General features: G+C 66.6%; 48 protein-coding genes. 24 read left to right on the top strand and 24 right to left on the bottom strand.

The features are described from left to right. Together AUL36_RS03980 and mepA are read left to right on the top strand one after the other, a co-directional pair. Positions 1–790 (top strand): Gfo/Idh/MocA family protein (locus tag AUL36_RS03980; RefSeq protein ID WP_062218303.1); only part of this gene is annotated, 790 nt, incomplete at its 5' end. Between the two features lie 219 nt (positions 791–1,009). Then, positions 1,010–2,107, top strand: coding sequence for a penicillin-insensitive murein endopeptidase (gene mepA, locus AUL36_RS03985; protein ID WP_062218394.1), 1,098 nt, complete (start codon positions 1,010–1,012; stop codon positions 2,105–2,107). Positions 2,108–2,123: 16 nt separating this feature from the next. On the opposite strand, the gene bioB is transcribed toward mepA, so the two are convergent. The 3 genes from bioB to AUL36_RS04000 all read right to left on the bottom strand — a co-directional run bounded on the left by bioB (position 2,124) and on the right by AUL36_RS04000 (position 4,404). Continuing rightward, on the bottom strand, positions 2,124–3,104 hold the full coding sequence (gene bioB, locus AUL36_RS03990) for a biotin synthase BioB (RefSeq protein ID WP_062218306.1): 981 nt from the start codon (positions 3,102–3,104) through the stop codon (positions 2,124–2,126). Then, complete coding sequence (locus AUL36_RS03995) at positions 3,101–3,661, bottom strand: biotin transporter BioY (protein ID WP_062218309.1); 561 nt, start codon at positions 3,659–3,661, stop codon at positions 3,101–3,103. The genes bioB and AUL36_RS03995 overlap by 4 nt, the downstream gene beginning before the upstream one ends. A 104-nt stretch (positions 3,662–3,765) precedes the next feature. Continuing rightward, positions 3,766–4,404 carry a GntR family transcriptional regulator gene (locus tag AUL36_RS04000; RefSeq protein ID WP_062218312.1) on the bottom strand — a complete coding sequence of 213 codons (639 nt, stop codon included), beginning with the start codon at positions 4,402–4,404 and terminating at the stop codon, positions 3,766–3,768. A 140-nt stretch (positions 4,405–4,544) separates the two neighbouring features. Between AUL36_RS04000 and AUL36_RS04005 the strand changes: the two genes are divergently transcribed. The 5 genes from AUL36_RS04005 (at position 4,545) to AUL36_RS04025 (ending at position 9,534) form a co-directional block, all read left to right on the top strand. Beyond that, positions 4,545–5,567, top strand: coding sequence for a glucokinase (locus AUL36_RS04005; RefSeq protein ID WP_062218315.1), 1,023 nt, complete (start codon positions 4,545–4,547; stop codon positions 5,565–5,567). A 90-nt stretch (positions 5,568–5,657) separates the two neighbouring features. Then, positions 5,658–7,472 (top strand): ABC transporter ATP-binding protein, encoded by a 1,815-nt coding sequence (locus tag AUL36_RS04010; RefSeq protein WP_062218397.1) that lies wholly within the window; start codon positions 5,658–5,660, stop codon positions 7,470–7,472. Further along, the gene (gene dapB / locus AUL36_RS04015; protein WP_062218318.1) at positions 7,469–8,284 is read left to right on the top strand and encodes a 4-hydroxy-tetrahydrodipicolinate reductase; all 816 of its coding nucleotides are present in this window, start codon (positions 7,469–7,471) and stop codon (positions 8,282–8,284) included. The genes AUL36_RS04010 and dapB overlap by 4 nt, the downstream gene beginning before the upstream one ends. Before the next feature lie 61 nt (positions 8,285–8,345). Next, positions 8,346–8,966 carry a 2,3-bisphosphoglycerate-dependent phosphoglycerate mutase gene (locus AUL36_RS04020; protein ID WP_058599040.1) on the top strand — a complete coding sequence of 207 codons (621 nt, stop codon included), beginning with the start codon at positions 8,346–8,348 and terminating at the stop codon, positions 8,964–8,966. Between the two features lie 160 nt (positions 8,967–9,126). Next, a complete protein-coding gene (locus AUL36_RS04025; RefSeq protein WP_062218321.1) occupies positions 9,127–9,534 on the top strand; it encodes a DUF4864 domain-containing protein in 408 nt (135 codons plus the stop codon). A gap of 151 nt (positions 9,535–9,685) precedes the next feature. Here the strand turns inward: AUL36_RS04025 and AUL36_RS04030 are convergent, their stop codons facing one another. Then, positions 9,686–10,702: an aldo/keto reductase gene (locus AUL36_RS04030; protein WP_062218323.1), complete on the bottom strand. Its 1,017-nt coding sequence runs from the start codon at positions 10,700–10,702 to the stop codon at positions 9,686–9,688. Between the two features lie 132 nt (positions 10,703–10,834). On the opposite strand from AUL36_RS04030, the gene AUL36_RS04035 reads away from it, so the two are divergent. Then, positions 10,835–11,749, top strand: coding sequence for an AraC family transcriptional regulator (locus tag AUL36_RS04035; protein WP_244497019.1), 915 nt, complete (start codon positions 10,835–10,837; stop codon positions 11,747–11,749). Between the two features lie 99 nt (positions 11,750–11,848). Beyond that, a complete protein-coding gene (ppk2, locus tag AUL36_RS04040) occupies positions 11,849–12,790 on the top strand; it encodes a polyphosphate kinase 2 (RefSeq protein ID WP_058599044.1) in 942 nt (313 codons plus the stop codon). 9 nt (positions 12,791–12,799) lie between these two features. Here the strand turns inward: ppk2 and AUL36_RS04045 are convergent, their stop codons facing one another. Genes AUL36_RS04045 through AUL36_RS04055 form a run of 3 tightly spaced genes read right to left on the bottom strand, consistent with a single transcriptional unit; the run spans position 12,800 to position 15,389 of the window. Next, positions 12,800–13,639 carry an endonuclease III domain-containing protein gene (locus AUL36_RS04045; protein WP_244497020.1) on the bottom strand — a complete coding sequence of 280 codons (840 nt, stop codon included), beginning with the start codon at positions 13,637–13,639 and terminating at the stop codon, positions 12,800–12,802. A gap of 20 nt (positions 13,640–13,659) precedes the next feature. Further along, positions 13,660–14,556, bottom strand: coding sequence for a methylated-DNA--[protein]-cysteine S-methyltransferase (locus tag AUL36_RS04050; RefSeq protein ID WP_062218327.1), 897 nt, complete (start codon positions 14,554–14,556; stop codon positions 13,660–13,662). Continuing rightward, positions 14,553–15,389: a chloride channel protein gene (locus AUL36_RS04055; RefSeq protein ID WP_062218329.1), complete on the bottom strand. Its 837-nt coding sequence runs from the start codon at positions 15,387–15,389 to the stop codon at positions 14,553–14,555. Before AUL36_RS04055 ends, AUL36_RS04050 begins: the two co-directional genes overlap by 4 nt. A 188-nt stretch (positions 15,390–15,577) precedes the next feature. Here AUL36_RS04055 and AUL36_RS04060 point away from each other — a divergent pair, with 188 nt between their 5' ends. Together AUL36_RS04060 and AUL36_RS04065 are read left to right on the top strand one after the other, a co-directional pair. After that, positions 15,578–16,063: a MarR family winged helix-turn-helix transcriptional regulator gene (locus AUL36_RS04060; protein ID WP_244497021.1), complete on the top strand. Its 486-nt coding sequence runs from the start codon at positions 15,578–15,580 to the stop codon at positions 16,061–16,063. A 273-nt stretch (positions 16,064–16,336) separates the two neighbouring features. After that, the gene (locus AUL36_RS04065) at positions 16,337–16,711 is read left to right on the top strand and encodes a response regulator (RefSeq protein WP_062218330.1); all 375 of its coding nucleotides are present in this window, start codon (positions 16,337–16,339) and stop codon (positions 16,709–16,711) included. A gap of 136 nt (positions 16,712–16,847) precedes the next feature. Here AUL36_RS04065 and AUL36_RS04070 read toward each other — a convergent pair whose 3' ends face one another. Then, positions 16,848–17,324 (bottom strand): MarR family winged helix-turn-helix transcriptional regulator, encoded by a 477-nt coding sequence (locus AUL36_RS04070; protein ID WP_062218332.1) that lies wholly within the window; start codon positions 17,322–17,324, stop codon positions 16,848–16,850. Positions 17,325–18,198: 874 nt separating this feature from the next. Between AUL36_RS04070 and AUL36_RS04075 the strand changes: the two genes are divergently transcribed. From AUL36_RS04075 to AUL36_RS04105, 7 genes are all read left to right on the top strand, one after another. After that, complete coding sequence (locus AUL36_RS04075) at positions 18,199–18,456, top strand: hypothetical protein (RefSeq protein ID WP_062218334.1); 258 nt, start codon at positions 18,199–18,201, stop codon at positions 18,454–18,456. A gap of 346 nt (positions 18,457–18,802) precedes the next feature. Then, positions 18,803–19,891 carry a helix-turn-helix domain-containing protein gene (locus AUL36_RS04080; RefSeq protein ID WP_062218336.1) on the top strand — a complete coding sequence of 363 codons (1,089 nt, stop codon included), beginning with the start codon at positions 18,803–18,805 and terminating at the stop codon, positions 19,889–19,891. A gap of 414 nt (positions 19,892–20,305) precedes the next feature. After that, complete coding sequence (locus tag AUL36_RS04085) at positions 20,306–21,733, top strand: exopolysaccharide biosynthesis polyprenyl glycosylphosphotransferase (RefSeq protein ID WP_062218337.1); 1,428 nt, start codon at positions 20,306–20,308, stop codon at positions 21,731–21,733. A 6-nt stretch (positions 21,734–21,739) separates the two neighbouring features. Further along, a complete protein-coding gene (locus AUL36_RS04090) occupies positions 21,740–22,534 on the top strand; it encodes a WecB/TagA/CpsF family glycosyltransferase (RefSeq protein WP_062218339.1) in 795 nt (264 codons plus the stop codon). Between the two features lie 58 nt (positions 22,535–22,592). Then, positions 22,593–23,459, top strand: coding sequence for a hypothetical protein (locus AUL36_RS04095; RefSeq protein WP_062218341.1), 867 nt, complete (start codon positions 22,593–22,595; stop codon positions 23,457–23,459). Continuing rightward, positions 23,456–24,409, top strand: a complete 954-nt coding sequence (locus tag AUL36_RS04100; RefSeq protein ID WP_062218343.1) for a glycosyltransferase family 2 protein — start codon at positions 23,456–23,458, stop codon at positions 24,407–24,409. The genes AUL36_RS04095 and AUL36_RS04100 overlap by 4 nt, the downstream gene beginning before the upstream one ends. Before the next feature lie 5 nt (positions 24,410–24,414). Then, complete coding sequence (locus tag AUL36_RS04105; protein WP_062218345.1) at positions 24,415–25,890, top strand: lipopolysaccharide biosynthesis protein; 1,476 nt, start codon at positions 24,415–24,417, stop codon at positions 25,888–25,890. Between the two features lie 16 nt (positions 25,891–25,906). On the opposite strand, the gene AUL36_RS04110 is transcribed toward AUL36_RS04105, so the two are convergent. Together AUL36_RS04110 and AUL36_RS04115 are read right to left on the bottom strand one after the other, a co-directional pair. Then, positions 25,907–26,851 (bottom strand): glycosyltransferase family 2 protein, encoded by a 945-nt coding sequence (locus tag AUL36_RS04110; protein ID WP_062218347.1) that lies wholly within the window; start codon positions 26,849–26,851, stop codon positions 25,907–25,909. Further along, positions 26,841–27,779 (bottom strand): glycosyltransferase family 2 protein, encoded by a 939-nt coding sequence (locus AUL36_RS04115; protein WP_062218349.1) that lies wholly within the window; start codon positions 27,777–27,779, stop codon positions 26,841–26,843. Before AUL36_RS04115 ends, AUL36_RS04110 begins: the two co-directional genes overlap by 11 nt. A gap of 152 nt (positions 27,780–27,931) precedes the next feature. Between AUL36_RS04115 and AUL36_RS04120 the strand changes: the two genes are divergently transcribed. Next, a complete protein-coding gene (locus AUL36_RS04120) occupies positions 27,932–28,936 on the top strand; it encodes an NAD-dependent epimerase/dehydratase family protein (RefSeq protein ID WP_192843775.1) in 1,005 nt (334 codons plus the stop codon). A 20-nt stretch (positions 28,937–28,956) separates the two neighbouring features. On the opposite strand, the gene AUL36_RS04125 is transcribed toward AUL36_RS04120, so the two are convergent. The 7 genes from AUL36_RS04125 to AUL36_RS04155 all read right to left on the bottom strand — a co-directional run bounded on the left by AUL36_RS04125 (position 28,957) and on the right by AUL36_RS04155 (position 38,666). Beyond that, positions 28,957–30,180 carry a hypothetical protein gene (locus AUL36_RS04125; RefSeq protein WP_156418253.1) on the bottom strand — a complete coding sequence of 408 codons (1,224 nt, stop codon included), beginning with the start codon at positions 30,178–30,180 and terminating at the stop codon, positions 28,957–28,959. A 29-nt stretch (positions 30,181–30,209) separates the two neighbouring features. Further along, positions 30,210–31,313 carry an acyltransferase family protein gene (locus tag AUL36_RS04130; RefSeq protein ID WP_062218353.1) on the bottom strand — a complete coding sequence of 368 codons (1,104 nt, stop codon included), beginning with the start codon at positions 31,311–31,313 and terminating at the stop codon, positions 30,210–30,212. Then, complete coding sequence (locus AUL36_RS04135; protein WP_062218356.1) at positions 31,310–32,752, bottom strand: oligosaccharide flippase family protein; 1,443 nt, start codon at positions 32,750–32,752, stop codon at positions 31,310–31,312. Before AUL36_RS04135 ends, AUL36_RS04130 begins: the two co-directional genes overlap by 4 nt. Beyond that, positions 32,749–34,107, bottom strand: a complete 1,359-nt coding sequence (locus tag AUL36_RS04140; RefSeq protein ID WP_062218358.1) for an O-antigen ligase family protein — start codon at positions 34,105–34,107, stop codon at positions 32,749–32,751. Before AUL36_RS04140 ends, AUL36_RS04135 begins: the two co-directional genes overlap by 4 nt. After that, positions 34,100–36,277 (bottom strand): GumC family protein, encoded by a 2,178-nt coding sequence (locus AUL36_RS04145; protein WP_062218360.1) that lies wholly within the window; start codon positions 36,275–36,277, stop codon positions 34,100–34,102. Before AUL36_RS04145 ends, AUL36_RS04140 begins: the two co-directional genes overlap by 8 nt. Positions 36,278–36,289: 12 nt before the next feature. Continuing rightward, entirely contained in the window at positions 36,290–37,234 is a 945-nt protein-coding gene (locus AUL36_RS04150; protein WP_062218362.1) for a UDP-glucuronic acid decarboxylase family protein, read from the bottom strand. 88 nt (positions 37,235–37,322) lie between these two features. Next, the gene (locus tag AUL36_RS04155) at positions 37,323–38,666 is read right to left on the bottom strand and encodes a UDP-glucose dehydrogenase family protein (protein ID WP_062218364.1); all 1,344 of its coding nucleotides are present in this window, start codon (positions 38,664–38,666) and stop codon (positions 37,323–37,325) included. Between the two features lie 324 nt (positions 38,667–38,990). Between AUL36_RS04155 and AUL36_RS04160 the strand changes: the two genes are divergently transcribed. Beyond that, entirely contained in the window at positions 38,991–43,373 is a 4,383-nt protein-coding gene (locus AUL36_RS04160; protein ID WP_192843777.1) for a family 16 glycosylhydrolase, read from the top strand. Between the two features lie 161 nt (positions 43,374–43,534). Here AUL36_RS04160 and AUL36_RS04165 read toward each other — a convergent pair whose 3' ends face one another. From AUL36_RS04165 to AUL36_RS04195, 7 genes are all read right to left on the bottom strand, one after another. Continuing rightward, entirely contained in the window at positions 43,535–44,647 is a 1,113-nt protein-coding gene (locus AUL36_RS04165) for an endo-1,4-beta-xylanase (protein WP_062218368.1), read from the bottom strand. Positions 44,648–44,995: 348 nt separating this feature from the next. After that, positions 44,996–45,970, bottom strand: coding sequence for an ABC transporter ATP-binding protein (locus tag AUL36_RS04170; RefSeq protein ID WP_062218370.1), 975 nt, complete (start codon positions 45,968–45,970; stop codon positions 44,996–44,998). Positions 45,971–45,990: 20 nt separating this feature from the next. Then, complete coding sequence (locus AUL36_RS04175; protein ID WP_062218373.1) at positions 45,991–47,016, bottom strand: ABC transporter ATP-binding protein; 1,026 nt, start codon at positions 47,014–47,016, stop codon at positions 45,991–45,993. After that, entirely contained in the window at positions 47,006–47,980 is a 975-nt protein-coding gene (locus tag AUL36_RS04180) for an ABC transporter permease (RefSeq protein WP_062218375.1), read from the bottom strand. Before AUL36_RS04180 ends, AUL36_RS04175 begins: the two co-directional genes overlap by 11 nt. Next, positions 47,980–49,011 carry an ABC transporter permease gene (locus AUL36_RS04185; protein ID WP_062218377.1) on the bottom strand — a complete coding sequence of 344 codons (1,032 nt, stop codon included), beginning with the start codon at positions 49,009–49,011 and terminating at the stop codon, positions 47,980–47,982. The genes AUL36_RS04180 and AUL36_RS04185 overlap by 1 nt, the downstream gene beginning before the upstream one ends. Before the next feature lie 130 nt (positions 49,012–49,141). After that, positions 49,142–50,806 carry an ABC transporter substrate-binding protein gene (locus AUL36_RS04190; RefSeq protein WP_062218379.1) on the bottom strand — a complete coding sequence of 555 codons (1,665 nt, stop codon included), beginning with the start codon at positions 50,804–50,806 and terminating at the stop codon, positions 49,142–49,144. 210 nt (positions 50,807–51,016) lie between these two features. Continuing rightward, positions 51,017–51,796, bottom strand: coding sequence for a helix-turn-helix transcriptional regulator (locus AUL36_RS04195; RefSeq protein ID WP_058599074.1), 780 nt, complete (start codon positions 51,794–51,796; stop codon positions 51,017–51,019). A gap of 160 nt (positions 51,797–51,956) precedes the next feature. Here AUL36_RS04195 and AUL36_RS04200 point away from each other — a divergent pair, with 160 nt between their 5' ends. The 4 genes from AUL36_RS04200 to AUL36_RS04215 all read left to right on the top strand — a co-directional run bounded on the left by AUL36_RS04200 (position 51,957) and on the right by AUL36_RS04215 (position 57,061). Further along, positions 51,957–52,856, top strand: a complete 900-nt coding sequence (locus tag AUL36_RS04200) for a proline iminopeptidase-family hydrolase (RefSeq protein ID WP_062218381.1) — start codon at positions 51,957–51,959, stop codon at positions 52,854–52,856. A gap of 77 nt (positions 52,857–52,933) precedes the next feature. Continuing rightward, on the top strand, positions 52,934–53,548 hold the full coding sequence (locus AUL36_RS04205) for a hypothetical protein (RefSeq protein ID WP_062218383.1): 615 nt from the start codon (positions 52,934–52,936) through the stop codon (positions 53,546–53,548). A 146-nt stretch (positions 53,549–53,694) separates the two neighbouring features. Next, positions 53,695–54,525: an aspartyl/asparaginyl beta-hydroxylase domain-containing protein gene (locus AUL36_RS04210; protein ID WP_062218386.1), complete on the top strand. Its 831-nt coding sequence runs from the start codon at positions 53,695–53,697 to the stop codon at positions 54,523–54,525. Between the two features lie 178 nt (positions 54,526–54,703). Beyond that, positions 54,704–57,061, top strand: coding sequence for an Orn/Lys/Arg decarboxylase N-terminal domain-containing protein (locus AUL36_RS04215; RefSeq protein ID WP_058599078.1), 2,358 nt, complete (start codon positions 54,704–54,706; stop codon positions 57,059–57,061). Positions 57,062–57,195 lie beyond the last annotated feature (134 nt).

Here is a 57,195-nt window from a genome sequence, read left to right on the forward strand (position 1 = left end):
GGTCTATATCCCGCTGCCGACCAGCCAGCATGTGGAATGGGCGCGCCGCGCCATCGAGGCCGGCAAGCATGTTCTGGTGGAAAAGCCGCTGGCGCTGAAGGCCGAGGCGATCGAGCCCCTGATCGCCGCGCGCGACAAGGCGGGCGTCGAGGTGGCGGAAGCCTTCATGGTGCGCTACCACCCGCAATGGGCCCTGGTGCGCGAGTGGATCGCGGACGGGCGCATCGGCCGCCTCTGCCATGTGCAGGGGGCCTTCTCCTATTACAATGTCGATCCCGCCAATATGCGCAACCAGCCGGAACTCGGCGGCGGCGCGCTTCCCGATATCGGCGTCTACCCGGTCGTCACCACGCGGCTTTCCACCGGTGCGGAGGCCGTATCGGCCTGCGCTTTGATCGAGCGTGACCCGACCTTCGGCACGGATCGCTTCGCCGATTGTTCGGTGGACTTTCCCGATTTCCGCCTCTCCTTCTATGTCGCGACCCAGATGGCCGCGCGCCAGACCATGGTGTTCCACGGCACGGAAGGGTTTATCGAGGTGGACGGGGCCTTCAATGCCGGGCTCTACGCGCAGGCCGCCGTGCATTGGCACGACCGCTCGCATGGGCGCTCGGAGACGGCGCGCTTTGGCGCGGCGGATCAGTATCGCCTCCAGGCCGAAGCCTTCGCGCGGAAGGTCGCAGGCGGCACTGAGCCTCTGTTCTCGCTGGAGGAATCCATCCTCAACCAGCGCGTGATCGACGCGTTCTACCGCTCCGACGAAGCGGGCGGCTCGACCGTCCCGGTCTGAGGTCTTCCCGCGAGAGTCGGTTTCCCCGTACGGACAAGGCGGGGAAACAAGACCTTCGAGCTGTCCGGCGAACCTTCGTTCGGCGGACATGCCCTGATGCCCGGTGTGTCGTGTGGCGCTCCAGCTTCGGTCCATTCATCTGCCTTAGTTTCGGCCGATCCGTCCGGCTTGGCTCTGCCAGCCGGCATGGCCGATGCCGGCCGTCCGGAGGAACGCCCCATGCTGTCAGGTTCTCGCTCGCGCCTGTCGCTCGCCACGCTCGGGCTGATCAGCGCCCTGTCCGGCCCCGCCGGCGCGCAGACGCCCGCCAAGGAACTGTTCGGCTCCGAGGCGACCCCCAGCGCCGGCCCGCCGCAGAGCATCGGCTTCTATTCCAAGGGCTGCCTGTCGGGCGCGATGGAAATGCCCAAGGATGGGCCGACCTGGCAGGTCATGAAGCCTTCGCGCAACCGCGCCTTCGCCCATCCGACCATGATCCGCTTTCTCCAGCGCCTGTCGGGCGACGCCGCGCGCGAGGCACATTGGCGTGGGCTTCTGTTCGGGGACATGGCGCAGCCGCGCGGCGGTCCGATGAAGGATGGCCACGCCTCGCACCAGATCGGCCTCGACGCAGACATCTACCTGACCGAGATGCCGACGCGCCGCCTCTCGCCGCATGAGCGCGACACGATGCCCCTGCCCTCGGTGATCGACAAGCGCACCAACCGGATCGACCTGTCGCGCTGGCGGCCCGAGATGCTGAAGCTCATCCGCACCGCCGCGCGCGAGCCGGAGGTGGAGCGCATCTTCGTGCATCCCGGCATCAAGGAGCAGCTCTGCAAGACGGCGGGGCGCGACCGGGCTTGGCTCAACAAGGTTCGCCCGATGTTCGGGCACGATTATCATTTCCACGTGCGGATTTCGTGCCAGCCGGGCTCGCCCAATTGCCAGTCGCAGGAATCGACCGGCAAGGGCGATGGCTGCGATAAGCTCGACTGGTGGTTCAACGTCGCGCTGCGCCCGCCCCCGCCCAACGCCAAGCCCTACAAGAAGCCGCCCCCGATCTTCATGGCGGCCCTCCCGAAGGCCTGCGCGGCCGTGCTCAACCAGCCGGCGGCCAAGGGCGGCGCGGTGATGGCCGCCTCGCCCGCGCCGAGCCTGCCGCAACCGCCGCCGCCCGTCGCCGCCGCCATGTCGGACGATTTCGACGACAACGCGCAGCCGGCGCCCATCGCAAGCCCCGCGCCGCCGCCTTTGGCGCCCGCCACCAGCACCCCGGCCTATGCGCCGGAGCCTCCCGGCGGATTGCCCATGCCGCGTTTCCGCCCGGCCCGTTGAGCCGGGCGAAAGCCGCTCAGAGCCTTCCAGCCTCCGCGCCGCTTCCCTGAGGGCCGATCGCGGCGAAGAGCGCCGCGTCGTCACCGATGCCCGCATTGGGCGTCGTCAGCAGCGTTTCGCCATAGAAGATGGAATTCGCCCCCGCGAGGAAGCAGAGGATCTGCGCCTCGCGGGTGAGCTGCGAGCGGCCGGCCGACAGGCGCACCCGCGCCTTCGGCATGACGAGCCGGGCCGCCGCCACCATGCGCACGAGATCCAGCGCGTCGATCCGCTCGCGTCCCGCCAGCGGCGTCCCGTCGACAGGCACCAGTGCGTTGATCGGCACGCTTTCGGGATGCGGGTCGAAGCCGGACAGAACCTGCAACAGGCTGGCGCGATCCGTCACGCTCTCCCCCATGCCGACGATGCCGCCGCAGCACAGCTCGATCCCCGCTCTGCGAACGAGACCAAGGGTCTCCAGCCGGTCGCGATAGGTCCGCGTCGAGATGATGCGCTCGTAGAATTCGGGCGATGTGTCGAGATTGTGGTTATAGGCGGTGAGCCCGGCGCGCGCGAGGCGCTCGGCCTGATGGGGCTTCAACATGCCGAGCGTGACGCAGGCTTCCATGCCGAGCTCGCGCACGCCCGCCACCATCTCCACCACCGCGTCGAACTCGCGCCCGTCCCGCACCTCGCGCCAGGCCGCGCCCATGCAGAAGCGCGAGGCTCCGGCCGCCTTGGCGGTCTGCGCCAGGGCGATGACCTTGTCCGGCTCCATCAAACGGTCGCGCGTCAGCTCGACCTCGCGGTGATGGGCCGATTGCGGGCAATAGGCACAATCCTCCGGGCAGCCGCCGGTCTTGATCGACAGGAGGCTGGCGCGTTGCACATGATCGGGATCGTGATGGGCGCGGTGGACGGCCTGCGCCCGGCCGACGAGATCGAGCAGCGGCGCTTCGAGAAGCGCGGTGATCTCGTCCATGGTCCAATCATGACGGATCACACCATCGGCGCTCATCGGCGCAGGCTCGCACGACGCGGCAGGACAAGGCTTGCCACCGCCAGGATGGCGATCTTCAGGAGATCGCCCGGCACGAAAGGCCAGACGCCGACGCTCAGGATCTTGTCCGCCGGCACCAAGAGCGCGAGCCAAGCCGCGCCGCAGGCGTAGACGAGGGCGAGGCCAGCCAGCATGGCGCCAAAGCGCCCGAGGAACTTGCGCCCCGCCGCCCAGTGGCCGACCAAGGCCGAAGCGAGAAGGAAGCCCAGGAGATAGCCCGCTGTCGGTCCCATCATATAGGCCAAGCCAATGCCGCGCTCGGGCGTACCGGAGAAGACGGGCAGCCCCGCCGCACCGGCCGCGAGATAGGCCAGAAAGATCGAGACCGCCAAGCGAGGGCCTAGAAACAGCGCGAAGCCCATCACGGCCATCGTGTGCAGCGTCATCGGCACAGGCCAGAAGGGAATCTGCGCCTTCGCGGCCAGCGTCATGAGGATGACGCCTGCGGGAATCACAACAAGCTGGGGAAGGATGCCAAACCGGGATGGATGCGTGGACGAGACTGTGGTCGCCATCGAAACCTCTTTATCTATTATTTTTGGCGGATTGCTTCCCGATCATGATGCGAATTCTCTGATTCGCTCAACGATTCTAAAAATAATAGATAAAGCGCGATGTGTTACGTGCGCCCCCTTGAGTGCGTCACCTGCCCGATCCGCTGCACATGCCGCGCCAGCGTCGAGGCCGCCCCTTCGGCATCTCCCGCCCGGAGCGCCAAGAGAATGGCGCGGTGGTCGCGGTCGGTCGGCGCGTCCCATTCCGCCCGCCAACCGGAAAACAGAAAGCGCGCGCTCGCGGCCTGAAGATCGTCGATCGTCTGCAGGAGACGGGGCATGGCGCAGGGGGCGAGAATGGTGCGGTGAAAGGCGCGGTTCGCCTCTTCCCAGGCCTGCACATTCGCGGCCCGGTCGCCCGCCTCCACCGCCTTATCGGCTTCATCCAGGATCGAGCGCGTCAGATGCGGAAAGGCGTGGCGGAGCGCGAGGCTTTCCAGCGCCGCGCGCATTTCGGCGACCTCCCGCACTTCGGCCGGGCTGAACCCCGCGACACGCACGCCCCGGCGCGGCTCGCTCACGACAAGCCCCTGGGCCTCCAGCCGTCGAAAGGCCTCGCGCACCGGCACATGGCTGGCGTTGAACTCCAGCGCCACATGATCCTGCCGCAGCTTTACGCCCGGCGCGATCGCGCCTGAAATGATGCGCTCGGCCAGCGCGCGACTGATTCTGACCGCCAGCGGGTCGTCTTTGGCAATGCTCATGCGTGCGCGATAATCTATAAAAGCAGGCCCGTCGATGCGCCCTCCGCGACGCATCGCGCGGGCTGCGACACAGCGCCTTTTTCCCGCAACGTTGCGGTGCTATGGCTGGCCCGTCTTCAAACGATTGAAACCGGACCGGCATGACTCCGACGCACGATTCCGCCGAAAACCTGAAGTTTCCGATCCTGATCGGCGACATCGGAGGCACCAATGCCCGGTTCGCCCTTCTGGTGGACGCCTTCGCCGAGCCGAAGAACTTCCCGATCGTCCAGACCGCCGATTTCCCCAATATCGACGACGCGATCCAGGCGACCGTTCTCGACAAGACCTCGATCCAGCCGCGCTCGGCCGTGCTCGCCATTGCCGGCCCGATCAGCGGCGACGAAATCGAGCTGACCAATTGCCATTGGGTGGTGCGCCCGCGCCGGTTGATCGAGGATCTCGGCTTCGAGGACGTGCTGCTCGTCAACGATTTCGAAGCGCAGGCGCTCGCCGTTTCGGCTCTGCCGGACGCCGGCCGCGAGGCGATCGGCCTCGCCGGCACACCGCATGACGGCGCGCGCGTCGTGGTCGGCCCCGGCACGGGCCTCGGCGTCGCGGGGCTCGTCAAGGCGCGGCGCATGTGGATTCCCGTAGCGGGCGAAGGTGGCCATATCGACCTCGGCCCCCGCAGCGCGCGCGATCTTGCCATCTGGCCCTATCTGGAGACGATCGGCGGGCGCGTGTCGGCCGAGCAGGTCCTGTGCGGGCGCGGCCTCGTCAATCTCTACAACGCCATCGGGCGCGCCGACGGGCGCGAGGTGCAGCCGCATTCCCCCGCATCGATCACGGCGGCGGCAGGCTCCGGAGACGAAACGGCCCGCGAAGCCATCCGCCTCTTCGGCATCTATCTCGGGCGCGTGGCCGGCGATCTAGCCCTGGTCTTCATGGCGCGCGGCGGCGTCTTCATCGCGGGCGGAATCTTCGGCCACATCGCACCCTATATCGACCGCGCCGCCATGCGCGCCGCCTTCGAGGACAAGGCGCCCCACGAAGCGCTCTTACGCGACATGCCGCTCTACGCCATCACGCTGCCGCTGGCGGCGCTGGCCGGGCTCGCCACCTTCGCCCGCGCGCCGCGCTCCTACGGGCTCGAGACCACCAACCGGCGCTGGACGCGCTGACGCTCTTTATCCCCCCACCGCCGCGCCTGTAGGCAGGAGCGGCGGCAGCGGCTATAGAGCGAGCCGACGATGAACCGGCCGGCCCGATCCTTGACGAAGACCACTCTCTCCTTGAGCGAACCCCGTCAGCGGGGCGAGGCGCTCCATCTGCTTCGCCGCGTGATCGCGGAAAACGGGCGCGAGCATCTCGCCGGCTACGCGGTGGCGGCCCTGTGCCTCGTCGTGGTGGCCCTCACCACGGCCTTCATGGCCTGGGTGATGCGCGACGTGATCGACGAGATTTTCGTCGCCGGCAACCGGGCCATGCTGTTCACGCTGCCCTTCGCGATCTTCTTCGCCTTCTTTCTGCGCGGCATCGCCTCCTATGGGCAGGGCGTCATCCTGGCGCGGATCGGCAATGATGTGGTGGCGCGCTACCAGCGCCGCCTGTTTGCCCATCTCACGGAACTCTCGGTGGATTTCTTCGGCGAAACGCGCTCGGCGCAGCTCGCCGCGCGCATCAACCAGAACGTCTCTGGCATTCGCGACACGCTGAACCTGACCGTCACGTCGCTGGCGCGCGATCTCCTGACGCTGATCTTCCTGATCTTCGCCATGATCTGGCAGGATTGGGCGCTGTCGCTGATCGCGCTCACCGCAGGCCCGCCCATCGCCATTATGATCTCGCGCCTGTCGCGCAAGCTGCGCAAGGCGACGCGACAGTCGATCGACCTCAACAGCCGGGTTCTCGGCTCCATGCAGGAAGCGGCGCAGGGCATTCAGGTGGTGAAGGCCTTCACCATGGAAAAGCTCCTGCGCGCGCGCACCGACGATCTGATCGAGAAGGCGGAAGAGCGCTCCAACCGCATTGCCATCATCACCGAGCGTTCCGGCCCGATCACCGAGACGGTTGCCGGCATCGCGGTGGCCGCCGTGATCGCCTGGTCGGGCTATCGCTCCATCGTCTACGGCTATTCGCCGGGCTCGATGTTCGCCTTCATCACGGCGCTGCTTCTGGCCTACGACCCCGCGCGCCGCCTCGCCAAGCTGCAGGTGCAGATGGAGCGGGCGCTCGTGAACGCCAAGATGATCTACGAGATCCTGGACGAGACGCCGCGTCAGGCCGACGCGCCGGGCGCCAAGCCGCTCTCCGTCGCGGGGGGCGAAATCCGCTTCGACGCCGTATCTTTCGGCTATCATGCCGAGGAGCCGGTGCTGCGCGAACTCTCCTTCACCGCGCCCCCCGGCCGGACCACGGCGCTGGTCGGCGCGTCGGGCGGCGGCAAGTCCACGATCATCGCGCTGATCGAGCGCTTCTACGACACCGCCTCGGGCCGCATCCTGATCGACGGGACGGATATCGCCACCGTCACCAAGCATTCGCTGCGCTCGGCCATCGCCTATGTGCCGCAGAGCCCCGTTCTGTTCGAAGGCTCGATCCGAGACAATATCCGCTTCGGCCGGCCGGAAGCCTCCGACGCCGAAGTGGAAGACGCCGCGCGCAAGGCGCAGGCCGAGGAGTTCATCCTCACCCAGCCACTCGGCTACGAGACGCCGGTGGGCGAAAACGGCGTGACGCTTTCGGGCGGCCAGCGCCAGCGCCTGTCGATCGCCCGCGCGCTCCTGCGCGACGCACCGATCCTGCTTCTCGATGAGGCGACCTCGGCGCTCGACACGCGCTCGGAAGTGCTGGTGCAGCGTGCGCTGGAAACCGCGATGCGCGACCGCACCGTCATCGTCGTCGCCCATCGCCTGTCCACCATCGTCGGCGCGGACCAGATCCTTGTCGTGGATCGCGGCCGAATCGCCGAAAGCGGCACGCATCAGGAGCTTCTGACCCGTCCGAACGGGCTTTATGCCCGTCTGCACGGGTTCCAGGGCGGGGCGGACGCTTCCGAAACCATCGAAACGGAGACCTTGTCATGAGCGAGCCGATGAAGCTGGTGATCCTGGGTGCCGCCGGGCGCATGGGCCGCACGCTGGTGCGCGTCGTCAAGGAAACCGACGGCGCCAAGCTTTCCGCCGCGATCGAGCGCGAGGGTTCGCTGGCGCTCGGCAACGATGCCGGGGAACTGGCCGGCGCCGGCCATCTCGGCATTCCCGTCTCCAGCGATCTCTCGGCCGCCCTGGACGCGGCGGACGGCGTGATCGACTTCACCGCGCCGGCCTCCAGCGTCGCGGTGGCCAAGGAGGCCGCCCGGCGCGGGCTCGTCCATATCATCGGCACGACCGGCTGCTCGGAAAGCGACGATGCCGCGATCGCCGCAGCGGCGCAGGCCGGCGCGCGGATCGTGAAGTCCGGCAATATGAGCCTCGGCGTCAATCTCCTCGCCGTTCTGGCCGAACAGGCGGCGCGCGCCTTGGGGCCGGATGCGTTCGACATCGAAATCCTCGAAATGCACCACCGCCAGAAGGTCGACGCCCCGTCCGGCACTGCGCTGCTTCTCGGCGAAGCAGCGGCGGTCGGGCGCGAGATCGCCTTGAAGGATCAGTCCGTGCGGGTGCGCGACGGCCATACCGGCCCGCGCGAGGCCGGCACGATCGGCTTTGCCACGCTGCGCGGCGGCTCGGTGGTGGGCGATCATCAGGTGATCCTCGCCGGCGAGGGCGAGCGCATCGAACTGAGCCACCGGGCCGAGGACCGCGCCATCTTCGCGCGCGGGGCCGTGCGTGCCGCACTTTGGGCGCGAGGCCAAGCGCCGGGTCTTTATTCGATGCGTCAGGTGCTCGGCTTCTGACGCTCCACAGGTTTTCCACATCCCGTCCACATCATACCGTCCACAAAGGGAGTTCGCCTTCATGTCCCGCACCCTCGTGCTCGTCCGCCACGGCCAGAGCGACTGGAACCTCAAGAACCTCTTTACCGGCTGGCGCGACCCGGACCTGACGGAACTCGGCGTGGAAGAGGCCAAGGCCGCCGGCCAGCGCCTCAAGGCGGCCGGGCTCCAGTTCGACATCGCCTTCACCAGCGCCCTCTCCCGCGCCCAGCGCACGCTGAAGCTCATCCAGGGCGAACTCGGCCAGGAGGGTTTGGAGACGATCCGCGATCAGGCTCTGAACGAGCGCGACTATGGCGACCTGTCGGGCCTCAACAAGGACGACGCCCGCGCCAAGTGGGGTGAGGATCAGGTCCATGTCTGGCGCCGCTCCTATGATGTGCCGCCTCCGGGCGGCGAGTCGCTGAAGGACACGGGCGCGCGCGTCTGGCCCTATTACATCCACCGCATTCAGCCGCATGTCCTGTCGGGCGGCACGGTGATCGTCGCGGCCCACGGCAACTCGCTGCGCGCCCTCATCATGGCGCTGGACGGCCTGACAGGTGAGGAGATCGTCGCGCAGGAACTCGCGACGGGCGTGCCCATCGTCTACAAGCTGAACGCCGATTCCACCGTCGCTTCCAAGGAAGTTCTGGCGGGCTGACCGTCACCAAGCCCGCCCCGCTTCAGCCGGGGCGGGCATCACGAACAGACAGTGGGGTGGCGCCTCGGTGCCGCCCTTCTTCTCCGCCGCGTCAACTTGGCGCTTGCGGGATCGACATTCTGAACGGATGCTGAGGCCTTCCCTTGGAAGGAGGCATCGCATGCGCCGCGTTCTCCTCGGTTTTATCGCCCTGGTCGCCCTAGCTCATCCGGCGCTGGCGGACGATGGCAGCGATGCTCGCGCCACGATCGGCGGGCAGCTCGAAGCCTTTCGCGCCGACGATGGAGCGCGGGCCTATGCCTTCGCCGCTCCTAATATCCAGCGCCTCTTTCCCTCGCCCGAGATTTTTCTGAGCATGGTGGCGCAGGCCTATCCCGCCGTTCACCGCGCCGGCAACGTCACCTTCGGCGCGCTGAAGGCCGAGGGGGCCGGGCTGCGTCAGGAGGTCTACCTGTCGGATGCCAAGGGGCAGAGCTGGATCGCGAGCTACACGCTGGAGCGCCAGCCGGACGGCTCGCTGAAGATCACCGGCTGCCAGATGCGCAAGGGCAACGACATCGGAGCCTGACGACCCTCCGGTCGGCAACGCCTTTCCCCCTCGTGTCCCGCGTCGGCGCGGCATGCGACATAGGCTCGGCCGAAGAACCTTTCGCCCCCTCGACAGGCCGCAGCGCCTTCGGAAAGCGAGAAGGGGCGCAACACGCCCCTCCGCTTCGACCTCAGTCGCGATAGGCCCCTTGGCGCTCCAGCATCCAGCCGGGATATTCGGCCGGCAGGCGCGACACGGCGTCGAGCTTGGCGAGATCGTCTGGGCTCAGTTCCACCTTGGTCGCGCCGATATTGTCGCGGAGCTGCTCCGGCCGCCGGGCTCCGATGATGACGCTGGTCACGACGCTCTGGTGCAGCAGCCAGCTGAGCGCCACCTGCGCCACTGTGCAGCCCCGGGCGTCGGCCACTTCGCGCATCGCCGAAATCACAGCGCTGCCGCGCGTGCGGTCTACGGGCGGGAAGTCGAACGTGGCGCGCCGCCCGTCCGCGCCGGTGCCCTCGCCGTCATATTTGCCCGAGAGATAGCCGCCGGCCAGCGGGCTCCAGACCATGAGGCCGATGCCCTCGGACTGAAGCATGGGCGCGATGTCGCGTTCGAGATCGCGGCCGACCAGCGTGTAATAGGCTTGAAGGGAGAGAATGGGCGCGAGCCGGCGCATCTCGGCGATGCCGACCGCCTTCATCACCTGCCACGCCGCCCAGTTGGACAGGCCGAGATAGCGCACATGCCCGTGGCGCACGAGCGTGTCCAGCGCCTCCAGGGTTTCCTCGATCGGCACAGCCCGGTCGAAACCATGGATCTGGTAGAGGTCGATATGGTCGAGCCCCAGCCGCTGGAGGCTCTGCTTGCACTGGGACAGGATATGCGAGCGCGAGGCGCCGCGCGCGTTCGGCCCCGGCCCCATGACGCCCATCACCTTGGTGGCCACCACGACATCGTCCCGCGCGACGCCGAGGTTTTGGAGCGAGCGGCCGAGAATGCGCTCGCTTTCGCCGCCCGCATAGACATTGGCCGTGTCGATGAAATTGATGCCGGCATCCAGCGCCGTCTTCACCAGCGCGTCGGCCTCGTCCTGCCCGAGCCGGCCGATCTGGCTCCACATGCCCTCGTTGCCGCCGAAGGTCATGGTGCCCAGGCACAGTTCCGAAACGAAAAGGCCGCTATGGCCGAGCTGTCGCATCCGCATGGATCATCTCCTTGAAAGCGTGGCGATGGGCCGAACCTAAGGCGCGGGGTCGCCTTTGCCTCCGGCCGATCCTCTCAGCCTCTTGCCCGATCCTCTCAAACCCGCCCGAAGGCGATGGCGTTTAGCGGTCTCGTGCGTACACTCACGGGCATGACCGACCTGACCGACCTCGCCCCGCTTCTCGAACGCCAGTTTCTGCGCCATGGGCGCGAAACGCCGATCAAAGGCCTGCTTCTCAACCGTGCGGAGGAACCCAGCGGTGTCATCCGCTCGGTCTACGGCCCCTCCTTCTGCCTCGTCGTGCAAGGCGCGAAGCTCTCGACGCTCGGCCCCGACACCTATCGCTACCGCGCGGGCGAATGCCTGATCGCCTCGGTGGACGTTCCGGTCTCGGCGCGGATTGTGGCGGCGAGCCCGGCCGAGCCCTATCTCGCGCTGAGCTTCGCGCTTCCGCCGGAGGACGTGACCGCACTGGTCGCCGAGGCCGAAATCGCGCCCGCGCCGGCCGCGCCCTTCGCGGCGCTGGCGGCGGGCCGGGCGGACCCGTCCCTGTGCGATCCGATCCGACGGCTTCTGGAATGCCTCGACCATCCGCGCGACAGATCGGTTCTCGTGCCGCTGATCCGGCGCGAGCTCGTCTGGCGCCTGCTCCATAGCCCGCTCGGCGCGGCGCTCGCCCAGATGGGTGCGCGCGACAGCCACGGCGCGCGGGTCGGCCGGGCCTGCGCCCATATCCGCGCGCATTATGCGCAGAGCCTTCGGGTTCAGGATCTCGCCCGGCTGGCCGGCATGAGCGTTCCCAGCTTCCACCGGCATTTCAAGGCGGTGACGACCATGACGCCGGTCCAGTTTCAGAAGCTCGTGCGCCTTCAGGAGGCGCGTCGGCGGCTGATGAGCGCGGAGGAGGTCGCGAGCGTCGGCTATGCCATCGGCTACGAGAGTCCCTCGCAGTTCAGCCGCGACTATCGCCGCCTGTTCGGCCATCCGCCGGGGCGCGACGGCGCGGCCATCCGCGCGCGCTTCGCGCCGGAGCCCGCGCTGCCCTGAGCCTCTTGCCGGCTACCGATTTTGCCCGCCAAACAGCTGTCATCGAATTGCGGCATGGTGCGTCCGCAGCGAACAGCCCAGACGAAAGCGACCGGCCGCATGAGCAACGAAGACAGGACTCTCGACGGTTTCGCCGCGCGCAATGGCGCGGACGATTGGCTGCGCGCGGAAATCGAGGATGTGCTGGACGAAGATTTCGAACTGGAACTCTCGCCGCCGTCTCTCAGCGACGAACTCACCAAAATCTACAAGAAGTCCCATCCGAACGCGCTCGACCGTCTCGTTTATTTCCGCGAGCTGCTGCGTCTTCAGTCCGAGTTGATCAAACTCCAGAACTGGGTCGCCCATCACAAGGAAAAGGTCGTCGTCCTGTTCGAAGGGCGCGACGCGGCCGGCAAGGGCGGCGTCATCAAGCGCATTTCGCAGCGGCTCAACCCGCGCATCGTGCGCGTCGTCGCGCTGCCCGCGCCGAGCGACCGCGAAAAGACGCAATGGTATTTCCAGCGCTATGTGCCGCATCTGCCGGCGGGCGGCGAGATCGTCCTGTTCGATCGCTCCTGGTACAATCGGGCGGGCGTCGAGCGCGTCATGGGGTTTGCCAAGCCCAACGAGGTCGAGCAGTTCTTCCATGACGTGCCGGAATTCGAGCGGATGCTGGCGCGCTCGGGCATCCGTCTCGTCAAATACTGGTTCTCGATCACCGACGAAGAGCAGCAGATGCGCTTCATGATGCGCGTCCACGATCCGCTCAAGCAGTGGAAGCTCTCGCCGATGGACCTTCAGTCCCGCGTGCGCTGGGAGCAATATACCAAGGCCAAGGAAGAAATGTTCGCGCGCACGAGCATTCCCGAAGCGCCCTGGTACATCGTGGAAGGCAACGACAAGAAGCGCGCCCGCCTCAACTGCATCAACCACCTCCTCAGCCTGATCCCCTATGAGGGCGTGCCCTACGACGAGATCACCCTGCCCGAGCGCGTGTTCAACCCCGAATACGAGCGCCAGACCCTGCCGAGCGAGCTTTACGTGCCGCAGCGCTTTTGACGCTGCGCCTCATGCGGAGGGCGGGGGCACAGCCCCGCCCGTCGCGGAGAACGCGCGGCAGAGATCGTTCAGGAAGCAGCTTTCGCAGCGCGGGCGGCGCGAGAGGCAGACGCTCTTGCCGAACTGGATCAACCAGAAATGGCCGTCGCGGCGCGCCCAGTCCGGCACGTCGCGCTCCAGCGCGGCCGCCGTCTTGTCGGCGGTACGTTCCTGCGTGATGCCGGTGCGGTTGCAGACGCGGAAGACATGGGTATCGACGGCGATCACGTCCTCGTCGAAGGTGAAGCTCATGACGATGTCGGCACATTTGCGCCCGATGCCGGGCAGGGCCATGAGCCCTTCGCGCGTTTGCGGCACCACGCGATCATGCTCCTCGATCAAGGCATGGCAAAGCCGGCGGATGCTGCGGGCTTTCATGTTGTAAAGACCGCAGGGTTTGATGGCCGCTGCGATCTCGGCCTCGCTCAAGCGAAGCATGTCGTCCGGCGTCCGGGCGAGTTGGAACAGCGCGGTGACGGCGGCGGCCGTGTTCACATCCCGGCTCTGCGCCGAAAGAAGACAGGACACGACGGACCGGAACGGGTCGGGCTGATCCTTCGGCCCCTTGGCGGTCGGCGTGCGACCGGGCATGTGCGCGGCGAGGCGACGAAACGTTTCCTCGCGTTCACCGGCGCTCATGGGCGCGCGCAGTTCGCCAATCTTCGATACGGCGCGCTGCGACTTGCTCTTCGGCGCGGAGGCCGGCCGCGCGTCGCCGCGCGCCTTCGGCATGTCCGCCCGTGTATCGCCCGCCGCCTTGCCCATCGCATCGCTCTCTTCGCTTGGCAGAAGGGACGTTTGGTCAGCCAATGAGTTCCGCGCTGCGGCGATCAGTCGGGGTGGCGCAGGCCGAACTCCCAGCCCAGCATGGCGCGCTTGCGCGTCAGCCCCCAATGATAGCCCGTCAGCGCGCCCGACTTGCCGACCACGCGGTGGCACGGAACCACGAAGGACAGCGGATTGCGCCCGACAGCCGCGCCCACCGCGCGCGAGGCCTGCGGCGCGCCGATGTCCCGCGCGACGCTGGAATAGGTGTCGGCGCATCCCAGCGGAATGTCGAGAAGGCGTTGCCAGACTCGCACTTCGAAATCCGTCCCGATCAAGACGATGCGCAGTGGCTGGTCGCCCCGCCAGCGCGCCGGCGAGAAGACGCGCGCGACATGATCGGCCGCGCCCGCATCGTCCCGCTCGGCCTGCGCCTTCGGCCAGCGGCCGAGCATATCGGCGAGCGCGTGCGTGTCCCCGCCCCGCTCCTCGTCGCTGAAGGCGAGCCCCGCCAGCCCGCGCTCGGTCCAGACGGCCAGCGTGCGCCCGAACGGCCCGTCGGCAAAACCGTAGCGCAGCGCCAGCCCCTCGCCCTTGGCCTTGTGGGCGCCGGGGCTCATGGCCTCGTGCTTGACGAACAGGTCGTGCAGCCGCGACGGCCCGCTGAGCCCGACCTCGATCGCGGCGTCCAGAAGCGGAAGCCCTTCGGCCAGAAGCCGACGCGCGTGATCCAGCGTGACCGCTTGAAGAAAGGCCTTGGGGCTCAGCCCCGCCCACCGCCGCAACGCGGCCTCCAGCTCGGCCTCCGGCGCGCCCACACCCTCAGCCACTTCGCACAGGCTCGGCTGCGAGCGATATTCCTGCGAGATGAACTCGATCGTGCGCCGTACGAGCGCATAATCGCCGGGAGGCGGAACCTCCTCGAAAGCGGGACGCGGCGCGATTGGCGCATGGAGGGTCATGGGTCGGGCTCCTTTCGAGGCCGCAGCATGGCCCGCCCCGCCCCGCGAGACCACCCGTTTTTCCCAGAGATCGGCCCATCGCAGCGTCCGTTGTACAGAGACCGATCGCGCTTCGGATCGACAAGCAAGGCCTGAAACGCCATGGAGCCGGTCAGCAACGCCTGGATATTGTCGTAGCCCGCTCCCAGAACGCGGGGATCGATCAGCGCGCCGAGGCCGACCACGAGCCCGCTCAGGGCCGGCCACCACATCCAATGGAGCGGCAGATGGTGGAAGCCATCCTCGATCCGATACAGCGCGGAGGAGAGAAGCGAGGCGAAAAGGCCCGTCGCAAGGCCGAGCGCGGCAACGCCCGCCAGCATCGCGGCATCGCCCGCAAGGGGCGCGACAAGCGCGAACATTGGCTCCGCGCCGATCCATGCAGGCCGCCAGGCGATGGCCGTCAAGGCGGCGACCGTGACGGGCACGAAGCTGCGTGGCTTCCACTCGAAAAGCAGCACCTCGACTGCCAGGAGCATGGCCGCGATGGGTGCGCCGAAGATCACCGTCATATCGGCCGCCGCGCCGGCGACGAGCAGCGTCTTGCGCTCCGCGCCGCTGAGATGAAAGCATTGGGCAAAGAGCGAGCCGATCGAGACGACCGAGGACAGGGGCTTGAGCACTGCGACCTTGGGCGACATCCGGCTTTGGCCGAATAGAATGGCCTCGATGGCTTCGGGAATGCCGTGCCCGCGAATCTTGTCCGACCCGAAACGCACCATGAGGCCGATGATCAGACTGCCCGCGACCGGCACCATGGCAAGGCCACCCATCGCCGGCACGATGTCCTGCACGGCAAAGGAGCATTCGCCCTACCAGGCGAGATGGGTGGCGAGCGCGATGAGCTTCAGGAGCAGCCATGCGGCACCCGCGCCGCCCGTCCCGACGACGAGCGCCATCAGGGAGAGGGCGAACATTCGCCAGTCGGCGCTGTGATCGGCCAGTCGGGGCGACGCGACCGGGCCTGAAAGGCCGTTGGGGGATGAGAAGCGAAGAGGGTCAGAGGCGTCCAATCTATCGCACTACGATATTCCTCAAGAATGCGATCGGTGGCATGGAGCGAGCTCGAGTGATCCCATCGACGACGAGGACTATCGCGCGCTGGTGCTGTTCCGCCGGCAGTTTGCGAAGCTTCCTGAGTTTCAGCGAAGGAGCCGCTGCGGAGGCAGGGCTGACGGCACAGCCGCATCAGGCGCTGCTCGCCATTCGCGCCGCCGCCGAACGCTCGCTGCCGGTCGGGGAGCTGGCGGATCAGCTTGATCTTCGCCCGCACAGCGCCACGGGGCTGGTGAATCGACTGGCGCGGCTGAGACTGGTGGAACGCCAAGCCGGGGATAGCGACCGACGCCGCGTCCATGTCGCGCTCACCCAGGATGGGCTGGACAAGATCGAGACCCTGTCCGCCGCTCATCGCCACAAACTGCGGCGCCTTCGCCCTCTGCTGATCGAAATGCTGGGCAAGCTTTAGAAGCGGGAACAGGCCCCTTGCGGGTTGGCGCGCGGGCGCTTTGCGCCAGGGGCGTCGTTGCCGAGGCTTGGCCTTGCGCTGCATCGCCCCCCCTTTGGGCGAGGCGAAGACGGGCGATAGCCCCCTGCCCTGCGGTCCAGATTCAAGGCGGGCGACCGATCGGATCGGTGGGAGATGGATGCGACGACCGGCTCGAATTTTCGCTAGGAGGCACACGAACGAGCCCCTCGCCCTCCGTTGACAGGGGGGAGGCTACGGTCGCAAGCTCAAGGCATGTTTGCTTCGAATACCGTCGAATTGTCCGGGCGCCGTGTGCTGATCGTCGAGGACGAATATCATGCCGCCGAGGAATGGAGCGCGACCATCCGAGCCTCCAATGGGATCGTGGTCGGACCCGTTCCGACCGTGGACGCAGCGCTGGCGCTGGTGGAGCGAGGCGAGATGGTGGACGCCGCCATTCTCGACATCAATCTCGGGGGCGAGAAGGTCTTTCCCGTGGCCGAGGCCCTGAAGGCCATCGGCATCCCGATCATCTTCGTCACCGGCTACGACAATTGGATGATTCCGCAGGAATACGAGGACACGCCGGTGCTGCGCAAACCGGCCGAAGCCGACAATGTGGTCCAGCTGCTGTTCAGCCGGATTTGATGCTTCGAAGCCTTTCGGACAGTCCAACCGGATCGGATGGGTCCGGTCTTTTCCGTCCCGCTTGCTGATCAATCCGGCTTTGCCGCCGGCCTCGACGGCGTCTGGCCGTTCAGGAAAAGACGCCCGCCCCTTCTCGCTATCGCAGGCGGGACAGACGGGTCATCAGCACCTCTTCCACCTGACGCAGAGCCGCCGACATGTCCGACACCATGTCGGACGGCAATTGGCGCATCAGGTCGGCGTTCACCTCGCCCCAGACGCGGCGCACATGGAGGCGAACCCTCTCGCCCTCCGGCGTGAGGCGCACGAAGGTGCGGCGCAGGTCGACATCGTCGGCCTCGCGCTGACACCAGCCCCGGCGCTCCAGAATGTCCAGCATTTTGGAGATCGTCGATGGCCGTACGGACAGGTGGTTGGCCACCATGCAGATGCTTCGCTGCTCGCGCGGGTCGAGCGCGTCGAGAAGCTGATCCTGCCCGGCCATAACGCCGGTTTCCGCCAGCTTCAGCGAGACGAGTTGCCGGGTCGACTTGGACAGGGCGATCAAAGGCTGAAGCAGATCGACGCCGGCAACATCATTGTCGGGAATGGTATTCCTATTGGACTCTGCCATATCAATTGCCATCCATTCTTCGTCTTGACCGAAATATTCCGCAATCACCGCACAGCTGTCGACTGCATTGGGACGATATTCGAAATCATTGCAGTCACGCGAAAATTTGACTCACGCCTTCGTGAGCTCGACTGTCGTGACGATAGCCGCTCTGATCCGAGCGGAGCGTGCGCGCCGAGCCGGCTTTCAAAAGCCGAACATGCGCCAAAGCGGGCTGCAAAACCGTTCCGGTTGCGGTTGTCGCATGTTTCCAAGAGCTGGCGACCAAATGGGTTCCATCACAATAGGACAGGATCTCATGCAACGGACGACTGGTGACCTCTAGTGTCGAAGCGCCGAGCGGCAGCGAGATCGCTCCTGGCACGCCGTCGCGGCCAAGTGAGCCGGTATGGTCGGTGATGCGTACCCGTGGAGCAACGCGCGTTCGATCGGGTCGCGGCCATAGTCTTCGTCCTCGGGTGTCGACTCGGGCCTCGGCCTGTCGGCCGCCCGCTTTCGACCCACGCGACGTCTGGATGATCCAGAACCGCGTCAGCGCGCTCCCGCAGTGAAACTGCGTCCTGCGCCCCAGCGCAGGCGTTCGCGGGCGGATCGGACTGCGCAGAAAGATCGGCCCCTCGCCATAGCGCGGCCTTGCGGCTTGCATGTGCCGGATGGCGCGTCGGTTCAGCCCCGGCCGAGGCGTCGGGCTTCATTTCGAAGGTCGAACACGATCCCGCCGCCCCGGCTGCAGCGCCTTTGGAGCGGCCAAACGAATCGCGCCGTTCGGCCGCCGATGCTTGGCCCTTCGGAACGAGGTTCCTCCCGCGTCGTTCGAGCGAAAGGGCAATCCACGGCCCCATCTTCCCAGCGCGAAAGATCGGAAAGGAACGACATGGACCTCACACCCGACGAAGAACAGTTTCTGCGCGCCATGCGGGCCATCACGATCAACGAACGGGGTGAGCAGGTTTTCGTGGGCCTCTCGGCCGATGAAAGCGTGGAGTTCCTCCGGCTGACGCGCCGCAACGAAAGCGGTGAGGATTTGAGCCACGACCCGCGCTTCACCGGCTTGCGGGACCGGCACGAGGAGGCGCGCCAAAAGATCGTTGATGGCAAGGCTCCGCTCGATGGTCCGTTTCACGCGAGGTAACAAGCCGGTCGACCTCATCCGTCTCGCGGGCGGCTCTCGACAGATTGCACGCGAGGGGCGAAACATGATCTTAGACGAATGGTCGGGCCCCCTGCGAGCGGAGAATGGTCGAGAGATTTTCGTTCGACGACAGGAAGCGAAGCGCCGTCGGTGCGAGGGCGCATCGTCGGGCATTCGCGACAGTCCTCGCGGCCGGGCGAGCGGCGCGGATCGCATCGGGCGAGCGAAGAAAATCCGACCGGCCGACCCAGCGAGGATTCGCTCCGGCTCTGGAGAGTGCAACAGGCTTGCCTGACGGGTCGGTTCGCCGATCGGATTGTCGGGCAACGGGTGGGTCAGGCAAAGGATGTCGGAGAACAAGACCGCTCTGGCAATGAACCACGCTTTGCCGGCGCTTCGCATCAGCAGCCGGGGGCTCCCCGCGCAGGAGGCGTTGCGTCTGTGGAGCGGGGCCATCGCGCAATTGCGAGCCGAACTGACCGTCGACGCGTGCGATGACATCTTTGTCGACGTCTCCGCCTGGCTGATCGGTTCGTCCATTCTTTGCACGAACCATGTCTCGCCCGCCTGCTTGTCGCGGGCCGCAGAGCAGTTGATCCCTGGTCCTCAAGGCCATGTCAGCCTGTTCCATATCGTGAGCGGCGAATGGGAGGGCGAGATCGGCGGCCAGCCCGTCTCGCTCGGTGCGGGCGATCTGTTCTGCCTCGAATCGTCGCAAGGCTTTCGCCTGTCCCATTCGTGGAGCCGGTTTGTCGTCCTCGTGGTCCCGCGCGAAGCGCTGTCGAGCCTCATGAGCCGGATCCCGCCGCTGCATGGAGAGCGATTGACCTCCCCGAGCGCGCATGTTCTGGCGGCGCATCTGAGCGCCCTATCTCGCCACGCGCCTTCGCTCGGGCAGGACGAAGCGGCGAGCATGGGGCGCGGCACGCTCGCCCTCGTGTCCGCCGCCCTGCGCGAGATCGAGGACCGGCACTTGCCAGAGCGTGAGCGCGAGCCCATGACTCCGACGCTGCGCATCCGCGTGGAGCGGCATATCGAGCAGAACCTGTCCTCGAACGCGTTGACGCCGGAGGCGATCGCGCGCGATCTGCACATCCCCCGCTCCTCGCTGTATCGCGCCTTCGCGCCGCTCGGCGGCATTTCCAGCTATATCCAGACGCGCCGGCTGGACACGGCCTGCGCACTCCTGCGCCATCCGGAAGAACACCGCAGCATGGGGGAACTGGCCGAAGCGCTCGGCTTCGACAGCACGGCCTCCTTCAGCAAGGCGTTCCGGCGCCGCTTCGGCTGCTCCCCGCGCGAGGCCCGCAGCAAAGGCCTGCCGACGCTGGGCAACACGCGCACGATGTTCGAGGCTTGGCTTCAGCTTCAGCCCGCCATCCTGCCGCCGCCGCGCGATGGCACGTCGAGCGCCTTTCCGCCGGCCGAGGGCTGAGGCGGACGGCGCGTCGGGCATCATGCGCCCGACACACCCGCGCGGCCTGGCCAACCTTGTCGCTGCGTTGTTGCAGGCGCGCTGGACCTGATCTCATCCCCAGAAAAAGCTCGCCCTCATGCACCACCGTGAAACCCCAGAATACGGGGCAACAGGTGCCTTGCGCCTTTGCCTCGCGATCGAGCCAGCCGCGCAGGGCGTTCGCGCCCGCTTTTCAAGAATTCCTTGTTTTATATAGTATAGAGGACTCAATTGCGTGCGTGCTATTTTGCATAGAATCGAAATATTGTCTTCACCCATCTCTGCATGACACCCTATCCAAGATCATCATAAGACAATCCATTGTGCTCCCGTATTTTAATAGTCTCTTAACGAAGTGCGGATTGCCGGCTTCGTGGACGATGCGGGGGAAGCATGTCGACGGATCAATGGGTCGGAAACGATGTGTCGCAAGGGCACGCCCGCCTGGAGGGGATTCTCCGTTTCGAGCGGTTGAGCCACGGCTTCGCCCTTTGCGAAACGCTGGCGGTCTCGCTGGTCGCGGTGGCGACGGCCGATCTCTACTGGTCCTACGCGCTGGAATGGCACCCGGACCGCTCCGTGACCATGGCGGTCGGCGCGGCGCTGGGGCTCGGCGTCGCCGGACTGTCGCTGCTGCGCGGCAGCTACGAGCGCGCCATCGAACCGGGGCCGGGCTTTCTCTGGTCGGGTCTGGTGACGACGCTGCGGATCTTCACCGCGCTTCTGGCCGTCCTCTTCGTCACACGGTTCGACGAGGGCTATTCGCGAGGAACCTTCTTCTCGCAATTCGTCACGAGCGGGCTCGTGGTTCTCACTCTGCGCAGCGTCTTCCAGCGCCTTCTGCGCGAGCGCCTCGCCAAGGGGCGGGTCGAGCGCCAGCGCCTGATGATCGTGGGCGACGCCCAGCTCGATCCCCAGCTTCAGGCGCGCCTGTCGGCGCGGGGCTGCCATGTCGTGGCCCGCCTGTCGCTGGCGGACACGGCGCGCGCCGACGAGGCCGAAACGCTGCGCGCCATCGTAAACACCTGCCGCGAAAGCGGGGTCGAGCGCGTTCTCGTCCACACCTCGGCCGAACTGGGCGATCTCGTGGACCGGCTCCTGCACGATCTCAGCGAAACGCCGGTAACCGTGGAAGTGCTGCCGCACCGCAACAGCCCGCTCTGGAGGGCCAAGGGCGACGGTCTGGCCGGTTTGCCGGCGGCCGTCGTGCGCAACCGCCCCCTGTCGCGGCTGCAACTGCTGCTCAAGCGCGTGTTCGACTTCGCGGTTGCGCTGGGCGCGCTGATCTTCCTCGCCCCGCTTCTTCTAGCCATTGCGGCGGCGATCCGGTTGGACTCCAAGGGTCCCATCTTCTTCCGCCAGACGCGGCATGGCTACGGCAACCAGCCGATCCGCGTCTTCAAGTTCCGCTCCATGCGCGTGATGGAGGACGGCGCGGCCTTCCGTCAGGCGACCCGCAACGACCCGCGCATCACCCGCGTCGGGGCGGTTCTGCGACGCACCAATCTGGACGAGTTGCCCCAGATCCTGAACGTTCTCTTCGGCGAAATGTCGATCGTCGGCCCGCGCCCGCATCCGATCGCCCTCAACGAGACCTTCGCCAAGGAAATCAAGCTCTTCCATCGCCGCCACAACATTCGGCCTGGGATCACCGGCTGGGCGCAGATCAACGGGCACCGGGGCGAAACCGATACGCTGAAGAAGATGGCGGACCGGATCGAGCACGATCTCTGGTATGTCGATCACTGGTCCTTCCTGCTCGATCTCAAGATCATCCTGATGACCGCCTTCTCGCGGGCGGCCTATCGGAACGCGGGCTGAGCCTCGGTGCAGGACGCGACCTCTCCGACCTTTCCGCGCGAGATCGTGGAACTGGGCCTGCGCTTCCATCCGCTCACCAAGGCCGAGCTGCTGGACGAGATTTTCCGGCCGCGTCCGCCGGGCACGCAGATCGTGCTGGGCGGCGCCAATCTGCACGGGCTCTACGTCACCCATGTCGATCCCGCCTATGATCGGCTTCTGGCGAGGCCCGACACGCTGGTGATCCTCGACGGGATGCCTCTCGTCTGGATGCTGCGGGCGCGCGGGCACAAGGTGGAGCGGGCGCATCGCACGACCTGGGTGGACTGGCTGACGGACAGTTTCGAGCGCGCCGCGCGGGAGGGCAAAGGCGTTTTCGTGCTCGGCCACACGCCGGAGGTTCTGGAAACCGGCCTCGCGCTCGCGCGGGCTCGCTGGCCGAGTCTTCGGATCGACGGGCATCACGGCTTCTTCGACATGACGGGAGGGTCCGCCGAATTGGAGGCGGTTCTGGCCAGGATCGCGGCGGCCGAGCCGCATTTCCTCGTGGTCGGCATGGGAATGCCGCGTCAGGAGCGATTCGTGGACGCCTATCGCGAGCGCCTCGCGGTTCCCGTTGTCGGACTGGGCGGGGCGGCCTTTGCCTATTTCGCCGGCTTCGAGCCGACGCCGCCGCGCTGGATGGGGCGCTGGGGGCTGGAATGGCTGCATCGCCTGGCTGCCGATCCGCGCCGCATGGCGCACCGCTATCTCCTGGAACCGCCCCTGCTGGCCGGCCATCTGGCGCGCCGCGCCTGGACGCAGCGCCCGCAAAGCCCCTGATTGCGGCCCGCGACCATACCGCCCGCCCCCGATGTTTCGAACGTGAAGTGTAACCTCCATGGCGTTGCGTAATGCGCTGCAGACGATGAAGGGCCACGCCTTCACGGCGTCGGACCCGGCGGTCCGCTGGTGGGTCGACACATGCTGGAGACAACAGAGAGCCCGGTCTTGCGCCCACGGCCTCACCCGGCCGCTCGTCGTCTCCCTCACCTCCTACCCGCCGCGCTTTGCCACGCTGGCCTACACACTCAAAAGCCTTCTGGCGCAGAGCGTCAGGGCCGATGAGACCGTTCTGTGGATCGCGCATCGCGACCATGCCGGCCTGCCGCGAGAGGTTCTGGATCTTCAGGACGATGGCCTTCGGATCGGCCTCTGCGAAGACGTGCGATCCTACAAGAAATATGCCTGGAGCTTCGCCGAGCACCCGGACGCCTATGTCGTCACCACCGATGACGATGCCTATTATTGGCCAAGCTGGCTGGCGGAGCTGACATCGGAGCTGACTCTCGATGACGAGCGGGCCATTCCGTCCTTCCGCGCGCACGAGATCACGCTCGATGCCCATGGGGCGCCCCTGCCCTATGGCGCGTGGCGGCAGAACACGAGCGAGCGCAGGACGGCCCCGACCCTCTTTCCGACCGGGCTTGGCGGCGTGGTCTATGTGCCCTCGCTCCTGCATCCCGATGTGCTCGACGTTGAGGCCGCGCGCCGTCTGGCGCCGACCGCCGACGACATGTGGCTTTATGTGATGGCGCGCCGCGCGGGCCTTCAGTTTCGCAAGGTCGGCCCGAAGGTTCGCTTTCGGAACTGGACCGGCAGCCAGGGCAGCGCGCTGTATATCGAAAACGACGCCAGCGGCTCGGCCAACGACGCGCAGTTCGCCGCGCTGACCCGGGAATTCGGCCGCGTCTGGGAAACGGCATGACATCAGTCTCTGCGAACGCCCCTCGCGTCTCCGTCGTCATTCCCGTCTTCAACGCCCGCGCCTGCCTCGAACCGGGTGTGCGGTCGGTGCTGGCGCAGACGCTGGGCGATCTCGAAATCATCCTCGTGGACGACGCCTCCACCGATGACAGCCTGTCGATCGCACGGGGGCTGGCCGGTGAGGACCCCCGCCTTCGCGTCATCGCGCTGCCCCGCAATGGCGGACCATCGGTCGCGCGCAATCGCGGCCTGAGCGAGGCTCGCGGCGAATGGATCGCGATTCTGGATGCCGACGATCGGTTCGAGCCGACACGTCTGGAAACTCTCACGCGCTTTGCTGCCGAGCAAGGGTGCGACATGGTGGCGGACGATCTGGCGATCTACGACCGGGGCTGCGATGCCGTCGTGGGAACGGCCTATCCGGAGCTGCGCGAGCCGCTTGTTCTGTCGCTGGCAGAGCTTCTGCGCCACGATCTCTCGCCCGAGCGCACGCCCTATGGCTGGCTCAAGCCCGTTTGGCGCCGCGAGTTCCTGACGCTCCACCAACTCGCCTATGCCGAAGAGCAGCGATACGCCGAAGATTTCGACCTCCTGTTCCGCTGTCTAATGGAAGGCGCGCGCTTGCAGCTCGTGCCAGAGGCGGGCTATGTCTACACGCCCCGTCACGGGCCGGTCTCCCGCAAAGCCTCGAACATGTCGCAGACCCAGCCGGATTTCGGCGCGGCGCTTGGCGCCAATCGCGCGCTTCTGGCAACCTATCGCGCGCGGCTCACGCCCGTGGAGGCCGCCCTCCTCGAGCAGCGGATCGCCAGTTTCGAAGGCCGCGCCGCCTATGGCGAATTCCTTCGCCTCCTGCGCCGCAAGTCCCCCTCGGCGCTGGTTCGGGCCGCGCGCCACCCTTCCGTCCTGCGGCAGGGATTTCGCGCGCTCGCCCGCCGCTGGAAGCGATAGGTCTCATGCCCAGCCCTGAGCGCAACCTGAAATCCAAGATGATGGCCGGCACGCTGTGGAGCCTCGGCGGCTCGCTCGGCCAGCAGTTGTTCGGCTTCGTCGTCTTCGCCATCCTCGCCCGCAATCTGAGCCCGGCGGAGTTCGGCACGGTGGCCATCGCCACGATTCTCATCGACTTCCTGAACATTTTCGGCCGCTCCGGGCTGACCGACGTCCTGATCTACCGCAAGGATCTCACAGCGCTCGAACTCCACACCTCGTTCTGGCTGAGCGTCGCTCTCGGTCTTCTGGCCATGGCGCTCCTGTATGTCGGGGCGGGCTCGGCCGCCGCGCTCTTCGACACGCCCGAGTTGGAGCCGATCGTCCAAATCCTGGCGCTCTCGACCTTCATCTACGCGATCGGCGTCAATCCCGAAGCGCTGATGCGCAAGGAGTTCCAGTTCGCCCTTCTGACCAAGCGCACCATGCTGGCGACCGTCTCCTCCGGCCTCGTGGCCGTCGCGCTCATCGCGCTGCATTTCGGTGTCTACGCGCTGGTCTTCCAGCGGCTGACCTTCTCGATCCTGAACAGCGGCCTTTTGTGGATGTGGAACGGCTATCGCCCCGCCTTTCAGTTTTCCTTCGCGATCGCGCGCCGCCAGATGGCGGCAGGGGCCTGGCTCGCCGGTTCGTCCTTCGTCAACATGGCGATCCCCAAGACCTTCGATCTCATTGTCGGCTCGGTTCTGGGCACCGCCGCGCTCGGCCTCTACCGGATCGGCGCGCGCTATCTCGACCTGATCCTCGACGTGACGATCCGCCCGCTCTCCTCGGTGGCGCTGTCCTCCTTCTCGGCGCTCCAGTCGGATGCGACGGCGCGCAACCGCGCCTATCTACGTGTGCTCCAGCTGACCTCTCTCGTCATCTATCCCGCCTTCGCGGGTGCGGCGCTGATCGCCCCGGAGGCTCTTCCCGCCCTGTTCGGCCCGCAATGGACCGCCAGCATTCCGATCGCGCAGATCCTCGCCCTGTCGGCGCTGCCGCTACCCATCACCTTCCACAACCCGACCATCCTGACCGCGCTGGGGCAAGGCCGGAGCATTCTGGCCCTCAGCCTGTTCGATCTCTCCTTGAGCCTCGCGGTGGCCTTCTGCGCGGCGGGCTGGGGCGTCGGGGCAGTGGCGATCGGCTATGTCTGCCGCAACATCGCCTCCGTGCCTCTGGCGCTGCTGCTGCTCCGCCGCTCCACCGGGCTGCGCCCCGGCGAGGTGCTGCGCACGCTGCTTCCCTCGGCCGCCTGCACTCTGATCATGGTCGTAACGCTGCTGGGCCTGCGCCAGACCGCGCTGGTCGAAAGCTTCCCCGACCCGCTGCGCATCGCGGTGCTGGTGGTCGGGGGCCTGACGGCCTATGCGCTCCCGGTTCTCTTGTGGCCGGGGCTCCTCGCCGATCTCCTGCGCTTCATCAGGCGCCCCGCGAAAGGCGGGGCCAGCGCGCCCTGACAGGCGCGGAGCGGCGTCAAAGCCCGGCCATCGCCCCGCCGAAGCGCGCCGCCACATAGGGCGCGCGGCGCGGGTGATGCTTGAGCGCGCCCAGCGCAAGACGAACGCCCGTCCAGCGCCCGCCATTGCGAAAGGCCTGCGCGGCGCAATAGGTCATCAACGCGACCTCCGCCTCGCGCCTGAGACGCGCCAGCGGCATGTCGCCTGCGCCGGGGCGGGCGGCGGCGTCCGCATAGACGCGCTCCAGCGCGGGCCGAAAATCGGCGAAGCGGCGGTGTCCGCCCATCATCACGCTGGCCCCGTGGACGCGGTAGTCCAGAACATGGCGCGGCGTATAGAGAATCGGCCCCAGTGCCGCGAGACGGCACCAGAGATGCCAGTCCTCGCAAAGCGAAAGCGCGGGATCGAAACCGCTGCTGGCCGCAAACCCTGAACGGGACACGAGCACCACGCCGCCATTGATCAGGAAATTGCCCGACAGGAGCCGTTCGAGGATCAGACCGCTCGGCTTGGCGCGGCGTCGGCGCAGGAGATGGCGCCGCCCAATGACGCGCCCGTCCGCCGCGATGCGCTCGTAATCGCCATAAATGGCGACAGGCGGCTCCCCGCCCTGGACCGCCAGCCGCAGGAGATGATCCAGCGCGCCGGGCGCCAGCCGGTCGTCCGCATCCAGAAACAGGAGCCAGCCGGCCTCCGGCACAAGCGCGGCCCCGGCATTGCGCGCGGACGAGACGCCGTGACCGGGATTCGAGAGAAGCTGGATGCGCGGGTCGCCCAGAGCGGCGACGCGCTCGCGCGTATCGTCCGTCGACCCGTCATCCACCACGACGACGCTGGCGAGACACACGCCTTGGCCGAGCGCGCTCCGCACCGCCTCCTCGATGAACGCCGCGCCATTGCGCACCGCGATCACCACGGCGACGAGGGGGGAGGCCGGGGAAGACGAAAGATCAGCCGCCATGGATGGTCCGATATTCCTGATAGCGCAGGCCCATCAGCCCCGCGAGCTTGCCGCCGGCCCGTGCCAGAAGCAGAAGGCCGGCCACGCGACGCTGCGGCTTCCAGGCCAGAAGCGTGGCGGAGACGAGCCCGACACCCAGCGCGCCGGCGATCTTGGAGGTCTCGCGCAGCGGCGTGAAACTCGGCGGGCGGTGCTTGAGATTGATGAGAATGTCCGTGTTGCCGCTGCGATAGGCGCGGCGCAGCATCCAGCCGAGCGTGCAGCGGCTGGCGGGATAATCCTCCCGCACCGCCGCCTCGCGCGACCAGGCAAAGCGCGCGCCGGCCAGTTGCAGCCCGATCAGGAAGTCGCGATCCTCGCCGCCGAGCAGCGAATAGGCCGGGTCGAACCAGGGCTCGGAGCGCGCGCGAAACAGGGCCGCGTCGAACAGGATGTTGCTGGTCGCATCCACCAGATCGACCCGCCCCGTGCGCAGCGCGCCATAGGCCCCTTCCGACGCGCGCAGGACATGGGCCGCCGGCGGGCGCTCATAGGAGCGATCCACCGGGCCGCCCACGACATCGGCGCCCTCGCGGCGCTGGACGGCGAGAAGCTGGGTCAGCCAGTCGGGTTGCGGCCATTCGTCATCGTCGATCATTGCGATGTGCGACACGGCCGGGTCCTCCAGCGCGGCGCGCACCAGCACGTTGCGCGCCGCCGCCACGCCGCGCTCGTGCGCCGGCACGAGTTGCAGCGGCCAGCGATAGCCCTCGGCGACAAGCGCCGCGCAGACCGCCTCCCCCTCGCGCCGCTCCATATCGTTCTCCGCCACGATGACGCGCAGCGGCCCCGCGTGGTCGAGCCGCGCCACGGCCTCCAGGCAGCGCCGCAACGCGCGCGGCCGGCGACAGGTCGGGATCGCGACCACGAGATTGTCCTGTCCAGCCATAGTCGCCTGTACGCTCCGCACCTGTTTATGCAACCCAACGCCCTTGGGTGATGCAACCTGATGTAAATTATGCTTCCGCTAAACTCTACCTATAAGGGCATTTCCGTCCACACGGGATCGGAAGGCCGGGACCGCTGGCGAAAGAAAACCGCGTGCGCAAGATCGTCATCACCGGCGCGGCGGGCTTTATCGGGTTTCATCTGGCCGATCGGCTGCTGTCCTCGCCGAGCGGCGGTCCCGTGTCGATCCTTGGCCTCGATTGTCTGGACGATAGCTATGACATCAGCCTCAAGCGTGAGCGTCTGGCGCTCCTGTCGCGCCATGCCGGCTTCGCCTCTCGCCCGCTCGACATTGCCGAGCCCGAACCGCTGGCGGCGCTGATGCGGGCCGAGGCACCCGATCTCGTGGTGCATCTGGCCGCGCGCGCGGGTGTGCGGCGCTCGCTGAACGAGCCCTTCGCTTATGCAAGCGCCAACGTCACAGGCCATCTCAGCGTGCTCGAAGCCTGCCGGCGCATGAGCCGGCCGCCACGCCTTGTCTATGCCTCGTCGTCCTCGGTCTATCGCGGCACCGGGCTCACGGCTTCGGCCGAGACGGACGTGTCCGACCGACCCTCCTCGCTCTATGCCGCGACCAAGCGGGCGGACGAGCTGATGAGCGAGACCTATGCCGGATTGTTCGGGCTGGAGCAGGTGGGGCTGCGCTTCTTCACGGTCTATGGCCCGTTCGGGCGGCCCGACATGGCCTGCTGGCGCTTCACCGACAAGATCCTGAAGGGCGAGCCGATCGAGGTCTATGGCGGTGGGGCGCACTGGCGCGACTTCACCTATGTCGACGACATCGTGTCCGGCATCCTGTCGGTCGCCTTGACGCCGCTCCCCCTTCCGGCCGAGCGCCCGCACGCGATCTACAATCTCGGTTGCGGACGGCCGGTGCGCCTGTCCGCCTTTATCGACCTTTTGGAACAGGCCATCGGCCGGCCCGCGATCCGTCAGGCTCTGCCGATGCAGCCGGGCGACGTGGAGGGCACGTTCGCCGATATCGGCGCGATTGCGCGCGACTATGGCTACCAGCCGCAAGTGCCCGTCGAAGAGGGGGTCCGGCGCTTCGTGCGCTGGTTTCGCGCGCGCTATCCCGGCGGCGTGAGCGCGCCTTGAGCCCTTTTCCCCGCCTCCCATCATCGCGCCCAATCGACCCGCGCGAAGCTCCGGGCCATCAGCTCGTCCTCCGCATGGCGCGCCGGGTCGAAGCTTTCGCGCTCGGAACGGTCATATTTCCAGTTGGTGCTGATCTCGCGAAAATGGCGGAAGCGGAAGTCGCGGCTGACGAGGCGTGCCCGCCACCAGCCGTTGATCGTGTGCGTGTGCCACTGCGCTTCCGGCGGGCAGCGGGCGGGCACGACGGCCCATTTCGGGTTGCAGCGCATGGGATAGCGCGGGATCAGCCCATAGCGATAGGTCACGACGGGCGCGAGCTTGTGGCGATAATCGGTGAAGCGCGCGGGCGCGGCCTCGTCCAACGGGCGCGTCATGCCCTCGATCCCGAAGACCCAATCTCCGTAAAAAGAGGTGACGCCGGCCGGAGAGGCTTCCGTCGCCTCGAAGACCGAACGGCCCGAGCGCGACAGGACCAGTTCGTCCAGATCGCAATTGAGCACCGAGCGCGCGCGCTGAAGAAAACGCCAGCGCGCATCGGCGAACATGCCGAGTTGCGAGAAATTGGAGTCCCAATAGCGCTTGGAGCCATATCCGGGCGGCCCATGCCGGAAGGGCCATTGGACGACGGTCACGCGCCTGAACCCCTCGACCTCGCGAAGCGCCGCCAGAAGCTCCTCCGGCCCGTAGCGCGTGGAGCCGTTGTCATAGATCAGAAGCGCCGTCGCGCCATGGACATCGCGGTAGAAGCGCGCCCAATCCTGAAGCCAGACGAGTTCGTTGTTCTTGGACAGGGTGAGGACGACGCGCTCGCCCTCGAACGCATCGAAGCGCGGCGGGCTCACCTCGACGCGGAAGCGACCGAGCGGCCCGTCGATCTCCAGCGCCTGCGTGCCCGGCTCGACCTCGACCAGAAACTCCTCGTGCCGGTCGAGCAGGCGGTGGTGGGCGCGGCAGGGCCGGCCGGTGGGCAGCGCGGTGATACCGGCGGCCAGCATGGGCTCGCGCAGGTTCAAAAGCGCCGGGCAGAGAAGGCGCACGTGGCGCCCATCCTCGCTGCCCACCGCATCGAAGACGAGCGTGTGGAAGTCGAAGCGCGCGTCGAAATCCGCGCCGCGAAATTCCTCGGGGCGGCTCGGAATGCGGCGCACCGGCGCGTCCTCGGGAAGCACGAGGGAGCGGACCGTTTCGACCGCCTCCTGTCGTTCGGGCGGCGTGACGGACGGGGCGGGGGACATGCGGGTCATGCTCATCTGCTGATATCTCGGGCGCCGCATCACGCGTCCGCCTTCCGGCGGAAGCCACGCCGCCATCCCGCGCGCCAGGCCTCGCGCGCCGGCCGCTCCAGACCATGGAACGTGACCAGCGAAACGAGCATGACGGCGGGCACGAAGAGAAAGCCGGCGAGCGGCGTCAGGGTCTCGATCCCCCGCCCCAGAAGCGCCTTGCACAGGCCCGCCGCGACGATGATCAGCGCGCCCTGGTTGAGATAAACGCCATAGGACATGTCCCCCAGCCAACGAGCGACCCAGGCCGGGAAGGGCTTGAGCGAAGCGCCGATGCCGGCGGCGACCAGGAGGGGCATGAAAAGGCCGATCGTCAGGAGATCGACCCAGAGCGCGGGGCCGAGCGCGGGCTTCCATTGGACGATCGCCAGCCACGCGACCAGAAGCGCGCCGAGCCCGATGGCGGGGCATGTCCACGGACGGCGTCGGTAGGCCCGATGCAGCAGCATTCCGAGGCCGAAGGAGAAGAAAACGCGTGGGAAGCCGCCCCAGATGTTCGACGTGGCCCAGCCGATATCGGCACTGCCGTAGAACAGGATAGCGGCCAGCAGTCCCGATCCGGCGGCCAGCGTGACGAGGAGAAGCGGGCCTGTGCCAAGTCGCGCAAAGGCGATGAAGAAAGACAGGCTCGCGATCATCTCGAAGAAGATGGACCAGGTCGCCCCATTGAAGGGGAACAGGGTCTCCTTGCCATAGGGCTCGAAGAAGCTCGGCAGCATGGCGAGGTTGACGGCTCCGGTCGGCCCGAGTCGCGCGGCGTCGATCCAACCTTCGTTGGCGTGGAAACGCGCCGTCATCACGAAGAAGCCGAAGACGGTCGTCGCCAGAAACAGCGGATAAAGCCGTGCCAGACGCAGCGTGAGGAAGCGCCTGAAGCCGGTCGCCCCGCTCGCCACGCGCTCGCCATAGGTCAGCGACAGGACGAAGCCGCTCAGCAGGAAGAAGAGATCGACCGCGAGATAGCCGCCCGGCAGGAGATGGCCGCGCAGGCCGAACATGAAATCGACGTGGTAGACCAGCACGACCAGCGCGGCGAGGCCGCGAATGAGGTCGAGACTTTCGAAATAGGCGGAGCGTGCGACGGGCGAGGTCATGCGCGGCGGCCTCCCTTCAGCCAGTGGAGCGCCTGGGGCAGGACGTCCCGCCGCAGGTTCGCGACATCGAGCAGAACAGCCGCGAGCCCATAGGTTCCAGCCCCGGCCAGCACCGTGAGTGCCAGAAGAACAGTGGGCGACATCTCCGCCCCATGCAGGACGGCGAGGCAGGTTGCCGTCATGGCCAGCGCGGCCAGACCGACCCGGCCGAGGCTCGGGAGCGGCACTGGCATGGGGAACACCGATCGCAGAAGCAGGATCGACACCAGAACGCCCACAATGTCCCCCAGGACGATGCCATAGGCCGCGCCGAGGACGCCGAACGGACCGATCAGCAGGATCGACGCCCCCACATTGACCAGAAGCGTGACCGCGCCGCAGACGACCTGCCGCAGCGGGCGCTCCACGATCTGGAAGCCGATATGGAGATAGAACTGGGCGAAGGCGTTGAGCCCGCGCGACAGCGCCAGAAGCGGCATGAGGAGTCCGACTTCGGCCTCGAACGCCCGGCCCGCCACGACCTCGCCGAACAAGGGCGCAACGAGGATCAGGCCCACGACCACCGGCACCATGGCGGCCAGAAACAGCTCCGCGCCATCGGCCAGATGCTCGCTCGACCCGCTTCGGCCTGATGTCACATGGGCGCGGATCGCCATCGGTCCGACAATGGCCGCGACCGAGGCGGCGACGATGCCGGTCAACTGACTGGTGACATCGAGCGCCGCACCGAAATGCCCGGCCGCCTCGGCACCCAGCAACCAGCCGACGATGAGGCGCGCCAGCGTCGCATTGCCGGAGAAGACGAGGCCCGAAAGCGAGAGCGGCAGGCCGTAGCGCCAGAAACGCCGGATCACAGCGTCCCCTGCCCGCTCGCTCGGGGCGGCGCGCAGAAGAGCGACGAGTGAGAGGATGGACAGCGCCGCAAAGCCCGCCGCGATGCCTGCCACCACGGCCGAACCCGACACGAACAGGAAGGCCGCGCCGGTGCCGAGCGTGAAGCTCGTCAGACTGCGTGCGATGCTGAGCCGAGCAAAGGCGGCGGAGTGGTGGCGCGCGCGGCGCACCTCCTGCGTGATGTCGAACAGCGCCTGCGCCACCGTCATGGCGAGGACGGCGAACACCGCGAGGATCGAAAACTCCGGCAGGAACTGGACGGCAGCGAAGGCCAGCGCGGGAACGGCCAGGCCGGAGAGCACCGCGAACGAGGCCAGCGTGAACGGCAGGAAGTCGGTCTGCGGCGCTTCGGACTGATAGCGTCCCAGCGCGAAGCGCAGCCAGCCGTAGAGCACGTTACCGATCAGGTAGGCGAGGCTGACGCCGACCGAATACACGGCATAGTCGGCCGGGCTCAGGACGCGCGTATAGATGCCGAAAGACACGAAGCCCATGATGCCGGGCGTGGCGAAGGCCATGAGATAGATCAGCGCGTGCCGGGTCATGCGCGCCGCGCCAGAGAGGGCGGGCGGGGCAACCGGCGCGTCGCGGGCTCGGGCACGAAGGCCCTTTTGGCGCTTTCCACACGGCAGCGGCGAATGCCCGCGACACCGATGATCAGGAACAGCCAGGCATTGTCGGCGCGCCCCAGCATGTTGGACTCCGTGCCATTGTGCAGGAGGCCGAAGAGCCAGAAGGACACGAACATGCCCAGAAGCCGCGTGTCGTTTCGCGGGATGGTGGTCAGGTCCAAGACGGGCCGCACGAGGATGAACAGGAGAGCCAGCGCCAGCCCCGGCAGGCCGATCGTCGCGGCCGTGTCGAGATAGCCCTGATGCCCGTAGGAGGCGACGGAAACCCAGGTGTTGCCGTCCGTCGCGGCGGGCGAGGCCGCGCCGATCTGCCAGAAGGACAGCATGCCCGCGCCCATGAACGGGTGCTCGCCGATATAGCGCACGAGCATGGCCCAGACATCCGTGCGCCCGGTGAAGCTGGCGTCACCGATCACCACCCGCGCCAGTTCATGAAAGAAGTCGCTCATGGTGGAAAGGATCGTCAAGGCGTTGATGGCGAAGACCGCGCCGCTGGCGATACCCAGAATGACGAAGAGCGACCGCGTGCGCAGGATCGCCGTGGTCAGGCAGAAGACGGCGACAAGCAGCGCGAGGCTGGTCTTGGAGCCCGACATGACGAGGAAGATCACCTGCGGAATGGCGAGGAGCATGAGCCAGGCTGCCGGCACCCGCCCCCGCGCCGCATACAGGATGAAGAGTTCGAAAACGCAGACCGGGCCGGCGATGTTCTTGTGCGCGAACTGGCCCTTCCACAAGCCGTTCAGCTGCGGCTCCGCGCCCAGGTAGCCGTGTCGGCCAAGGCCCGGCAGGGCGAAGACGAAGACATATTTCGTCACCGTCTCCGCCAGGATGATGGCGAGGAACAGCCAGAGGATCGTCACCATGCGCCGGGGCGAGGCCACGCAGAGAATCGTCGCGAGGAGGGCAACGAGCGTGAAGATGTAACGGCGCATCGACACGTCGGGCAGGATGGCGATCGGCACGCTGGCGGCACACCAGCCCATCAGGAGGATCAAGGACAGGTCGAACTGCTGGCGCACGTCTGACCAGCGGTCCTGCACGTTGAGAAGCGCGAAGGCCAGCGAGCCGAACCAGAGAAGCTGCACGATCAGCGTGCCCTCGCGCCCCGCGCCCGGGTCCTCGCGGAAGCTGACGGCGTTCGGGTTCGGGAAGAACCAGATCATCAGGAAGAACCCGATGAAGGACGCCATGCGCAAGTGATCCCATTCGAGGCGAAAGCCATGGGAGGCGCGAGGCGGCACGCGGCCGGCGGCAAGCCTAGCCATAATAGGCGCTCTTGCCGGGGGCGTATTCATATTCGAAATAGCGTTTGGCCGCGCGGCCATCGACCTTGTTGAGGACAATGCCGACGGTCTTCCTCTGGATCCGGTCGGAGAGTTCGAGCGCGCGGCGCGCATTGTCTGCGAGCGTCCCGCCCCATTCCACGGTGAAGACGAAACTGTCGATCATCTCGGCCGAGGCGCGCGCGTCGATGATCGGCAGAAGCGGCGGCAGGTCCACCACAACATAATCGTAATGGCGCTTGAGTTCGGCCAGCAGGGCTGCCATGGCCGGGGACGAGAGAACGTCGTTGGAACTCGTGCCCTCCTCCAGCCGGACGGCGGGCAGGAAGTCGAGGCGGCGGTCGCGCGTCTTGACGAGGGCCTGGGCGGCCCGGCCGCCGAGAAGATCGGAGAGCGGCAGGCGGGCCGTGCCGGCCAGACGCCGCGTCAGCGAAGGATTGCGGAAATCCCCGTCCACCAGAAGGGCACGCGCGCCCGATTGGGCGGCGAGTTCGGCGAAATTGGCCGCCAATGTCGATTTGCCCTCGCCCGGCAACGCCGACAGAAAGCCGACGATCTGCGGCCCGCGCTCGGGCGGATGATCGTCCACCGCCAGCTTGATCGCGCGGATGGCCTCGGCAAAGCGCGAGATGGGATGCGCCACGACCTCGCGCAGCATCCCCGCTTCCGGCCCTTCTAGGCTGGGAACATTGGCAAGGCAGGCAAAGCCCAGCTGGCGCTCCACATCGGCCGGGCGGCGCAGCGTCTTGTCCGTGGCATCGCGCAGGAAGGCGAGGCCGAAGCCGCAAAGCGCCCCCATGACCAGCGCGCCGGCCAGCGTCATCGAGGCGCGCGGCTTGCTCTTCTGACTGGGCGGCGAGGCGCTGGTGATGAGCCGCGCTTCCGTCAGCGGGAAGGACTGCTGCTGCACCGTTTCGCGGTAGCGCTGGAGGAAGCTGTCATAAAGCGCGCGGTAGCTCTGGGCCGAGCTTTCCAAAGCGCGGAGCTGCACCTGCGCCTGACCCGACAATTGCGCCTCGGCCACCGCGTCCTTCAGATTGGTCTCGATGGTCTCGACGCGCGCGCGCGCGATCTCGTAATCGCTGCGATAGCCCTCGCCGATGCGCTTCAGCTCCTCGTCGATCGAGCGCTTCACCTCGGACAACTCGTTGCGCACGTTGGTGACCGCCTGATGTTGGCTGCCGAGCCGCTTGATCAGATCGGCCTCGCGCTTGGTCACTTCCGAATATTGGTTGCGCAGCTTGATGATGACCTCGTTGCGCAGGGCGTCGGTCAGCGTCCAGTCGGACAGGTCGGAGGCGAGCACCTGCTCCACGCGGTCGAGGCGCGCGCGCGCCTCGCTGGCCGTGCCCCGCGCGCCCGAAAGCTGGGTGCTGAGTTCGGTCAGCTGCTGCTCCGACAAGAGCCGCCCGCCGCCGGCATCGACGATGTTGTTGCGGGCGCGGAAGTCCACCACCGCGCGCTCGGCGTCGGTCGCCTGCGCGCCGAGCTCGGCCAGACGCTCCTGCATCCAGACGCCGGCGCGCCGGGTGGACTGGTACTTGGCGTCGAGCTGGTCGGTGACATAGGCGTCCGCCACCGCATTGGCGATCTCGGCCGCGCGCACCGGATCGTTCGCGGTGAAGGTGATCTCGAACACGAAGGTGACGCCCACGCGGCGCACCGACAGATTGTTATCGACCAGCGCTGCGGCCGCGCGCAGCTTCTGCTCGGGCGTCGGCGGCGTGGGCGTCGAGATCCACGAGCGGAGCGCGCCCTTGAGCGCGCCAAACCCGCTCGGGCGCGTCAGATCGGGGTCTTCGTCCAGTTTCAGCTTGCGTACGACGGCGAACGCGATGTTCTCCGAGCGCAGGATTTCCAGCTGGCTTTCCACGGTCGGATTGTCCAGCGGCGTCTCGGTTTGGTTGGCGGCCGACGGGTTCATCATCGTGGTGGACTTGCGCGCGTCCATGACCATGACGGCCGTGGCCGTGAACTGCGGCGCGGCCGTCATCAGATAGAGGATGGCCAGCGCCAGAAACGCGCCCGTCACCGCGCCGATCAGCACCAGATGGCGCCGCGCCGTACCCCAGATCTGGAACAGGAGTTCCGTGGGCGACAGGATCGCGGAGGCCGGTTCCCGCTCGACAGGTGAAGGGGCGCGATGGAGCATGAGCGAACCCGCCTAGACCAGGGACCGGAAGTAATGGACGGTGCGCTCGATCCCGTCGGCGAGCGCCACCTTCGGCTCCCAGCCGAGATCGGCCTTGGCGCGCGAGATGTCGGGCCGGCGCTGGCGCGGATCGTCCGAGGGCAGCGGGCGGAACTCGATGCGCGACGACGAGCCCGTCACCTTCAGGACGAGTTCGGCCAGTTCCAGCATGGAGAACTCGCCGGGATTGCCGATATTGACCGGGCCGGTGAAGCCGTCGGGCGTATCCATGGCCGCGAGCATGGCATCCACCAGATCGTCCACATAGCAGAAGGAGCGCGTCTGCTCGCCCGTGCCATAGATGGTGATGGGCTCGCCCTTCAGGGCTTGCACGATGAAGTTGGACACGACGCGCCCGTCATTGGGGTGCATGCGCGGGCCATAGGTGTTGAAGATGCGCACGACCTTGATGCGCAGCGCGTGCTGACGCCAATAGTCGAAGAACAGCGTCTCGGCGCAGCGCTTGCCCTCGTCGTAGCAGGAGCGCATCCCGATCGGGTTCACATGGCCCCAGTAATCCTCCACCTGCGGATGGACGAGCGGATCGCCGTAGACCTCCGAGGTCGAGGCCTGAAGGATGGGCACGTTCAGCCGCTTGGCGAGGCCGAGCATGTTGATCGCGCCATGCACGCTGACCTTGGTGGTCTGCACGGGGTCGCGCTGGTAATGGATCGGCGAGGCCGGGCACGCCAGATTGAAGACCTGCGACACCTGCACATAGAGCGGAAAGGTGACGTCGTGGCGCAGCACCTCGAAGCCGGGATGCCCGATCAGACCCGCGATATTGGCGCGCGTTCCCGTATAGTAATTGTCGACGCAGACGACATTCGTCCCGCGCCCGATCAACCGCTCGCACAGATGCGAGCCGATGAATCCGGCGCCGCCCGTGACGAGCGCGGTTTGCGTATAGGGGTTCATCCCGAGGCTCCAAACACAGTCGGAAAAGGCGCCGCCCTCATGGCGCGCCCTTGGGGCCTGCCCGCCTTCGGGCCGGCCGGTCGCGCGATCAGGCCGCCGCTTCGGTGCGCGCGCGCATCGGCGCATCGCCGCCCCGGCCGACGTCGTGATACTGGAAGCCCTTGGCCTCCATGATCTCGCGCTTGTAGACATTGCGCAGGTCGAGAAAGACCCGCCCCTTCATGGCCGCGCCGATCCGCTCCAGATCGAGCGCGCGGAACGTGTTCCATTCCGTCACCAGAACCACGGCATCCGCCCCGGCCGCGCAGTCATAGGCGTCGCTCGCGTAGGCCACGTCGTTCAGCACCAGCGCGGCCTGCCCCATGCCCTCGGGGTCGAAGGCGCGCACGTGAGCCCCGCCATCCTGAAGCGCGGTGACGATGGCGAGCGAGGGCGCGTCGCGCATATCGTCCGTGTTGGGCTTGAAGGTCAGGCCGAGCAAGGCGACCGTGCGCCCGCGCACGCTGCCGCCCAGCGCCTCGATCACCCGCCGCGCCATGGAGCGCTTGCGCTGGTCGTTGACCGCCGCCACCGTTTCCACGATGCGCGAGGGCGCGCCGAAATCCTGCGCCGTCTTGATCAGGGCGAGCGTGTCCTTGGGGAAGCAGGAGCCGCCATAGCCCGGCCCCGCATGAAGGAACTTCGCGCCGATGCGATTGTCGAGGCCCATGCCGCGCGCCACGTCCTGGACGTTGGCACCGACCTTCTCGCAGAGATCGGCCATCTCGTTGATGAATGTGATCTTGGTCGCCAGAAAGGCGTTGGCGGCGTATTTGGTGAGTTCGGCCGTGCGCCGGCTGGTGTGCAGGATCGGCGCGCTGTTGAGATAAAGCGGGCGATAGACCTCGTTCATCACCTCGCGCGCCCGCGCGTCGTCGGAGCCGACCACGATTCGGTCCGGCCGCTTGAAATCGTCGATCGCCGCGCCTTCGCGCAGGAATTCGGGATTGGAGACGACCTGGAAATCGGCGTCTGGGCGCAACTCGCGCACGATGCGCTCCACCTCGTCGCCCGTGCCGACCGGAACGGTGGACTTGGTGACGAGCACGGTATGGCCCCGCAGCGCATGGGCGATGTCGCGCGCGGCGGCATAGACATAGGTAAGATCGGCGAACCCATCGCCGCGCCGTGAGGGCGTGCCGACCGCGATGAACACGACCTCGGCCTCGGCGACGGCAGCCGACAGATCGGTGTCGAAGGACAGACGCCCCGTCGCCATGTTGGAGGCCACCAGCCCGTCCAGGCCCGGCTCGAAGATCGGAATGCGCCCCTCGCGCAGGGCCGAAATCTTGTTGGCGTCTTTATCCACACAGCGCACGGCGTGGCCGAAATCGGCAAGGCAAGCGCCAGACACGAGTCCGACATAGCCGGAACCGACAATCGCGATCTTCATGAAGGGGCTCACTACGACAGGGAAATAAAGACCAGACGTGCCCGCCGCTTCGGCCGGCTCCGTACTTCCTAAACGCCACTCTAGATGGTTCTTTTCCTACATCACCCAATCCATGGTCAAGTGCGGTGCAGCAATATTATTGTATTTTTCGTAATATATACTTCTATATAGGTATTCATATACATGATGTAGGATTTCTTGTTTAAAATTGATACGCGCAGCTTGGTAATCTCTATCGACATCGCTGCGAGGATCGGAGCCATCATCACGAATGGAACGATCGACCGCGCCCCCCGGCGCTCGATCGCTGCGGGAGACAAGGCCTTGCCAACGCAGACCGATCCGACGAACACCGGCACACCCGCCAACAGTCCGACAGCCGAGATCGCGGCGGCGCTCGCCAATCTGGCGCGCTCCCAGGCGGCGGAGGCGACCGGGCGTCCCGTCGCCTGGCGCTATGCCGACACGGCGGGCACGGCCGTCTCGGGCACCGCGCGCGCCGACGAAATCCGCGGCGGCGCCAACACGGTCCTGTCCGGCGGCGAAGGCGACGATGTCTATATCGCCTGGAACCAGACGACGCGCATCATCGAAAAGGCCGGCGAAGGCATCGACACGGTCAAGACCTGGGCTTCGTCCTTCACGCTCGACAACACGCAGTCGATCGAAAATCTCGTGCTGGCCGGCACGGCCAACTCGTCTGGCACCGGCAACGATCTCGACAATGTTCTTACCGGCAACAGCGGCGACAATATCCTGAACGGCGGGCGCGGCAACGACGTGCTGATCGGCGGCGGCGGGCGCGACACGTTCGTCATGCAGAAGGGCGGCGGCCAGGATGTCGTGCGCGACTTCGCCGCATCGGGTGCCTCGGCCGACAAGCTGCTGATCGAGAACACGGGTTTCGCAAGCTTCGCGCAGTTGAAGGAGCGGATCGTACAGGTCGGCGCCGACACGCTGGTGCTGCTGGAGGAAGGCGACGCCGTTCTCCTCAAGGGCGTGAACTCGGGCGACCTGACGGAGGCGAACTTCGCCTTCAAGCCCAGCGCCACGACCTCCTCCCCCGTCCAGAAGGATGCTGCACTTGTCGAGACCCCTGCTTCCCAGACCGTCGTGACCGGCCCCTCGGCCCTCACGGAAAAGCTCCTGGCGGTGTCCGGCGGGCCGGGCGCGTGGCTGAGCGCCAAGACCGCCAATGGCAGCCTTCAGGGCGGCGCGGGCAACGACCAGCTTTCGGCCCAGGCCGCCTCCGTCACGCTCATGGGCGGAGCGGGGGACGACACCTATATCGTCAACCCGACGACGCGCATCGTCGAGAAGGCCGGCGAAGGCATCGACACGGCGCAGAGCTGGTACAGCTACAAACTCCCCGGCGACCAGTCGATCGAGAACCTCACGCTGATGGGCTCGGGCGCGATCGACGGCACGGGCAACGATCTCGACAACATCATCACCGGCAACGACGCCAGCAACGTGCTGGAAGGCGGCCGGGGTGCGGACACGTTGACCGGCCGGGGCGGCAGCGACACGTTCGTCGTCATCCAGGGCACCGGCACCAAGACCATCACCGACTTCACCGTCAGCGGTCCGGCCGCCGACACACTGCGCATCGACGGCGCGTCGTTCGGCAGTTTCGCGGCCCTCAAGCAGCGCATGGTGCAGGTCGGCGCGGACACGCATATCGACCTCGGCGGGCGCGAGGGCGTCATCCTCAAGGGCGTGGCGATCGGCAGCCTCTCGGCCGCCAATACCCGCCTCGTCAACGTCGCCGATACGATCATCGGCACGGCCGGCGTCGATACGCTGGACGGGGGCGACGGCAACGACACGTTGACGGGCGGGGCCGGGCGCGACGCCTTCGTGATCGCCAAGGGCAACGGGTCCGACACGATCACGGATTTCGCGGCCGGATCGCAAGGCGACTTTCTCGATCTGAAGGGCTTCGCCTTCGAGAGCTTCGAGGCCTTCCGCGCCGGGGCGACGCAGGTCGGCGCGGACACGGTGATCGCGCTGGGCGGGGGCGAGACGCTGACGCTGAAAGGCGTCACGGCTTCCAAGCTGATCGCCGAGAATGTCGTTTTCGAGAACGCCCTGCCCCTCACCGGCTCGTCCGCCGCCACCTTCTCTTCCAACGTGGCGGGCGCCAGCGTCAACGGCTCGGCCGGCAACGACTACCTGATCGCCAATGCGCGGCATGTGACGCTCATCGGCGGCTCGGGCGACGACACCTATGTGGCCTCCGACACTACCATCAAGATCGTGGAGAAGGCAGGCGGGGGCATCGACACGGTGCTCAGCTGGAACGACATCGGCTTCGCCCTGCCGAGCGGCCAGTCCGTCGAGAACGTGACCCTGATGGGCAAGGCGAACTCTTCGGCCATCGGCAACGAACTCGCCAATCTCGTGACCGGCAATGACGGCAACAATGTCCTGAACGGCAAGGGCGGAAACGACGTCCTCTCCGGCAAGGGCGGGGCCGACACGTTCGTCGTCGCGCGCGGCGAAGGCTCGGACCTGATTGCCGACTTCTCCTCCACGGAGGGCGATCGCATCCGTCTCGACGGCTCGCGCTTCAAGAGCTTCGCGGAACTGAAGGGCGCGATCACGCAGGTCGGCACCAACAGCTTCATCGCGCTCGGCGACGGGCAGACGCTGACGTTGCAGAACACGGTGGCGAGTTCGCTTTCGGCCAAGGACTTCGTCTTCGACCTCGACAAGAGCTCGATGGTTCAGACCTTCCGCGACGACTTCAACAGCTTCTCGCGCTTCGACGGCACGGGTGGGACCTGGCGCACCCAGTTCGAATGGGGCGGGGTCAACGCCTACACGCTGAGTTCCAACGGCGAGGGGCAGCTCTATGTCGACAATACGTTCAAGGGCCTGCCCGGCAAGGAAGCGGCCGCTCCCCTCGGCCTCAACCCGTTCTCGGTCCAGAACGGCGAACTGACCATCACGGCCAAGGCCATCCCCTCCTCCGTGTCGGGATCGACCGGAAACTTCCAATACATGTCCGGCCTCATCACCTCGGAGGCCACCTTCGCCCAGACCTATGGCCATTTCGAAATGAAGGCGACCCTGCCGCAGGGCGCGGGCGCTTGGCCGGCCTTCTGGCTGCTGCCGGTCAACAACACCTGGCCGCCCGAACTCGACGTGATGGAAATTTTCGGTGACCAGCCGGGCGCGGTGCATTTCGACGCCCATTCGGGCAGCGACGGCATGAACAAGGGCAGTTACGGCCTCGTGGGCGACCTTTCGGGCTCTCACACGTTCGGCGTCACCTGGACGCCCTACACGCTGACCTATTTCGTGGACGGGCACGAAATGCTGACGGTGGACACGCCGTCCGACATGAACAGCGCCATGTACATGCTCGCCAATATCGCGGTGGGCGGGCTGGCCGGCGAGCCGGGGAAGGATTTCCTGGCGCAGATGAAGATCGACTCGATCTCCGGCTATCAGCTCAGCGACTATACGCTCGCCCATTACACGCTGAAGACATCGGCGACGCCGACCACGACCATCACCGGCACGAGCACCAGCGAAACGCTCAATGGCACGGCCGGGGCCGACCGGATCGACGGCGGCGCGGGCGTGGACACGCTGGTCGGCGGGCTGGGCGACGACACCTATATCGTGCGCAATGGCTCCACCAAGATCGTGGAGGCGAGCGGCGGTGGCATCGACACGGTGCGCTCCGACGTCTCCTTCACCCTCTCCGCTTTCGTCGAGAACCTGACGCTGACCGGCTCCGCCAACATCTCGGCCACCGGCAATTCCCAGTCCAATATCCTGATCGGCAATGCCGGCGACAATATCCTTAACGGCATGGGCGGCAACGATATCCTGACCGGGGGCGCTGGCCACGACACGTTCGTGATCGGCAAGGATGCGGGCTCCGACATCATCACCGACTTCGAGGCCGGCAAAGGCGCGGGCGATGTGGTCCGGCTCGACGCCTCGCCCTTTTCGAGCTTCGCGGATGTGAAGGGCGCGATGACGGAGGTCGGCGCCGACGTTCACCTCGCCCTGTCGCCCTACGAGACGTTGGTGTTCCGCAATCACAAGATCGCGGATTTCGCCGCCGACGACTTCCAGTTGCCCACCGCCCCGCCCGTCAGCGCCGGCTACAGCTTGAACGTGACGGGCACGAGCGGCGCGGACCGGCTGATCGGCTCGGGCTCCAACAATCTGATGGACGGCAAGGGCGGCAACGACACGCTGATCGGCGGGCGCGGCGACGACACGTACCGCGTCTATGCCGGCGACAAGGTGACAATCATCGAGAAACCCGGCGAAGGCGTCGATACGGTGGAGACCTACGCCTCCTTCACGCTGCCCGACAATGTCGAGAACCTGACGGCCATGGCCTGGAACCTCACGCTGACCGGCAATGGCATGACCAATCGCATCACCGGCCATGGCGGCGCGGAAGTGCTGAACGGCAAGGGCGGCGACGACTGGCTGACGGGCGGCGGCGGCAACGACATCTTCGTCTTCGAAAAGGGTTCGGGCTTCGACACGATCACCGATTTCCACGCGGCCGGCACGGGCAAGGAGCACGACACGATCCGTCTGGTCGGCTTCGGCAGCGGCGCGACGCTGACCCACGAGGGCGATGTGTGGACCGTGCATCACACTGGGGGCACGGACTCGTTCCGCACGCTCGGCGTCGAATCGCTGGATGCCAGCGACGTGGTCTGGGCCTGAGGCAGGCTTCGGGAGGCTCGGAGTGAACCTCCGGACCTCTTGTCAGTGATCGGCTGGCGGCGGGGTATCACCGCCGCCAACAGCTAATCGGAACCCATGCCGACCATCAGCAAGCACGCAGCCAGCCCGCAGACTGCCTTCCGTGAATATCCGGGGAGCCGCTATGCAGCAGAGCGGATCGCGGCTTCGATGACGCCCCAGAGCGGCTTTCGCTGGAAGCCGGCGTCGAAAGCGAGCGGGCGCAGCGGGCGACCGTCCCGCCGCCGGCTCCAGTCGTAATACTGGTACCAGCTCTTGTCGTCCGTATAGCCCCAGGTCGTAATCGTGACGGGCTTCGTCTCGGCCATGACGCAGTCGAGATAAGTCTTGGCATGGTCGGCCGCGAGCCGGTCGCGTTCCGCCTCGTCGGCCGGCATGGCCGTGTCCTTCACGTCGAGTTCGGTGATGGCGATCTTGTAGCCAAGGCTCACCACCTCGCGCGTGAAAGCCGTGAGCCCATCCAGATCGAGCCGCCCGGTTCCGTCGAGATGCGACTGGAAGCCGACGCAATCGACCTCGGCCTTTTGATCCCGCAGGTGCCGCAGAAGCTTCAACAGGCTGTCGCGCTTTCGCCGGTCCTCCGCCTTGGCATATTCGAACCCGTATTCATTGTAGCAGAGCAACGCCTTCGGGTCGGCCTGCCGCGCCTGCGCAAAGGCGCGGGTCATATAATCGGGGCCGAGGCGCTGGAGATAGAGCGTGTCGCGCAGCCCGTCCTCGCGCGGGCTCTTGGGGTCCACCTGCTCATTGATCACGTCCCAGCGCACGACCTGGCCGCGAAAGCGCGAAACGGTATGGTCGATATAGGTCGCCATTGCGCGCTCGAAGGCGGCGGGATCGTTCAACGCCTTCAGCCAGTCGGGCACCGTCTGGAACCAGATGAGGGTATGGCCGACGAGGCCGATCTTCTTCTCCGCAAGGTAACGCGCGAAAAGATCGAGCTTGGTGGTGTTGAAGACCTTAGGGCCCGGTTGGACGGCGCGCCAGTGGAACTCGTTGCCTGGCACGCAGAGCGAGCATTCGGCGACGAGCCGGTCCATATAGGCGCGATTGGCGGGAAAGCGGCTCGCCGGCTCGCAGAGCCCAAAGGGAATACCCGCCTTCTGCCCGGTTTCGCGCAGGCTCGGATGCGCGGCGAGTGCCACTCCGCTCTCGGCCGCCCTTGCCGGGCCGCCGGCCGCGGCCGCGCCCCAAAGCGCGACGCCACCACCGATGAACTGCCGCCGATCGAGCATCGCACCATCCTATCCGCAAGAAGAGGAAAGCAGGCCCTGCCCGCCGCGATGGCATTCTTAACGAGTCATATCGTCCGAATGAAGTCCAGATCCGGCAAAAAAGCCGAACACCTCGTCCCTCGCCAATCCTCTATAGTATAGATGGATCGAAATTCCGGCGATAACCATGTCTCTCAACGAAACCTCAGGGCGCCTGGATCTAAGGTCTTTCCAAAAGAAAACACAGGGAGAACCGATATGCTGCTCTGGGCCATCGTCCATCTGGTCTCGGCGCTCGCCGTCATCGCGCTGTCCGACCACGCCTCATGCGAGGACAGGAGAGGAGCGGCCTGACGCCGCCCTTTCCGTTCAAAGCGGAAAATGGCAAGCCGCGAGCGAGCCGCCATCCTGTGCGGATAGGATCGGGCGCTCCGTGCGGCAGCGGTCCCGAGCGCGCGGGCAGCGCGGCTCGAAGCGGCACCCGGCGGGCGGGCTGACGGGGCTCGGCGTTTCCCGCGCGGGCAGGCGCGCGCCGCGTGTCTTGCGCCCATGGGCGTGCGGCTCGGGGATCGCCTCCAAGAGCGTCGCCGTATAGGGGTGCTTGGGCCGCGAGAAGATCTCGTCCACCGCGCCGATCTCGACGATGCTGCCGAGATACATCACGGCGACCCGGTCGGAAATCTGCCGGACGACAGCCAGATCATGCGCGATGAAGAGATAGGTCAGGCCGAACCGATCGCGCAGGTCGCAGAAGAGATTGACGATCTGCGCCTGCACCGAGACGTCCAGCGCCGACACCGGCTCGTCCGCGACGATCAGCTTGGGCTTGAGAGCCAGCGCGCGGGCAATGCCGATGCGCTGGCGCTGGCCGCCCGACAGCTCGTGCGGATAGCGCCGCGCGAAGCTTTCGGGCAGTTCGACGCTGGTGAGCAGCTCGCCCACCCGCGCCTCGATCTCGGCCGAGGCGGCGAGCTTGTGGACGCGCAGCGGCTCGGCCAGCAGATCGCCAATCCGCCGGCGCGGATTGAGCGAGGCATAGGGATCCTGGAACACCATCTGAAGCCCGGCGCGCAAGGGGCGCAGCTGCTTCATGGTCAGCCCCGAAATCTCCTGCCCGTCGAAGCGCAGGCTTCCGTCCGAGAGATCGTGCAGGCGCGTGATGCAGCGCCCGAGCGTGGACTTGCCGCAGCCCGATTCCCCGACGAGGCCGAGCGTCTCGCCGGGCATGACGTCGAAGGAAACGTTGTCCACCGCGGTCAGCACCTGCCGGCGCGCGGCGAGCCAGGAGCGGCTGGCGTTGAAGCGCTTGGTGACGCCATTGGCGCTGAGAAGGGGCTGGGTCATGGACCTGTCTTTCACGGCGCTCATGCGGCGATCCCGCCTTCGCCATCCTCGCGCCGGAAGCCGCGCTTCGCCGCGTCCGGCAGGAAGCAGGCCACCTCCTGCGCGCCATCGGGCACGAGCGGCGGGCGCCCGGCGCAGGGCTCGAACCGGTAGCGGCAGCGCGGCGCGAAGGCGCAGCCCTCCATCGGCGCGCCGGAGGATGGCGGCAGGCCGGGAATGCCCGTCAGCCGTTCGGGCCTCGGGCCGCGCAGCGGCGGGATCGAGTTGAAGAGCCCATGCGTATAGGGATGGCGCGGCGCGGAAAAGAGCGCGCCCACCGGCCCGCTTTCCACGATGCGCCCGGCATACATGACGGCCACCTTGTCGGCGATCTCCGACACGACGCCGAGATCATGCGTGACGAAAACCACCGCGGTGCCATGGTCGCGGCGCAGCCGGTCGATCAGATCGAGGATCTGCGCCTGCACGGTGACGTCGAGCGCCGTGGTCGGCTCGTCGGCGACGATGAGCTTGGGCTCGCAGGAGACCGCCATGGCGATGACGATGCGCTGGCGCATGCCGCCCGAGAGCTGGTGCGGATAGCGATCGAAGACGCGCTTGGGGTCGGGAATGCCGACTTCGGCCAGAAGCCCTTCGGCCTTTTCGCGCGCGGCCCTTGCGGAAAGTTTCGTGTGGGCGCGAATCTGCTCCACGATCTGCGCGCCGACCGTGTGCACGGGCGTCAGCGCGGTCATCGGGTCCTGGAAGATCATGGCCGCCTGCTTGCCGCGAATGCGGCGCAGACGCTTCTGCGGCATGCCGACGAGTTCTTCGCCCTCCAGCCGCACGGAGCCGGAAATCTCGGCGTTGGGGTCGAGGATCAGGCCGAGGACGGAGAGCAGCGTCTGCGTCTTGCCCGAGCCGGACTCGCCGACGAGCCCCAGCACCTCGCCGGCCGAGACTTCCAGCGACACGCCCTCGACGGCGCGCACGAGGCCCCGCTCGGTGCGGAAGGCGACGCAGAGGTCGCGGATCGACAGGAGCGGCACAACGGGCTCACTTGGCATCGCGCACCCTCGGATCGATCACGGCATAAAGCATGTCCACCAGCGCATTGGCGGCGACGACGAAGAAGGAGGCGTAGAGAACGGTGGTGAGGATCACCGGCAGGTCCAGCGTCTGGAGCGCGTCATAGGTGAGCTTGCCGACGCCGCGCAGGCCGAACACGACCTCGGTGAGCAGCGCGCCGCCGCCGATCAGCGCCCCGAAATCGAGGCCGAACATGGTGACGAAGGCGATGAGCGAGGAGCGCACGCCGTGGCGCAGGAGAATGCGCCGCTCCGACAGGCCCTTGGCGCGCGCGGTGCGCACGAAATCTTCCTGCAGCGTCTCGATCAGATCGGCGCGCAGGATGCGCCCGTAAAGGCCGATATAAAGGATCGCGAGCGTGATCCAGGGAATGACGAGCGCGCGGAACCAGCCGAGCGGGTCGGTCAGAAGCGGCTTGTAGCCGAGCGGCGGCACCCAGGAGAAGAGGAACGTGTCGTGCATCCGGCTCTGGCTAAGGAGGTTCATCACCTCGCCCACCCAGAAGACGGGCATGGACACGCCGATGAGGCTGAGTGCCATCAGCGCCTTATCGGTGATCGAGCCGCGCGTGGCGGCCGCGACGACGCCCACCACCAACCCGCCGACGATCCAGAGCACGGCCGCGCCGAAGACGAGCGAAAGCGTGACGGGAATGGCCTTGGTGACGGCCGGGACGACCTTCTGCCCCCGGTTCACGAAGGAGGTCAGGTCCTGCGTGATGAAGAGGCGCTTCATCATGACGGCGTATTGCACCGGCAGCGGCTGGTCGAGGCCGAAGCTCGCGCGCACCTGCTGCAGCGTTTCGGGCGACGCGTTGCGCCCCGCGATGCGCGCGGCGGGGTCCGCGCCGGGCGTCGCGAAGAAGATCAGGAAGACGATGACGCTGATGCCGAACATGACCGACACGAGCCTGACGAGGCGGGAGAGGATCGCGAACAGCATCAGGCGATCCTCACCTTGGCGCGCGGATCGAACGCATCCCGCACCCCGTCGCCCAGGATGTTGAGCGCCAGAACGGTGAGCGCGATGGCGATGCCGGGCGCGAGCGCGACGACGGGCCGCGAATAGAGAAGCCCCTGCCCGTCCTGAATGATCGTGCCCCAGGAGGCGTCCGGCGGCTGAACGCCGATCGACAGGAAGGAGAGCGAGGATTCGGTGATCATGTTGAGCGCGATCAGGATCGGCACCAGCACGATGACGCGCGGCAGGATGTTGGGCAGCAGATCCTTGAAGAAGATGCGATGGGCGGGAACGCCGAGGGCCTTGGCCGCCGTGATGAATTCCGAGCGCATGAGCGAGAGCGTCTGCCCCCGGATCGGCCGCGCGACATAGGGCACGTAGACGATGCCGATGATGAAGACCGGCAGCCAGAGGCTTCCCGAGCGCAGCTCGATCGGCCCGATCGACACGCCCTGGCTGATCAGGACGATCGAAAGCGAGATGGCGAGAAGATAGATCGGGAAGGCCCAGAGCACATCCAGAATCCGGTTGAGGACGCCGTCCACCAGCCCGCCGAAGAAGCCGCAGGCCAGACCCACGACGACCGCAAGGCTCAAGGTCAGCACCGTCGCCGCACCCGAGATCAGAAGCGAATTGCGCCCGCCATAGAGAAGCCGCGCCGCGACGTCCCGCCCCTGATTGTCCGCGCCCAGCATATAGGGGCCGAATTCCCAGGTCGGGCCGATGGGCGTGACGCCGAGCCCGAGCCCCGTCGTGGACGGCTCCAGAACCGAGCGCACCTGCCCATCGACGGTAATCTGGCCGTTGAGATTGGTGGCGAACGGGTTCGTGCCCGATACGTGCGAGGCGTAGAGCGGCGCGGCGAGACAGGCGAGCGCGACGAGCACGAGAAGGCCGAGCGCCAGCATGGCAGCGCGGTCGCGCCGCAGCCGTCGCCAGGCGGTGGCCCAGGGGCCGGGCGATATGTCGCGCGCCGGCGCTATTGGGGCGGAAGGGGAAAGACTGTCGGTCACGATGGGTTTGCCGTCGTCCGGCGCGGCGGGCGGTGAGCGCCCGCCGCTGGCCGGATGCCTCTCAAGGGAAAAGGAACCGCCGGCTCCGGGCAGGACTGCCGGAGCCAGCCGGAGGATCAGGCGAACCGGATCACTGCACCGCGATCTTGGAGAAGATGGCGTAGAATTGCGGGCTGAAGGTGAAGTTCTGGACCCGCGAGGAGACGAAGTCGACGCGCTTGGGCGTGAAGAGCACGGCGGCGGGCGCGGCGTCCGTCACCATCTTGTCGACCTCCGACCAGATCGGCAGGGCGGCCTTCGGGTCCTTCACGCCGGCCGCGAAAGCTTCCGCCATCTTGGCGTCCACGGCCTTGTCGCAGAAGCCCGCGATGTTGACCGAGGCGTCGGAGCCCGGATGGAACGAGGCACAGGAGAAGAGCACGTTCAGGAAGTTCGAGGGCGAGGGATAGTCCTGGAACCACTGCGAGATCGAAATCTGCACCTTGTTGTTGGTGTTCTGGATATAGGTGAACTGAAGGTTCTGCGAGATCGGCTGGACGCTCGCCTTGTAGCCGAGTTCGCTGAGGATATCCTGGAGATAGACGCCGATGGCGCGGGAGACCACCGTATCCTCGGCGATGATCTTCACCTCCTGGCCGGCCGTGCCGGACTCGGCGACGAGGGCCTTCGCCTTCTCCATGTCGGGCGCGGACCAGGTGGTGCCGGGGTTCAGCGTGTAGGGGCAGTAGGGCACGTGGCCGGGGAAGTCCGGCGGCAGGATCTGACAGGCCGGCTGGGCGAGGTTCGCGCCACCGAACAGCTTGACGATGGCGTTGCGGTCGATCGCGAAGTTCACGGCCTGACGCGCCTTGATATTGTCGAAGGGCGCGAGATTGGTGTTCATCGGCGCGTACCACATCGCCGTCAGCGGATGCAGGAAGACCTGATTGGCATATTGCGTGCCGATCTCGGACAGGCGATCGGGCGGCGGCTGATCGAACATCCAGTCGGCGTCGCCGTTCTGGATGGCGGTGACGGCGGCTTCCTCGGTCAGGCCGAAATCATAGGAAATGTCGTCCACGAGGCCATCGGGCTGCGCCTCGGCGCTCCATTCCTTGAAGTTCGGATTGCGCACGAACTTGATCGCAGCATTCGGATCGTAGGACTGGATCGCGTAAGGCCCGGTGCCGGGGATCGGCGTCGTGCCTTGGTCGGTCGCCGGGGTGCTGGCCGGCATGATATAGGCGTGGGGCACCGCGATCTTCTGGAGGAACTCGCCGTCGGGCGCGGTCAGGTTGATCGTCACCGTGCCGGCCGCCTTGTCGGCCACGACGCCGCCGTCCAGCGTGCAGTCGGCGGGGCTCGCGATGCATTTGTCGGCCCCGACAATGCCGTTGTAAAAGGTGCCGGCCGTCGGGCCGGAAATCTTGAAGATGCGCTGGAAGGAGGCGACCACGTCGTCGGTCGTCAGCTCCTGGCCGTTGGAGAACTTGATGCCCTTGCGCAGCTTGAACGTGTAGCTCTTGCCGTCGTTTTCCGGCGTCGGCAGCGCTTCGGCGAGATCGGGCACGACCTCGAAGCCGGTCTTGTCACCGGCCTTGCGGAAGGTTACGAGCCCGTCATAGGTGATGTAGAAGAGCTGCCAATATTGCAGCGTGTAGTTGATCTGCGGGTCGATCGTGCCGGCCGCCGCGCGGGCCAGAAGCCGTAGGCTGCCGCCCCTTTCCTGGGCCGAGGCGGGGCTGGCCGCCAGCGCGCAGGCGAGGGCCGTGCCGGCCAGCGCCGCGGATAGGGCTCGTAGTCTCAAAGACGGCATGACGATCTCCTTCCAAACCAGGTCGCGCGGGCCTCGCGGCTCGCCCGCCGCTCCGCTCGAAAACGGATGAACCTTCGCTTAGGAGGGCTTGGCTGGCGGGGAGAAAAATCCTCTCCGCCCGAACCGCACCACCCCAGCGAGCTTGCGTGTCTCGAAGTGTGAACCGGCGTCCGGGCCGGGACTAGCTATCAAAACACATAGGGTCGGGCCTCAAGCCGCTTGGCCCTCGCTTTCGAGGTCGAGCAGACGGTAATGCGCCGCGCGGGCGACGGCCTGGAAGCGGTTGCGCGCGCCGAGCTTGCGGCCTGCGCTGTTGAGATGGAGCGTCACAGTCGGCACCGAGCGATCGAGACGCCGGGCGATTTCCTTGGCGGTCAGCCCTTCGGCGCAGAGGCTGAGGCACTGCACCTCGCGCGGCGACAGGCGCATATGGCGCGAGCGGCGCGTCTCGGGTGCGAAGCCTGCCTGTACGACGTCATGAAATGTCTGGCCAAGAATGCCGATGGCCGGCGCCAACTCCGCCGCCTGTGCGCCGAAGCCCTCCTTGGCATCCACGCAGATGGCGGTGAAGGTCGCGAGATCCCCGCCCGGATGATGGATCGGCACGGTGACGCCGCAGGAGAAATGCATGTCCCTCATATAGTCGAGCACCGGATCGTGCCGCTGGCATAGGACCGTTTCCATGACCCGGCTCTGCCGCCCGCAGGCCGACCAGACGAAGGGCGCGGCCGAGGCGAGCGCGGCGTCCTGCACGGGGTCGAGCTGGTAGAAGCCCGAGCGCCACAGACGCATCATATCCTCGGGCACCTCGCGCCCTTCGAGGATATTGGGCGTGATGAGAACGCCCTCATGCGTGCGTGGAACGGGCGTGTAATCGTAGATCACCGAAGTGAAGCCGACGCGCTGCACGAGAGCGAGCGCGGCGTCGAGCGCCGGGTCGAGGGCGGTGCCGGGGCGAAGTCGCTGGGTGAGATCGGTCAGAAGCGTCATGACAGGATGGAAGCATTATAGACTTCTGCCCGTCAATTGTGCGCGCCCACGAAATGGGCAGAAGCGCGCAAAAATCCGCCCTCCCCCTCTTCTTTTCGATAGCTGTCGGCGTCTTGTCCCGCGCCGTAAGCTCGGCTCATTCGAGACAAGGAGCCACCATATGTCCGCCATTTCCACCATCGAGGGCTTTGCGCCTCATCAGGACTACCAGACCTGGTACCGTGTATCAGGCGACCTCGCCTCCTCGCGCCTGCCGCTGGTGATCGCCCATGGCGGGCCGGGCTGCACGCATGACTATGTCGACAGCTTCAAGGAACTCGCCGCCCATGGGCGCGCGGTGATCCATTACGACCAGATCGGCAATGGCCGCTCGACGCATCTGCCGGACAAGGGCGGCGACTTCTGGACCGTCGACTTTTTCCTCGGCGAACTCGACAATCTCCTCGCCCATCTCGGCATTCAGGATCGCTATGCGCTTCTCGGCCAATCCTGGGGCGGGATGCTGGGGTCGGAACATGCCGTGCGCCGGCCGAGCGGGCTGAAGGCGTTGATCCTTGCCAATTCCCTGGCCGCCATGCCGCTCTGGATCGCGGGCGCGGGCAAGCTCCGCGCCGCCCTGCCGGACGATGTGCGCGAGGCGCTCGATCGGCACGAGGCGGCCGGCACCGTCACCGACCCCGAATATCTCGCCGCCACGCGCGAATTCTACGACCGGCATGTCTGCCGCGTCACGCCCTGGCCGGAGGAAGTGGCGCGCACCTTCGCGGCGGTGGAAAGCGACCCGACCGTCTATCACACGATGAACGGGCCGAACGAATTCCATGTCGTCGGCACGATGAAGAACTGGACGGTCGTGGACCGCCTGTCGCAGATCGAAGCGCCGACGCTGGTGTTCCGCGGCGCTTATGACGAGGCGACGCCCGAATGCGTGCAGCCCTTCATCGACCGGATTCCGAATGTGGAAAGCGAAGTCTTCGCCGATTCCAGCCACATGCCCCATGTCGAGGAAAAGGACGCCTGTCTCGCCCGCGTCGAACGCTTCCTCGAAAAGCACGACTGACAGGGCAAAGGCAGGGGCGCAGCTTGGTGGCTGCGCCCGCCCATGCTTGACTGGCCTCCCCATCCGGAGACCCGACCATGCCGCTGCAAAACCGCGTGACGCCCTTCGGTGAGATCGTCGCCGACCCGGCGCGTGGGCTCTTCATGGGCAATCGCGGCATCCTGCATGACGAGACGAGGCAACTCGGCCGCAGCCGCTGGAAGCATCCCAATTGGATCATCTGCCGGCTCGATTATCGCGGGACGAAACGCCCCTTGATGTCGCCCGGCGCGTATACCGAACTCTTCTTTCTGGACGAGGCGACGGCGCTGGCGGCGGGACACCGCCCCTGCGCGCTGTGCCGGCCGGACGCTTTCCGGCAATTTGTGGCCGCTTGGGGCAAGGGCCATGGCGACGAGCCCCCATCTGCCAAGGCGATGGACGCTGCGCTCCACGCCGCGCGGGTGACGCGCGACCGGCAACCGGTGAGAACCCGAGCCGCTCCCGCCACCCTGCCGGACGGCGTGATGATCGAGCAGTCCGGCGCGCCCTGGCTGATCTGGCAAGGCCGCCGCCATCTCTGGCGCTTCGAGGGCTATGGCGACAGCGCGCCGTTGGACGAAGGCGAGGTGACGGTTCTCACACCCGCGCAGACCCTCGCAGCCCTCCGCCATGGCTACGCGCCCGTCTTGCATCCAACGCTGCGCGCCTGACGCCTCATCCGGCGGAGCGTCCTTGAACGGTCGCCGGACCCCCTTACGAAAATTCCTCGCGGAGAGGCCGTGAAGGCCTTGCGCGTGACGAAATCAAATGTCCGTTATGCCGCTCAACTTTTCAGATCGGATGGCGGAGCCAATCCATGACCAAAAACCAGAAGAAGGCGCTGCGCCGCATCGCCATCGCCTTGCCCGTGGTGGCGCTGCTCCTGTGGTTCGTGCCCTGGCTGACGCTGTTCTGGCTCGTCTGCGGCGTGATCGACGTGGCGCGCAACAAGGGCAAGAACCAGCTTCTGATCAGCCGCTACTTCATGGGCAACGGCATTCTGACCTGGCTGCTCTCGCCCTTCAACCTGTTGGTGGACCTTCTCAGCCACCGCAACCCCGGCATCTATACGCTGGAGGATTTCCCGGCCGAATGGCGCGAGGAGATCGAGACCGTGCTGAACACGTTCCGCACCCGGCGCGACGAGATCACCGGCGAGATCGACGCCAAGTTCCATGACGGGCGGCGCGGCATGTATGTCTATCGCTGGTACGGCAAGAAGAATATCGACACGGTTCCCGAATTCAATCGCGAGTTCAAATACGTCAAGACGATCGCGGTCTCGGTCTTTTCGGGCAAGGAATCCACCACCTGGCATTACGGCCCGCTGCGCCTGACGCTGCGCGTGCTTCTCAACCTCAAGCCGGCCGACAGCGACCGCGTCTTCATCGAGTGCAACGGCCAGCGCCATCTCTGGCGCGACAACCCGCTCTACATTTTCGATGACACGCTGTTCCATCGCTCGGTGAACGAAGTGGACGCGCGGCGCTACAATGTCTTCATGGACGTGATCCGCCCGACCCCGGTGCCGGGCTTCCTCGGCGCGCTCCTGTCCGGCGTGTCGATGATCGCCGACCAGATGAAGTCCATGTTCTACAAGAACTGGCGCATGATCGGAAACCGCCCCGCCGCCAACGCCAAGGGCTGACCTCAGCTTCATCGAGACGGCCGAAACCCGTGCGCATTGCCTGCGCGCGGGTTTCCTTTTGTCCGCGAACCGGGCATCTCCAGCCCGCCTGATATCGCCGCTCCGCGATCGGCCGGGATTGTCTTGGTCCTGTCATGAAACGCGCCGACATTCCGCGCCACGACGAACCGGGTGCCTCATGGACTATTTCCGACGCTTTACCTTCCTTTTCGCCACGCCTTCCTTCGACGCCAACGACCTCGAAGGGGCCCGCTTCAATCAGATCGTGGCGGAAATCGAGCATTCCGGTTTCGAGGTGGTGCGGGCGCGCAGTCTGGAAGACGCCGAAATCTCGGTGCAGACGGACGCCGCCATCGGCTGCATGATCGTCGACTGGGGCAAGAAGGGGCTGGAGGGCAAGACGGCCGCCCTGATCAACCTGATGCGCCGGCGCGGGCTCGACTTCCCGATTATCCTCCTCATCCGCCGCAAGCGCTTCGAGGACGTGCCGGTCGAGGTTCTCGACTTCATCGACGGCTATGTCTTCCTGTCGGAGGAAACCCCGGCCTTTATCGCCAAGAACCTCATCAGCCGCCTGAAGCAATATGCCGAAACGCTGAAGACGCCCTTCTTCGGCGCGCTGGTGGACTATGCCGAAGAGGGCAACCAGCTCTGGACCTGTCCGGGCCATAATGGCGGCGTCTTCTACAGCCGCTCGCCGATCGGGCGCGTGTTCATGGAGCATCTCGGCGAAGCCGTGTTCCGCGACGATCTCGACAATTCGGTTCTCGATCTCGGCGACCTCCTGACCCATGAGGGGCCGGCGCTCGCCGCGCAGAAGGAAGCGGCGAAGATTTTCGGCGCCGAGAAGACCTATTTCGTGCTGAACGGCACCTCCACCTCCAACAAGGTGGCGCTGGCGGCATTGGTCACGGACGGCGATCTCGTCCTGTTCGACCGCAACAATCACAAGGCGGCCCATCACGGCGCGCTTCTGATCTCGGGCGGCATTCCCGTCTATATCCCGACCGCGCGCAACTCCTACGGGCTGATCGGCCCGATGGACTATGCCTCGCTGGACGAGGCGGCGCTGCGTGAGCGCATCCGCACGCACCCGCTCGTCAAGGACCCCGAGGCCTGGAAGAAGCCCCGCCCCTTCCGCGTCGCCGTGGTGGAACAGTGCACCTATGACGGCACGATCCACAATGCCGAGATGATCCTGAAGTCGATCGGGCATCTGTGCGAATACATTCTCTTCGACGAGGCCTGGGCGGGCTTCATGAAGTTCCACCCTCTCTATGCCGGGCGCTTCGCCATGGGCTTGGGCGAACTCGGGCCGGACGCGCCGGGCATCATCGCCACCCAGTCCACCCACAAGCAGCTGGCGAGCTTCAGCCAGGCCTCGCAAATTCATATCAAGGACCGGCACATCAAGGGCCAGAAGCGCCGCGTGGAGCATCGTCGCTTCAACGAAAGCTTCATGCAGCACGCCTCCACCTCGCCCTTCTATCCGCTCTTCGCCTCGCTGGACGTCGGCGCGCAGATGATGAAGGGCCGCTCGGGCGAAGTGCTCTGGGACGACACGATCCGCTTGGGCATCGAGCTGCGCAAGAAGATCCGCGCCGTGCGCCGCGAGTTCGAGGAAAAGGAACAGCGGCCCGACCGTCGCTGGTTCTTCGAGCCCTTCGTGCCCGACACGGTGGCGATCCCCGATGCCGCGCGCCCCGGCGCGGTGCATAACGTGCCCTGGGAAAGCGTCTCGACCGACCAGCTCGCCACCAACCCGGCCTTCTGGCACCTGACGCCGGATGCGCGCTGGCACGGCTTTGAGGGCATGGAGCCGGGCTTCGCCATGACCGATCCCAACAAGCTGGTGCTCTTGACGCCCGGCTTCGACGGGTCCAACGGCACCTATAGCGAGCACGGCATCCCCGCGCCGATCGTCGCGCAATATCTGCGCGAAAACCGCATCGTGGCGGAAAAGAACGATCTCAACTCGCTTCTCTTCCTGCTGACGCCGGGCGTCGAGGCCTCCAAGGCCGGCACGCTGATTTCGGGCCTCGTCGCCTTCAAGCGGCTGCACGACGAGAACGCGCCCCTGGAAGAGGTGATCCCCGAATTCGCCCGCCGCCGCGCGGCGCGCTATGCGGGCGTGCGGGTGCGCGATCTCTGTGCGGCCATGCATCGCTTCTTCCGCACGGCCAATGTCAGCGCGCTCCAGGCGCTGCAGTTCTCGGCGGGCCACCTGCCCGACATCGCCATGTCGCCGCACGATGCCGCGCGCTGCCTCGTGCGCAACGACGTGGATTATCTGCCGATCGGCGAGATCGAAGGGCGCATCGCCACGACCCCCTTCGTGGTCTATCCGCCCGGCATCGCCACGATCGTACCCGGCGAGCGGCTCAACGAGCGCTCGCGCCCGATGATCGACTATCTCAAGATGTTCGAGGCCTCGTTCAACACGTTCCCCGGCTTCGAGGTCGAAATCCAGGGCGTCTATCGCGAAGTGGATGAATCGGGCCGCGTCCGGCTCTATACCTACGTCGTGGCCGAGTAGAGCGTGGGGTTTCGAGTTCGTTGATGACCGGAGAAAACGACGTCACCATCCGCCCCTCGCGCGATGGTGACGTGGAAGCCATGCTGGCGATCTATCGCCGGCATATCCATCGCGGTGTCGAGGCGGGTCTGGAG

The sequence above is a fragment of the Aureimonas sp. D3 genome (assembly GCF_001463805.1).
In the GTDB taxonomy this organism is placed as follows: Bacteria; Pseudomonadota; Alphaproteobacteria; order Rhizobiales; family Rhizobiaceae; genus Aureimonas; species Aureimonas ureilytica_A.

Excerpts from the sequence above, each read along its gene's own strand:
- mepA (WP_062218394.1), top strand. The coding sequence starts at position 1,010 with ATGCTGTCAGGTTCTCGCTCGCGCCTGTCGCTCGCCACGCTCGGGCTG.
- bioB (WP_062218306.1), bottom strand. The coding sequence starts at position 3,104 with ATGAGCGCCGATGGTGTGATCCGTCATGATTGGACCATGGACGAGATC.
- AUL36_RS03995 (WP_062218309.1), bottom strand. The coding sequence starts at position 3,661 with ATGGCGACCACAGTCTCGTCCACGCATCCATCCCGGTTTGGCATCCTT.
- AUL36_RS04000 (WP_062218312.1), bottom strand. The coding sequence starts at position 4,404 with ATGAGCATTGCCAAAGACGACCCGCTGGCGGTCAGAATCAGTCGCGCG.
- AUL36_RS04005 (WP_062218315.1), top strand. The coding sequence starts at position 4,545 with ATGACTCCGACGCACGATTCCGCCGAAAACCTGAAGTTTCCGATCCTG.
- dapB (WP_062218318.1), top strand. The coding sequence starts at position 7,469 with ATGAGCGAGCCGATGAAGCTGGTGATCCTGGGTGCCGCCGGGCGCATG.
- AUL36_RS04020 (WP_058599040.1), top strand. The coding sequence starts at position 8,346 with ATGTCCCGCACCCTCGTGCTCGTCCGCCACGGCCAGAGCGACTGGAAC.
- AUL36_RS04025 (WP_062218321.1), top strand. The coding sequence starts at position 9,127 with ATGCGCCGCGTTCTCCTCGGTTTTATCGCCCTGGTCGCCCTAGCTCAT.
- AUL36_RS04030 (WP_062218323.1), bottom strand. The coding sequence starts at position 10,702 with ATGCGGATGCGACAGCTCGGCCATAGCGGCCTTTTCGTTTCGGAACTG.
- ppk2 (WP_058599044.1), top strand. The coding sequence starts at position 11,849 with ATGAGCAACGAAGACAGGACTCTCGACGGTTTCGCCGCGCGCAATGGC.
- AUL36_RS04050 (WP_062218327.1), bottom strand. The coding sequence starts at position 14,556 with ATGACCCTCCATGCGCCAATCGCGCCGCGTCCCGCTTTCGAGGAGGTT.
- AUL36_RS04060 (WP_244497021.1), top strand. The coding sequence starts at position 15,578 with ATGAGAAGCGAAGAGGGTCAGAGGCGTCCAATCTATCGCACTACGATA.
- AUL36_RS04065 (WP_062218330.1), top strand. The coding sequence starts at position 16,337 with ATGTTTGCTTCGAATACCGTCGAATTGTCCGGGCGCCGTGTGCTGATC.
- AUL36_RS04070 (WP_062218332.1), bottom strand. The coding sequence starts at position 17,324 with ATGGCAGAGTCCAATAGGAATACCATTCCCGACAATGATGTTGCCGGC.
- AUL36_RS04075 (WP_062218334.1), top strand. The coding sequence starts at position 18,199 with ATGGACCTCACACCCGACGAAGAACAGTTTCTGCGCGCCATGCGGGCC.
- AUL36_RS04080 (WP_062218336.1), top strand. The coding sequence starts at position 18,803 with ATGTCGGAGAACAAGACCGCTCTGGCAATGAACCACGCTTTGCCGGCG.
- AUL36_RS04085 (WP_062218337.1), top strand. The coding sequence starts at position 20,306 with ATGTCGACGGATCAATGGGTCGGAAACGATGTGTCGCAAGGGCACGCC.
- AUL36_RS04095 (WP_062218341.1), top strand. The coding sequence starts at position 22,593 with ATGGCGTTGCGTAATGCGCTGCAGACGATGAAGGGCCACGCCTTCACG.
- AUL36_RS04100 (WP_062218343.1), top strand. The coding sequence starts at position 23,456 with ATGACATCAGTCTCTGCGAACGCCCCTCGCGTCTCCGTCGTCATTCCC.
- AUL36_RS04105 (WP_062218345.1), top strand. The coding sequence starts at position 24,415 with ATGCCCAGCCCTGAGCGCAACCTGAAATCCAAGATGATGGCCGGCACG.
- AUL36_RS04110 (WP_062218347.1), bottom strand. The coding sequence starts at position 26,851 with ATGGCGGCTGATCTTTCGTCTTCCCCGGCCTCCCCCCTCGTCGCCGTG.
- AUL36_RS04115 (WP_062218349.1), bottom strand. The coding sequence starts at position 27,779 with ATGGCTGGACAGGACAATCTCGTGGTCGCGATCCCGACCTGTCGCCGG.
- AUL36_RS04125 (WP_156418253.1), bottom strand. The coding sequence starts at position 30,180 with ATGACCCGCATGTCCCCCGCCCCGTCCGTCACGCCGCCCGAACGACAG.
- AUL36_RS04130 (WP_062218353.1), bottom strand. The coding sequence starts at position 31,313 with ATGACCTCGCCCGTCGCACGCTCCGCCTATTTCGAAAGTCTCGACCTC.
- AUL36_RS04135 (WP_062218356.1), bottom strand. The coding sequence starts at position 32,752 with ATGACCCGGCACGCGCTGATCTATCTCATGGCCTTCGCCACGCCCGGC.
- AUL36_RS04140 (WP_062218358.1), bottom strand. The coding sequence starts at position 34,107 with ATGGCTAGGCTTGCCGCCGGCCGCGTGCCGCCTCGCGCCTCCCATGGC.
- AUL36_RS04145 (WP_062218360.1), bottom strand. The coding sequence starts at position 36,277 with ATGCTCCATCGCGCCCCTTCACCTGTCGAGCGGGAACCGGCCTCCGCG.
- AUL36_RS04150 (WP_062218362.1), bottom strand. The coding sequence starts at position 37,234 with ATGAACCCCTATACGCAAACCGCGCTCGTCACGGGCGGCGCCGGATTC.
- AUL36_RS04155 (WP_062218364.1), bottom strand. The coding sequence starts at position 38,666 with ATGAAGATCGCGATTGTCGGTTCCGGCTATGTCGGACTCGTGTCTGGC.
- AUL36_RS04165 (WP_062218368.1), bottom strand. The coding sequence starts at position 44,647 with ATGCTCGATCGGCGGCAGTTCATCGGTGGTGGCGTCGCGCTTTGGGGC.
- AUL36_RS04170 (WP_062218370.1), bottom strand. The coding sequence starts at position 45,970 with ATGACCCAGCCCCTTCTCAGCGCCAATGGCGTCACCAAGCGCTTCAAC.
- AUL36_RS04175 (WP_062218373.1), bottom strand. The coding sequence starts at position 47,016 with ATGCCAAGTGAGCCCGTTGTGCCGCTCCTGTCGATCCGCGACCTCTGC.
- AUL36_RS04180 (WP_062218375.1), bottom strand. The coding sequence starts at position 47,980 with ATGCTGTTCGCGATCCTCTCCCGCCTCGTCAGGCTCGTGTCGGTCATG.
- AUL36_RS04190 (WP_062218379.1), bottom strand. The coding sequence starts at position 50,806 with ATGCCGTCTTTGAGACTACGAGCCCTATCCGCGGCGCTGGCCGGCACG.
- AUL36_RS04195 (WP_058599074.1), bottom strand. The coding sequence starts at position 51,796 with ATGACGCTTCTGACCGATCTCACCCAGCGACTTCGCCCCGGCACCGCC.
- AUL36_RS04200 (WP_062218381.1), top strand. The coding sequence starts at position 51,957 with ATGTCCGCCATTTCCACCATCGAGGGCTTTGCGCCTCATCAGGACTAC.
- AUL36_RS04205 (WP_062218383.1), top strand. The coding sequence starts at position 52,934 with ATGCCGCTGCAAAACCGCGTGACGCCCTTCGGTGAGATCGTCGCCGAC.
- AUL36_RS04210 (WP_062218386.1), top strand. The coding sequence starts at position 53,695 with ATGACCAAAAACCAGAAGAAGGCGCTGCGCCGCATCGCCATCGCCTTG.
- AUL36_RS04215 (WP_058599078.1), top strand. The coding sequence starts at position 54,704 with ATGGACTATTTCCGACGCTTTACCTTCCTTTTCGCCACGCCTTCCTTC.